General features: G+C 60.4%; 56 protein-coding genes (2 of these 56 only partly in view). 26 read left to right on the top strand and 30 right to left on the bottom strand.

Features of this window, described 5'->3' with window-relative positions:
• The 4 genes from QMK55_RS04560 to cysB all read left to right on the top strand — a co-directional run.
• Positions 1-715, top strand: the 3' portion of a protein-coding gene (locus tag QMK55_RS04560; protein ID WP_102354037.1) for a putative 2-dehydropantoate 2-reductase. 242 nt of this gene lie to the left of the window's left edge; only the last 715 of its 957 coding nucleotides appear in the window; the start codon falls outside the window, past its left edge; the stop codon is at positions 713-715.
• Positions 716-744: 29 nt separating this feature from the next.
• Complete coding sequence (locus QMK55_RS04555; protein WP_102354036.1) at positions 745-1,650, top strand: 5'-nucleotidase; 906 nt, start codon at positions 745-747, stop codon at positions 1,648-1,650.
• A 98-nt stretch (positions 1,651-1,748) separates the two neighbouring features.
• Positions 1,749-2,252 (top strand): universal stress protein, encoded by a 504-nt coding sequence (locus tag QMK55_RS04550; RefSeq protein WP_320328741.1) that lies wholly within the window; start codon positions 1,749-1,751, stop codon positions 2,250-2,252.
• Between the two features lie 113 nt (positions 2,253-2,365).
• Positions 2,366-3,340 (top strand): HTH-type transcriptional regulator CysB, encoded by a 975-nt coding sequence (gene cysB / locus QMK55_RS04545; RefSeq protein ID WP_007908591.1) that lies wholly within the window; start codon positions 2,366-2,368, stop codon positions 3,338-3,340.
• Positions 3,341-3,349: 9 nt separating this feature from the next.
• Here the strand turns inward: cysB and QMK55_RS04540 are convergent, their stop codons facing one another.
• Together QMK55_RS04540 and QMK55_RS04535 are read right to left on the bottom strand one after the other, a co-directional pair.
• Positions 3,350-3,832, bottom strand: coding sequence for a GreA/GreB family elongation factor (locus tag QMK55_RS04540; protein ID WP_320328740.1), 483 nt, complete (start codon positions 3,830-3,832; stop codon positions 3,350-3,352).
• Between the two features lie 2 nt (positions 3,833-3,834).
• Entirely contained in the window at positions 3,835-4,245 is a 411-nt protein-coding gene (locus QMK55_RS04535; protein WP_102354034.1) for a hypothetical protein, read from the bottom strand.
• Positions 4,246-4,369: 124 nt separating this feature from the next.
• On the opposite strand from QMK55_RS04535, the gene earP reads away from it, so the two are divergent.
• Positions 4,370-5,512 (top strand): elongation factor P maturation arginine rhamnosyltransferase EarP, encoded by a 1,143-nt coding sequence (earP, locus tag QMK55_RS04530; RefSeq protein WP_320328739.1) that lies wholly within the window; start codon positions 4,370-4,372, stop codon positions 5,510-5,512.
• A 48-nt stretch (positions 5,513-5,560) separates the two neighbouring features.
• The gene (locus tag QMK55_RS04525) at positions 5,561-6,130 is read left to right on the top strand and encodes an elongation factor P (RefSeq protein ID WP_028619992.1); all 570 of its coding nucleotides are present in this window, start codon (positions 5,561-5,563) and stop codon (positions 6,128-6,130) included.
• 189 nt (positions 6,131-6,319) lie between these two features.
• Here the strand turns inward: QMK55_RS04525 and QMK55_RS04520 are convergent, their stop codons facing one another.
• The 3 genes from QMK55_RS04520 to QMK55_RS04510 all read right to left on the bottom strand — a co-directional run bounded on the left by QMK55_RS04520 (position 6,320) and on the right by QMK55_RS04510 (position 8,562).
• The gene (locus QMK55_RS04520; protein ID WP_102354032.1) at positions 6,320-6,739 is read right to left on the bottom strand and encodes an organic hydroperoxide resistance protein; all 420 of its coding nucleotides are present in this window, start codon (positions 6,737-6,739) and stop codon (positions 6,320-6,322) included.
• Between the two features lie 325 nt (positions 6,740-7,064).
• On the bottom strand, positions 7,065-7,532 hold the full coding sequence (locus tag QMK55_RS04515) for a MarR family winged helix-turn-helix transcriptional regulator (protein WP_102354030.1): 468 nt from the start codon (positions 7,530-7,532) through the stop codon (positions 7,065-7,067).
• A gap of 73 nt (positions 7,533-7,605) precedes the next feature.
• On the bottom strand, positions 7,606-8,562 hold the full coding sequence (locus QMK55_RS04510; RefSeq protein WP_102354029.1) for a LysR family transcriptional regulator: 957 nt from the start codon (positions 8,560-8,562) through the stop codon (positions 7,606-7,608).
• Positions 8,563-8,671: 109 nt separating this feature from the next.
• Here QMK55_RS04510 and QMK55_RS04505 point away from each other — a divergent pair, with 109 nt between their 5' ends.
• Positions 8,672-9,421, top strand: coding sequence for a sulfite exporter TauE/SafE family protein (locus tag QMK55_RS04505; RefSeq protein WP_102354137.1), 750 nt, complete (start codon positions 8,672-8,674; stop codon positions 9,419-9,421).
• On the opposite strand, the gene QMK55_RS04500 is transcribed toward QMK55_RS04505, so the two are convergent.
• Positions 9,411-10,265 carry a LysR substrate-binding domain-containing protein gene (locus tag QMK55_RS04500; RefSeq protein ID WP_047295460.1) on the bottom strand — a complete coding sequence of 285 codons (855 nt, stop codon included), beginning with the start codon at positions 10,263-10,265 and terminating at the stop codon, positions 9,411-9,413. The two genes, QMK55_RS04505 and QMK55_RS04500, sit on opposite strands and share 11 nt — an antisense overlap.
• Positions 10,266-10,361: 96 nt before the next feature.
• On the opposite strand from QMK55_RS04500, the gene QMK55_RS04495 reads away from it, so the two are divergent.
• Entirely contained in the window at positions 10,362-10,583 is a 222-nt protein-coding gene (locus tag QMK55_RS04495; protein ID WP_007964812.1) for a DUF1127 domain-containing protein, read from the top strand.
• A gap of 64 nt (positions 10,584-10,647) precedes the next feature.
• Positions 10,648-11,874, top strand: a complete 1,227-nt coding sequence (locus tag QMK55_RS04490) for a winged helix-turn-helix domain-containing protein (protein WP_320328738.1) — start codon at positions 10,648-10,650, stop codon at positions 11,872-11,874.
• A 97-nt stretch (positions 11,875-11,971) separates the two neighbouring features.
• Here QMK55_RS04490 and QMK55_RS04485 read toward each other — a convergent pair whose 3' ends face one another.
• Positions 11,972-13,318: a class II 3-deoxy-7-phosphoheptulonate synthase gene (locus QMK55_RS04485; protein ID WP_007964815.1), complete on the bottom strand. Its 1,347-nt coding sequence runs from the start codon at positions 13,316-13,318 to the stop codon at positions 11,972-11,974.
• 153 nt (positions 13,319-13,471) lie between these two features.
• Here QMK55_RS04485 and QMK55_RS04480 point away from each other — a divergent pair, with 153 nt between their 5' ends.
• Complete coding sequence (locus QMK55_RS04480) at positions 13,472-14,227, top strand: spermidine synthase (RefSeq protein ID WP_320328737.1); 756 nt, start codon at positions 13,472-13,474, stop codon at positions 14,225-14,227.
• Between the two features lie 110 nt (positions 14,228-14,337).
• Here the strand turns inward: QMK55_RS04480 and QMK55_RS04475 are convergent, their stop codons facing one another.
• A complete protein-coding gene (locus tag QMK55_RS04475) occupies positions 14,338-15,129 on the bottom strand; it encodes a crotonase/enoyl-CoA hydratase family protein (protein WP_102354026.1) in 792 nt (263 codons plus the stop codon).
• A 422-nt stretch (positions 15,130-15,551) separates the two neighbouring features.
• Here QMK55_RS04475 and QMK55_RS04470 point away from each other — a divergent pair, with 422 nt between their 5' ends.
• Entirely contained in the window at positions 15,552-17,225 is a 1,674-nt protein-coding gene (locus tag QMK55_RS04470; protein WP_008088238.1) for a DEAD/DEAH box helicase, read from the top strand.
• A 116-nt stretch (positions 17,226-17,341) separates the two neighbouring features.
• Here the strand turns inward: QMK55_RS04470 and QMK55_RS04465 are convergent, their stop codons facing one another.
• Entirely contained in the window at positions 17,342-18,109 is a 768-nt protein-coding gene (locus tag QMK55_RS04465; RefSeq protein ID WP_102354025.1) for a DODA-type extradiol aromatic ring-opening family dioxygenase, read from the bottom strand.
• 103 nt (positions 18,110-18,212) lie between these two features.
• Here QMK55_RS04465 and QMK55_RS04460 point away from each other — a divergent pair, with 103 nt between their 5' ends.
• Positions 18,213-18,869, top strand: a complete 657-nt coding sequence (locus QMK55_RS04460) for a thiopurine S-methyltransferase (protein WP_102354024.1) — start codon at positions 18,213-18,215, stop codon at positions 18,867-18,869.
• Between the two features lie 199 nt (positions 18,870-19,068).
• Here QMK55_RS04460 and htpX read toward each other — a convergent pair whose 3' ends face one another.
• Positions 19,069-19,956 (bottom strand): protease HtpX, encoded by an 888-nt coding sequence (htpX, locus tag QMK55_RS04455; RefSeq protein ID WP_007964827.1) that lies wholly within the window; start codon positions 19,954-19,956, stop codon positions 19,069-19,071.
• 304 nt (positions 19,957-20,260) lie between these two features.
• Positions 20,261-21,472: a pyridoxal phosphate-dependent aminotransferase gene (locus QMK55_RS04450; RefSeq protein WP_025113152.1), complete on the bottom strand. Its 1,212-nt coding sequence runs from the start codon at positions 21,470-21,472 to the stop codon at positions 20,261-20,263.
• Positions 21,473-21,695: 223 nt separating this feature from the next.
• Here QMK55_RS04450 and msrB point away from each other — a divergent pair, with 223 nt between their 5' ends.
• From msrB to QMK55_RS04435, 3 genes are all read left to right on the top strand, one after another.
• A complete protein-coding gene (msrB, locus tag QMK55_RS04445; protein WP_102354022.1) occupies positions 21,696-22,091 on the top strand; it encodes a peptide-methionine (R)-S-oxide reductase MsrB in 396 nt (131 codons plus the stop codon).
• Positions 22,092-22,192: 101 nt separating this feature from the next.
• A complete protein-coding gene (locus QMK55_RS04440) occupies positions 22,193-22,678 on the top strand; it encodes a glutathione peroxidase (RefSeq protein WP_102354021.1) in 486 nt (161 codons plus the stop codon).
• Entirely contained in the window at positions 22,675-23,136 is a 462-nt protein-coding gene (locus QMK55_RS04435; protein ID WP_102354020.1) for a MarR family winged helix-turn-helix transcriptional regulator, read from the top strand. Before QMK55_RS04440 ends, QMK55_RS04435 begins: the two co-directional genes overlap by 4 nt.
• Here the strand turns inward: QMK55_RS04435 and QMK55_RS04430 are convergent.
• A complete protein-coding gene (locus QMK55_RS04430; RefSeq protein ID WP_102354019.1) occupies positions 23,120-25,441 on the bottom strand; it encodes a response regulator in 2,322 nt (773 codons plus the stop codon). The two genes, QMK55_RS04435 and QMK55_RS04430, sit on opposite strands and share 17 nt — an antisense overlap.
• Before the next feature lie 166 nt (positions 25,442-25,607).
• On the opposite strand from QMK55_RS04430, the gene QMK55_RS04425 reads away from it, so the two are divergent.
• On the top strand, positions 25,608-26,498 hold the full coding sequence (locus QMK55_RS04425) for an ATP-binding protein (protein WP_102354018.1): 891 nt from the start codon (positions 25,608-25,610) through the stop codon (positions 26,496-26,498).
• Positions 26,495-26,977, top strand: a complete 483-nt coding sequence (locus tag QMK55_RS04420; protein ID WP_102354017.1) for a GAF domain-containing protein — start codon at positions 26,495-26,497, stop codon at positions 26,975-26,977. The genes QMK55_RS04425 and QMK55_RS04420 overlap by 4 nt, the downstream gene beginning before the upstream one ends.
• Here the strand turns inward: QMK55_RS04420 and QMK55_RS04415 are convergent, their stop codons facing one another.
• From QMK55_RS04415 to QMK55_RS04380, 8 genes are all read right to left on the bottom strand, one after another.
• Positions 26,978-29,923, bottom strand: a complete 2,946-nt coding sequence (locus QMK55_RS04415) for an HD domain-containing phosphohydrolase (protein ID WP_320328736.1) — start codon at positions 29,921-29,923, stop codon at positions 26,978-26,980. It lies immediately after the preceding gene.
• 48 nt (positions 29,924-29,971) lie between these two features.
• Entirely contained in the window at positions 29,972-33,616 is a 3,645-nt protein-coding gene (locus QMK55_RS04410; RefSeq protein WP_102354015.1) for a transporter substrate-binding domain-containing protein, read from the bottom strand.
• Between the two features lie 8 nt (positions 33,617-33,624).
• Complete coding sequence (locus tag QMK55_RS04405) at positions 33,625-34,251, bottom strand: response regulator transcription factor (protein WP_102354014.1); 627 nt, start codon at positions 34,249-34,251, stop codon at positions 33,625-33,627.
• A 331-nt stretch (positions 34,252-34,582) separates the two neighbouring features.
• Positions 34,583-35,911, bottom strand: a complete 1,329-nt coding sequence (locus QMK55_RS04400) for a deoxyguanosinetriphosphate triphosphohydrolase (protein WP_320328735.1) — start codon at positions 35,909-35,911, stop codon at positions 34,583-34,585.
• A gap of 76 nt (positions 35,912-35,987) precedes the next feature.
• A complete protein-coding gene (locus QMK55_RS04395; protein WP_320328734.1) occupies positions 35,988-37,151 on the bottom strand; it encodes an EAL domain-containing protein in 1,164 nt (387 codons plus the stop codon).
• 125 nt (positions 37,152-37,276) lie between these two features.
• A complete protein-coding gene (locus QMK55_RS04390; RefSeq protein WP_102354011.1) occupies positions 37,277-37,615 on the bottom strand; it encodes a hypothetical protein in 339 nt (112 codons plus the stop codon).
• Positions 37,612-37,998, bottom strand: coding sequence for a phage holin family protein (locus QMK55_RS04385; protein ID WP_102354010.1), 387 nt, complete (start codon positions 37,996-37,998; stop codon positions 37,612-37,614). Before QMK55_RS04385 ends, QMK55_RS04390 begins: the two co-directional genes overlap by 4 nt.
• A 2-nt stretch (positions 37,999-38,000) precedes the next feature.
• On the bottom strand, positions 38,001-38,315 hold the full coding sequence (locus QMK55_RS04380) for a DUF883 family protein (protein ID WP_102354009.1): 315 nt from the start codon (positions 38,313-38,315) through the stop codon (positions 38,001-38,003).
• Positions 38,316-38,620: 305 nt separating this feature from the next.
• Between QMK55_RS04380 and QMK55_RS04375 the strand changes: the two genes are divergently transcribed.
• Positions 38,621-39,829 carry an ammonium transporter gene (locus QMK55_RS04375; RefSeq protein ID WP_102354008.1) on the top strand — a complete coding sequence of 403 codons (1,209 nt, stop codon included), beginning with the start codon at positions 38,621-38,623 and terminating at the stop codon, positions 39,827-39,829.
• Here QMK55_RS04375 and QMK55_RS04370 read toward each other — a convergent pair.
• Positions 39,826-41,538 carry a monovalent cation:proton antiporter-2 (CPA2) family protein gene (locus QMK55_RS04370; RefSeq protein WP_320328733.1) on the bottom strand — a complete coding sequence of 571 codons (1,713 nt, stop codon included), beginning with the start codon at positions 41,536-41,538 and terminating at the stop codon, positions 39,826-39,828. The genes QMK55_RS04375 and QMK55_RS04370 overlap by 4 nt on opposite strands.
• 200 nt (positions 41,539-41,738) lie before the next feature.
• On the opposite strand from QMK55_RS04370, the gene QMK55_RS04365 reads away from it, so the two are divergent.
• The 3 genes from QMK55_RS04365 (at position 41,739) to QMK55_RS04355 (ending at position 43,431) form a co-directional block, all read left to right on the top strand.
• Positions 41,739-41,975: a glutaredoxin family protein gene (locus QMK55_RS04365; RefSeq protein WP_008079913.1), complete on the top strand. Its 237-nt coding sequence runs from the start codon at positions 41,739-41,741 to the stop codon at positions 41,973-41,975.
• A 166-nt stretch (positions 41,976-42,141) separates the two neighbouring features.
• Positions 42,142-42,459 carry a transcriptional regulator gene (locus QMK55_RS04360; RefSeq protein ID WP_095189592.1) on the top strand — a complete coding sequence of 106 codons (318 nt, stop codon included), beginning with the start codon at positions 42,142-42,144 and terminating at the stop codon, positions 42,457-42,459.
• An 81-nt stretch (positions 42,460-42,540) separates the two neighbouring features.
• Positions 42,541-43,431, top strand: a complete 891-nt coding sequence (locus tag QMK55_RS04355) for a pseudouridine synthase (RefSeq protein WP_320328732.1) — start codon at positions 42,541-42,543, stop codon at positions 43,429-43,431.
• Positions 43,432-43,508: 77 nt separating this feature from the next.
• Here QMK55_RS04355 and QMK55_RS04350 read toward each other — a convergent pair whose 3' ends face one another.
• Both QMK55_RS04350 and mobA read right to left on the bottom strand, forming a co-directional pair.
• The gene (locus QMK55_RS04350) at positions 43,509-43,730 is read right to left on the bottom strand and encodes a YgdI/YgdR family lipoprotein (RefSeq protein WP_102354004.1); all 222 of its coding nucleotides are present in this window, start codon (positions 43,728-43,730) and stop codon (positions 43,509-43,511) included.
• 78 nt (positions 43,731-43,808) lie between these two features.
• Positions 43,809-44,411: a molybdenum cofactor guanylyltransferase MobA gene (mobA, locus tag QMK55_RS04345; protein WP_320328731.1), complete on the bottom strand. Its 603-nt coding sequence runs from the start codon at positions 44,409-44,411 to the stop codon at positions 43,809-43,811.
• A gap of 82 nt (positions 44,412-44,493) precedes the next feature.
• Here mobA and moaB point away from each other — a divergent pair, with 82 nt between their 5' ends.
• The gene (moaB, locus tag QMK55_RS04340) at positions 44,494-45,033 is read left to right on the top strand and encodes a molybdenum cofactor biosynthesis protein B (RefSeq protein WP_102354002.1); all 540 of its coding nucleotides are present in this window, start codon (positions 44,494-44,496) and stop codon (positions 45,031-45,033) included.
• On the top strand, positions 45,017-46,243 hold the full coding sequence (glp, locus tag QMK55_RS04335) for a gephyrin-like molybdotransferase Glp (RefSeq protein ID WP_320328730.1): 1,227 nt from the start codon (positions 45,017-45,019) through the stop codon (positions 46,241-46,243). The genes moaB and glp overlap by 17 nt, the downstream gene beginning before the upstream one ends.
• 56 nt (positions 46,244-46,299) lie before the next feature.
• Here glp and QMK55_RS04330 read toward each other — a convergent pair whose 3' ends face one another.
• The gene (locus tag QMK55_RS04330; protein ID WP_320330242.1) at positions 46,300-46,608 is read right to left on the bottom strand and encodes a hypothetical protein; all 309 of its coding nucleotides are present in this window, start codon (positions 46,606-46,608) and stop codon (positions 46,300-46,302) included.
• 318 nt (positions 46,609-46,926) lie between these two features.
• On the opposite strand from QMK55_RS04330, the gene yegS reads away from it, so the two are divergent.
• Positions 46,927-47,844: a lipid kinase YegS gene (yegS, locus tag QMK55_RS04325; RefSeq protein WP_320328729.1), complete on the top strand. Its 918-nt coding sequence runs from the start codon at positions 46,927-46,929 to the stop codon at positions 47,842-47,844.
• Here yegS and QMK55_RS04320 read toward each other — a convergent pair.
• The 3 genes from QMK55_RS04320 to QMK55_RS04310 form a co-directional block, all read right to left on the bottom strand.
• Positions 47,828-48,487, bottom strand: coding sequence for a response regulator transcription factor (locus tag QMK55_RS04320; RefSeq protein ID WP_025113176.1), 660 nt, complete (start codon positions 48,485-48,487; stop codon positions 47,828-47,830). The two genes, yegS and QMK55_RS04320, sit on opposite strands and share 17 nt — an antisense overlap.
• Entirely contained in the window at positions 48,484-49,377 is an 894-nt protein-coding gene (locus QMK55_RS04315; RefSeq protein ID WP_102353999.1) for a sensor histidine kinase, read from the bottom strand. The genes QMK55_RS04320 and QMK55_RS04315 overlap by 4 nt, the downstream gene beginning before the upstream one ends.
• A gap of 490 nt (positions 49,378-49,867) precedes the next feature.
• Positions 49,868-50,338 carry a hypothetical protein gene (locus QMK55_RS04310; protein WP_102353998.1) on the bottom strand — a complete coding sequence of 157 codons (471 nt, stop codon included), beginning with the start codon at positions 50,336-50,338 and terminating at the stop codon, positions 49,868-49,870.
• A gap of 453 nt (positions 50,339-50,791) precedes the next feature.
• Here QMK55_RS04310 and QMK55_RS04305 point away from each other — a divergent pair, with 453 nt between their 5' ends.
• Positions 50,792-51,727 (top strand): chemotaxis protein CheV, encoded by a 936-nt coding sequence (locus tag QMK55_RS04305; RefSeq protein WP_102353997.1) that lies wholly within the window; start codon positions 50,792-50,794, stop codon positions 51,725-51,727.
• Between the two features lie 197 nt (positions 51,728-51,924).
• On the top strand, positions 51,925-52,731 hold the full coding sequence (locus QMK55_RS04300) for an MOSC domain-containing protein (protein ID WP_102353996.1): 807 nt from the start codon (positions 51,925-51,927) through the stop codon (positions 52,729-52,731).
• Positions 52,732-52,801: 70 nt separating this feature from the next.
• Here the strand turns inward: QMK55_RS04300 and QMK55_RS04295 are convergent, their stop codons facing one another.
• The 3 genes from QMK55_RS04295 to QMK55_RS04285 all read right to left on the bottom strand — a co-directional run.
• Entirely contained in the window at positions 52,802-53,086 is a 285-nt protein-coding gene (locus tag QMK55_RS04295) for a pyrimidine/purine nucleoside phosphorylase (protein WP_003226701.1), read from the bottom strand.
• 114 nt (positions 53,087-53,200) lie between these two features.
• A complete protein-coding gene (locus tag QMK55_RS04290; protein WP_102353995.1) occupies positions 53,201-53,743 on the bottom strand; it encodes an exonuclease domain-containing protein in 543 nt (180 codons plus the stop codon).
• A gap of 70 nt (positions 53,744-53,813) precedes the next feature.
• Positions 53,814-55,320, bottom strand: partial view of an acetyl/propionyl/methylcrotonyl-CoA carboxylase subunit alpha gene (locus tag QMK55_RS04285; RefSeq protein WP_320328728.1) — the 3' portion only. 455 nt of this gene lie beyond the right edge of the window; 1,507 of the gene's 1,962 nt are visible here — the last part of the coding sequence; the start codon falls outside the window, past its right edge; the stop codon is at positions 53,814-53,816.

The following is a 55,320-nucleotide window of genomic DNA, read 5'->3' as shown; positions in this document are numbered from 1 at the left end:
GGGCGCCAAGACCACCAGCAGCGCCGGGCTGGCACCGGCGATCATTGCTGCGGCCAAACCCGGCGCGAAAGTGCTGGTGCTGCAAAACGGTCTGGACGTCGAAGACAGCTTGCGGGAGTTGCTGCCCGACTTCCTGCATCTGCTCGGCGGTCTGTGCCTGATCTGTGTGCACCGCGAAGGCCCGGGGCACATTACTCATCAGGCGTTGGGGGCGGTGAACGTCGGCTACCACAGCGGCCCGGCGGCGGATGACGCGGTGCGCATGGCGATCGTCGATGAGGGCGCCGGGCTGTTCCGTGCCGCCGGCATCGATTCACAGGCGATGCCCAATCTGCATCAGGCGCGCTGGCAGAAACTGGTCTGGAATATTCCCTACAACGGCCTCTCGGTGTTGCTCGGTGCCAGCACCACGCCGCTGATGGCCGACGCCGACAGTCGCGCACTGATCCAGGCCTTGATGGCCGAAGTGGTGCAGGGCGCCAGGGCCTGTGGCTACGACATGCCGCCGGGTTACGCCGAGTACCTGTTCATGATGACCGAGAAAATGCCCGACTATTGGCCGAGCATGTACCACGATTTCCTGCACAAGCGGCCGCTGGAGCTGGAGGCGATTTATGCCCGGCCATTGGCGGCGGCCAAAGCGGCAGGGTGTGAACTGCCGCGTATCGAAGCGCTGTATCGAACGTTGAGTTTCATCGACCGACGCAACACCTGAGTCGGTTTTTTGGGGGAGTGGGGAAAGGCATGGCCAAGAACATCGATGACAAGCTGGTGCTGGCGATTTCGTCTCGCGCCTTGTTCGACCTGAGCGAGAGTCACAAGATCTATCTGTCGAGCGGCGTCGAAGCCTACCGGCAATATCAGATCGAACACGAAGACGAGATTCTGGCTCCCGGCGATGCCTTTCCCCTGGTGGAAAAACTCCTGAGCCTCAACAGTCGCCTCGACCGCGCCCGGGTCGAGGTGATTCTGGTCTCGCGTAACAGTGCCGACACCGGCCTGCGCGCTTTCAACTCGATTCATCACTATGGGCTGGACATCTCCCGGGCGGCATTCGTCGGCGGGCGCAGTCCGTATCCGTACCTCAAGGCCTTTGGCTGTGATCTGTTTCTGTCCACGCACGCCGAAGATGTGCGCGCCGCACTGGACGCCGGATTCGCTGCGGCGACGATCTTGTCCGGTGGTGCCAGTCGTGCCGCCAGCGATGAGCTGCGTATCGCCTTCGACGGCGACGCGGTGTTGTTCTCCGATGAGTCCGAGCGCATTTATCAGTCTGGCGGGCTGGAGGCGTTTCAGGCCAAGGAGCGTGAGGCGGCGCGCGAGCCATTGCACGGCGGGCCGTTCAAAGGCTTTCTGGCGGCGCTCAATGCGCTGCAGCGCGAGTTCCCCGAGGACGATTGCCCGATCCGCACGGCGCTGGTGACCGCACGTTCGGCGCCAGCCCATGAGCGGGTGATCCGCACCTTGCGCGAGTGGGACATTCGTCTCGACGAGTCGTTGTTCCTCGGCGGGCTGACCAAATCGGCGTTCCTTGAAGCCTTCGCTGCCGATGTGTTTTTCGACGATCAGGCCGGTCACTGCGAGCTCGCCCGCGAAGTGGTCGCCACCGGCCACGTGCCGCACGGCATCAGCAACGAACCGTCGATCTAAAGCCCCAGTGCTTCAAGACGTTGGGTCGCACGTCGTACTCGCCAAGGCACTGCTAAGCTGAATCAAATCTCCGCCATGTTGGCACGCGAGGAGGTCATATGATTCGTTCGATGCTGTATGCCACTGACCTCGGTCTGTACGCACCGTTAGTGATGCAGCATGCCCTGGCGTTGGCGCGAACATTCAATGCCGACTTGTATGTGGTGCATGCGGTGGAGCCCATGGGACTGTTTGCCGAGTCGGTGTTGCAAAGCTATCTCGACGAACAGGCATTGAACGAATTCCAAAGTCAGGGTCTGAAAACTGTCATCGCCAGTATCGAGCAGCGGGTCCTGGACAGTTTTCGCGAAGAGCTGGGGGAGGAGGGCGAGCAGGATCTGCAGCGGATTCGCGCGGTTCGGGTACTGCAGGGCGATCCGGCGCAGGTGATTCTCGACCAGGTGCAGAAACTCTCGGTGGATTTGCTGATCGTCGGCACGCATAGCCACGGTGTGGGGGCGGAAACCCCTTTGGGGCGCACCGCAACGCGAGTCCTGCAATTGGCCAAGGTACCGGTCTATCTGGTGCCGTTGGTGGAGCGTCGGCGCCTGGGGGATCGCTGAAGCGGGAATAATGGCGTTTTGATAAAAAAGTTCTAGATTTATTAATCAAACCATTAATATAGTTATATACCGTCGCTGATGCCCGTGGCGTCTACCTGCTTTGAGGGATACATATGAAGCTTCAACAATTGCGCTACATCTGGGAAGTGGCGCACCACGACCTCAACGTTTCCGCTACAGCCCAAAGCCTTTACACCTCGCAACCGGGCATCAGTAAACAGATCCGCCTGCTGGAAGATGAACTTGGCGTTGAAGTGTTCGCCCGCAGCGGCAAGCACCTGACCCGCGTCACTCCGGCCGGCGAGCGCATCATCACCACTGCTGGCGAGATCCTGCGCAAAGTCGAAAGCATCAAACAGATTGCCCAGGAGTTCTCCAACGAGAAGAAAGGCACCCTGTCGATCGCCACCACCCACACCCAGGCGCGTTATGCACTGCCGCCGGTGATCAGCAACTTCATCAAGCAATATCCGGACGTGGCGCTGCACATGCACCAGGGTTCGCCGATGCAGATCGCCGAAATGGCCGCTGACGGCACCGTCGATTTCGCCATCGCCACCGAAGCGCTGGAGCTGTTCGGTGATCTGGTGATGATGCCGTGCTACCGCTGGAACCGCTGCGTGGTGGTGCCGCAGGGCCACCCGCTGACCAAGCTGCCGAAGCTGACCTTGGAAGCGCTGGCCGAATACCCGATCGTGACTTACGTGTTCGGTTTCACCGGCCGTTCGAAACTCGACGAAGCCTTCAGCCATCGTGGCCTGACGCCGAAAGTGGTGTTCACCGCTGCCGACGCCGACGTGATCAAAACCTACGTGCGCCTCGGTCTGGGCGTGGGCATCGTCGCCAAGATGGCGGTCGACACCAAACTCGACAACGACCTGGTGGTGCTGGATGCCAGCGAGCTGTTCGAGTCGAGCATCACCAAGATCGGTTTCCGTCGCGGCACCTTCCTGCGTGGCTTCATGTGCGACTTCATCGAGAAGTTCGCACCGCACCTGACCCGCGAAGTGATGGCCAAAGCCATCCAGTGCCACAACAAGCAAGAGCTGGAAGAGCTGTTCGACGGCGTCGAACTGCCGGTCCACTAAGACCCTGCCTCAGAGCACCTCGGTGACAGCGAACTGTTGCCGGGTGCCCGCCACCAGAATCTCCACCTCATCACCTTCGAGCTTGCCCAGCAGGCTTTTGCCCAGCGGCGAGCGCGGGGTGATGACGGTGATCGGCTGACCCACCACATCGACTTTCAGGCCTGCTGCATCCGGCGCCAGGAACAGCCATTGCTCGCGACCCTTTTCGTCTTCCAGACCGAGCAGGGCGCCGATCTCGATACCGCGATTTTCATCGTAGGCGTGCAGCGTCAGGTTCTGGCACAGCGCCAGTGACTGACGGATTTCCTCGACCCGTTTCGCCTGACCCGCCGCCAGATAAGACGCCTCAAGCCCGAGCGTGTCGTACTTGTTCTCGGCGATGTTCTCTTCGTGGGTCGCGGTTTCGTAAGCGGTCTGCGCGGCGCGCTCGGCGATGTCGAGATCGACACGCAGTTTGTCGAGGATCAATTGGTGGACGGTGTGCTTGTTCATGATCAATCGCAGAATTGCAAAACGTTGGCGCGGCTCTTCTCGCTTGGCGCGGTCTGATCCTGTTGCAGCCAGAACTGGCACTTGGGGTTCGACTGATTGCGCGTGCTGCTGCGCGCCTGATCCAACCGTGCCTGCTGCTCGTTCTTGCGCAGGTTCTCTTCGTACTGCTCGAACAGCGGGCTCTGTGGTGGAATGTCCGGTTGTACCTGGACCGCCGCCGGCGGCTTGGCCAGTTGCTGCACAGCCTGGGCGACAGGCGCCAGTTGTGCGGTGAACACAAGGCGCGAGAGCAGCCAGCAGGTCAGCGCGATGGCCAGAAAGCCCAGCCACATGCCCAGGGCAATGCTACCGGTCAGGCGCAGCGCGCTAAGCTGAACAGGCAACGGACGACGCGGGTTGGGGCGATAGGGCATGGCTGCCTCCTGGCGGATGATTGCGGGCAAGTGGCGATTGTCGCACGAAGATTAATCGCCGTCGGCTCTTCTGCACGACGTCATTTATGCGGACAATCAGCGCTTTTGCCAACGGGAGTCTTGCATGCCGGTATTGAAAACCCGCTGGGATATTTTTTGTACCGTGGTCGACAACTATGGCGACATCGGCGTGACCTGGCGTCTGGCCCGGCAACTGGTGGCCGAGCATTCACTGACGGTGCGCCTGTGGGTCGATGACCTGCGCGCCTTCGAGCGCATCTGCCCTGAGATCGATATCAACCTTGCGCAGCAATCGCAGCAGGGTGTCGAGGTGCGGCACTGGCCGAGCGACTGGGCGCAGACGGAAGCCGCGGACGTGGTGATCGCCGCGTTTGCCTGTCAGTTGCCTCCGGCGTACATGGACGCCATGGCCGAGCGCCAACAGCCGCCGCTGTGGATGAACCTCGATTACCTCAGCGCCGAAGACTGGGTCAGCGGTTGTCACGGCTTGCCCTCGGTGAAATACCAATCGGTGCAGAAGTTCTTCTTCTTTCCTGGGTTTCAACCGGGGACGGGGGGCTTGCTGCGTGAAAGCGGTTTGCTGGAGAGGCGTCGGCAATTTCAACGGGATGCCGTTGCGCAGCGTCAGTTTCTGGAAAGTCTGGGCATCGAACGCGCTCCGGGCGCACAGCTGATTTCACTGTTTGCCTACGAGAACGCCGGTCTCGCCAGTTGGCTGGATGTGCTGGCCGCCGATGACAAACCAACCCATCTGTTGGTGCCGGAAGGGCGGATTCTTGGCGATGTCGCGCGCTGGCTTGGGGTCGATTCGCTGGCGGTCGGCGACCTGAACGTACGTCAGGCGCTGACGGTGCAGGTGCTGCCGTTCGTCCGTCAGGATCAATACGATCAATTGCTCTGGTGCTGCGATTTCAATGCGGTGCGTGGAGAGGACTCGTTCGTGCGGGCGCAGTGGGCCGGGCGGCCGATGCTCTGGCACATCTATCAGCAGGACGAAGACATCCATCTGGATAAGCTCGACGCTTTCCTTGCGCTGTATACGAAAGGTCTTTCGTCGGCAGCTGCCGAGGCGATGAACGGTCTGTGGCGAGCCTGGAGTGCCGGGCAACCGATCGGCGAGCACTGGCTAGAGGCCCGTAAACACTGGTCGGAACTGCAGAAAAACGCCGAGCAATGGTGTCTGGAACAAGGCTTGCAGGCGGATCTTGCCACGGCGCTGGTACAGTTTTACCTAAATTGGATATGATACGCGGCCTAGATTTTTGTAAATCCCATCCAAATTCGGATATTCGCAATGAAAACTGGTAAAGAACTGAAACCCGGTACCGTGATCCGTCTCGAAAACGATCCTTGGCTGGTTCAGAAAGCTGAATTCACCAAATCGGGCCGTAACAGCGCGATCATGAAGACCAAGCTGAAAAACCTGCTGACCGGTTACAAGACCGAGATCGTTTACAGCGCTGACGACAAACTGGACGACGTAATCCTCGACCGCAAAGAAGCGACCCTGTCCTTCATCAGCGGCGACACCTACACGTTCATGGACACCACTGACTACACCATGTACGAGCTGAACGCTGAAGACATCGAAGCCGTTCTGCCTTTCGTTGAAGAAGGCATGACCGATGTTTGCGAAGCGATCTTCTTCGAAGAGCGTCTGGTTTCCGTAGAGCTGCCGACCACCATCGTGCGCGTAGTTGACTACACCGAAGGTTCGGCTCGCGGCGACACTTCCGGCAAAGTCATGAAGCCAGCCAAGCTGAGCAACGGTACTGAGCTGCAGGTTGCTGACTTCATCGAAATCGGTGACAAGATCGAGATCGACACCCGCGAAGGCGGTTCCTACAAAGGCCGTGCCAAATAAGCACTGCTTTTCGCGGAAAGAAAAAGCCCGACCATTGAGTCGGGCTTTTTTGTGCCTGCGATTTCATATTCACCGCTGAACCCTGTGGGAGCGAGCTTGCTCGCGAATGCGGTGGGCCATCCAGTGAAGTGTTAACTGTCAGGACGCCTTCGCGAGCAAGCCCGCTCCCACAGTGGTTTGGCGTTGATCTCAAACGGTGGTGTGCAAGCGCACATCAACGTTGCCACGGGTCGCGTTGGAGTACGGGCAAACCTGGTGCGCCGCGTCGACCAGACTCTGTGCATCTGCCTGTTCCAGCCCCGGCAGGCTGATGTACAGGTCGATGTCCAGACCGAAACCGCCAGGGATCTGGCCGATGCCGACGTGCGCGGTGATCGAGGCGTCGTCGGGGATCTTGCGTTTGGTCTGGCTGGCGACGAATTTCAGCGCGCCGATGAAGCAGGCCGAGTAACCGGCAGCGAACAGTTGCTCAGGGTTGGTCGCTGCACCACCGGCACCGCCAAGTTCTTTCGGGGTGGCGAGTTTGACGTCGAGGATGTTGTCGCTGGAGATCGCACGACCGTCACGGCCGCCAGTGGAGGTTGCGATTGCGGTGTAGAGAGTTTGCATGGTATGGGCCTCGTCGGGTGTTTATTTTGCGCTAATTATTTGCGCGCTAAGTAAGTGCGAAATGAATGTAGCTCGCTAATGTTTAGTGCGCAAGATAATTTTTTGAGAAAGCTGAATCTCATTCCTGTAAAGGCACTGTCGATCAGCTTGAAAGTGAAGATTTAGAGCGGATGGTGGGGGGGGCGGGGGCTGAAGAATATTTTTCCTGGTGAACCGATCCTTTGTAGGAGTGAGCCTGCTCGCGATAGCGGTGGGACAGGCAATACGCAAGCCGACTGAACCACCGCTATCGCGAGCAGGCTCACTCCTACAAGGGACAGCGTTGTTATCCGGGCAGGCTGTCTTGCAAATGACTGCGCAGGGCTTGCAGCTCCGATTGCAGATTCTGCAGGCGCTCGACGGTAAAACCGCTGGCGCCAAGGATGCATTGCGGAACGCTCTTGGCCTGGTCACGCAGGGCGCGGCCCTGTGCGGTCAGTTCGACGATCACCACCCGCTCATCCTCGCGACTGCGGGTGCGGCTGAGCAAACCTTCACCCTCCAGGCGCTTGAGCAACGGTGTCAGCGATCCCGGATCGGTCAGCAACCGGGTGCTGATTTCGCCCACGGTCAAACCGTCCTTTTCCCACAGCACCATCATCGCCAGATACTGCGGATAGGTCAGGCCCAGCGCTTGCAACAGCGGTTTGTAGACCTTGGTCATCATCAGTGAAGTGGAATGCAGGGCGAAGCAGGCCTGGTTGTCCAGCCGCAGGTGATCGCAGTTGTCGGTGGTGTCGCGTTCGGTGGTCATGGCAAAGCCTTGTTCGATGATGGGCTTGAATCTAGCGCCCGAATGTTTAATGCGCCAGATAATTATCCTGAATCTAGTGCCGGCCCAGCTCGCGTTGCAGCGCCAGATCCCATGGTGGCACCGGGCTGAAACGGGTCTTGAGGTATTCCAGGAGCAAGCGACTGCGCGAGTTTGTCTGCTGTTCCATGCGCAGCGCATAGATGCCGGTGGTCTCCGGTTGTGGCAGGCCGTTCTCGCAGAACAGCGGCAACAGCTCGCCGCGCAGCAGGTATTCACTGGCCAGCCAGGTCGGCAAATGCGCGATGCCCAGCCCAGCCAATGCGCCGCATACCAGCGCCTCGGCATTGTTGGCGCTCATGCGGATACGCGAGGGGCGATGCAGTTGCATCTGCCCGTCCCGTTCGAAGCGCCAGGCGAAGGGCGGGGCAAGGCCTTCCCAATCCAGTCCGTCATGGTCATTCAACTGTCCGGGATGGTTTGGCGTGCCACGGCGTTTAAGGTATTCGGGGCTGGCGCAGGCGATGCGCACCATGCTTGCCAGCGGGGTGGCGACCAGCCGCGTATCGGCCATTTGCCCGGCACGTAATACCAGATCAACCTTGCCCAGGTTCGAACCCTGCATGTCGATGAAACTGTCGATCAGGTGCAACTGCACGTCGAGCCCCGGATACAGCACCAGAAAATCGGCAATCACCGGTGCCAGATGCCGCCGACCGAAAGCAGCCGGGGCGTCGACGCGGATCAAGCCTTCCGGCGCACTGCTCAGCGACACCGCTTCAGCGCGGGCCAGTTGCAGCTCGGCAACGATGCGCCGCGCGCGTTCGGCAAAGGCCAGACCGGCCGGCGTGGCGCGCACGGCGTGGGTGCTGCGGACGAACAACTGGCTGCCGACCGCGCTTTCCAGGCTGTCGATGCGTCGTGCCACGGCGGAGGGTGTCAGCGGATGACGGCGCGAAGCCGCAGAAAAGCTGCCGCTTTCCAAGACATCGAGAAACAGCCCGAGCTGGTCGGTCAATTGATCGGGATTCATGAATGTTCAGTGCTTGTGCGAAGTTGGCATAGCCATTGTGCGTTGCTATGCGTTTCCCCGCCAGCCTCGACTGCGTAGGATGAATCGCCTGACGGATGAGGAAATTGCTGTGATCGAGTTTTTGTTGTACCTGCTGTTTGGCGCCGCCCTTGGCACATTGGGCGGCATATTCGGCATCGGCGGTGGCTTGATCGCGATCCCGCTGCTGGGCGTGTGGTTCGGCCTTGATCAGCAGATCGCCCAAGGCACGGCGCTGGTGATGGTCGTGCCGAACGTGATGCTGGCGCTGTGGCGCTATCACCAGCGCAATCGCATCGAGCTGCGTCATGCATTGCCGTTGGCGCTCATGGGCTTCTGCTTCGCCTGGATCGGTTCGATCTGGGCGGTGGGCATCGATGCGCAAACCATGCGCATCGGGTTTGTCGCTTTTCTCGTGGTGCTCTCGGCGTACAACCTGCTGAAGATGTTCGGCAAGCAACCCGCTGCGACTTCCGAGATGCGTTATTCCTGGCCTTGGCTCGGCGTGCTCGGCGCGGCGTCCGGGACCATGGGCGGTCTGTTTGGTGTCGGCGGGGCGGTGGTGGCGACGCCAGTGCTGACCAGCCTGTTCGGCACCACCCAAGTAGTCGCCCAGGGCCTGTCGCTTGCCTTGGCGTTGCCGAGCACCGGCGTGACGCTGGTGACGTACGCGGTGCATCACGAGGTGGACTGGATGATCGGCCTGCCGCTGGCCATCGGCGGTCTGGCGAGCATCAGTTGGGGCGTGAAAGTTGCCCACGCCATGCCGGAAAGGCTGCTGCGCGGGCTGTTCTGCGGTTTTCTGGTGCTGTGCGCGGTAATGCTCGCCCTTAAAGTTTGAAGCCTTCGACGATGTGCTCGGCCAGGCATTCGGTGATCGGCGACGGATTGTTCAGGTTGCGGATCAGCATGATGCTGGCCTCGGGTAGCAGCGGCAGGTCTTCGTTGGCGCCGAGAATGCGCATGTCCGGGGTGATCAGGCTTTCCAGTTGCGCGGTGATCGCCAGCCCCGCGCTCACCACCGCCATCAGTGCCGACAGGCTGGTGCTGTTGTAGGCGATGCGGTAGTCGCGGCCCATCGCGTCCAGCGCATTGCAGGCCCACAGGCGGCAGAAACAATCACTGTTGAACATCGCCAGCGGCAGCGGCGTCTGCTCGTGGGCGCTGAAGTTTTGCGCTTCGGCCCAGACGAAACGCTCCTTGCGCAGCAACTGGCCTATCTCGTTGCCCGGTTCGCGGGTGACGATCGACAAGTCCAGGTCGGTGCGTTGCAACAACTGCTTGCTGGATTCGCAATGCACTTCGATCTGGATCAGCGGATAGAACTGGGCGAACCGCGACAGAATCCCCGGCAGAAACCGCATCACGTAATCATCCGGCGTACCGATGCGCACGGTACCGACCATGTGCGGCTCGCGCAGGGTGTTGAATACCTCGCTGTGCAACTTGAGGATGCGCCGCGCGTAACCCAGTAGCACCTGGCCCTCGGCGGTCAGGCGTACCTGACGGCCGTCACGCTCGAACAACTGGCGCTGCAGCACGTCTTCTTCCAGACGCTTCATCTGCATGCTCACCGCCGATTGCGTGCGGTTGACCATTTCGCCGGCGCGGGTAAACCCGCCCTGATCGGCAATCGCAACGAAGGTGCGCAGGACATCGGTATCGATACTGGGGTAGGCCGACAATTGATGAATCTCCGTGATGAATGCCATCAGAAACATTCGTTGGATTGATCTTAGCGCCAGCGCGAGACTTGAGCCATCCACAAGGAGGGCAACACGATGAAAGGTCAAAGAGAGTATGTAGACGACACAAAATTTTCCGGCCACGGCCATATCGTTTCCGACCTGCTGCACAAGTTTAGCCGCTGGTATGAATTGCACCGTGAACGCGAGTTGCTCGCCAGTCTGAGCGATGAAGCGCTGAAGGACATCGGGGTCAGCCGGGCCGACGTCGAACATGAGGCCATCCGGCCGTTCTGGGACGATCCGATGCATAAATGACCAGGGCCTTACTACACAAACCACTTTCAAGTGAGGTAGGTTGCGAGCAGACAAGGATATGTTCATGCCCGCGACTCTGGCCTTTTCCCTCAAACAGGCGCGACGCCTGGCGCTGGCTGCCCAAGGGTTCAACGGGCGCCAGCCGCCAACCGTCAAGGCGCCGCAGCTCAACCGGCTGATCGAACGGCTGGGCCTGCTGCAGATCGACTCCGTCAACGCCGTGGTGCGCTCGCACTACCTGCCGCTGTTTTCCCGTCTGGGTTTCTATTCCGCTGATTTGCTCGACCAGGCCGCCTGGAGTTCGGGGCGACGTCGCACGTTGTTCGAATACTGGGGCCATGAAGCGTCGTTGCTGCCGCTGTCGATGTATCCGTTGCTGGGTTGGCGGATGCAGCGCGCCAGACGTGGCGAGGACATCTACCAGCAATTGGCTAAATTCGGGCGCGAGCAACAGGAGACGGTTCGTCGGGTTCTGGCCTCGGTCGAGGAGCAGGGTGCATTGGGCGCCGGCAGTCTGTCGACCCGCGAAGACAAGGCCGGACCATGGTGGGACTGGAGCGCGGAGAAGCATGCGCTGGAGTGGTTGTTTGCTGCCGGTGAAGTGACCGTGGCCGGGCGTCGCGGCTTTGAGCGTTTGTATGATTTGCCGGAGCGGGTCATCCCTGCGCCGATTCTGCAGCAGCCGCTGCCGGATGAAGCAGAGGCCCAGCGCGGTTTGCTGCTGCACGCAGCCCAGGCATTGGGCGTGGGGGTGGAGAAGGATCTGCGGGATTATTTTCGCTTGAATCCGGCTGATGCCCGACCGCGTCTGGCGGAACTGGTCGAGGACGGGCAGTTGCAGACTTGCGAAGTCGCTGGCTGGCGGCAGATCGCCTACTGCCTGCCGGAGCCGAAAGTGCCGCGCAAGGTCGCCGCCAGTGCGTTGCTGTCGCCGTTCGATTCGTTGATCTGGGAGCGCAGTCGCACCGAGCGGTTGTTCGATTTCCGCTATCGACTGGAGATCTACACGCCACAGGACAAACGGGTCTACGGCTATTACGTGCTGCCGTTTTTGCACAACGAGCGGATTGCCGCGCGGGTCGATCTGCGCGCCGAGCGGGCGTCGGGACGTCTGGCGGTGCATGCGGTCCACGAGGAACAGCCGGGACTGGAGGATGAGGGAATGCTGGCGCTGGCGTTGAATTTGCGGCGTATGGCCGATTGGCTGGGGCTTGCGCGGGTGCAGCTCAATTGTCAGCGCGAGAGTGCGGGGCGGTTGCGGGAGGCATTGGCGAAAATTGAGGTCGTCTGAGCGGACGCCTTCGCGAGCAGGCTCGCTCCCACATGGGTTTGTATACGACACAGATCCAGTGTGGGAGCGAGCCTGCTCGCGAAAGAAGCGACGCGGTCTAGCGGCGAACCTGCTTCAGCGTCTCGGCAATCAAAAACGCCAGTTCCAGCGACTGATCGGCATTCATCCGCGGATCGCAGTGGGTGTGATAACGGTCCGACAATCCGTCTTCAGTGATCGGCCGCGCACCGCCGATGCACTCGGTGACATTCTGCCCGGTCATCTCGATGTGAATCCCGCCGGCATAGGTGCCTTCGGCTTCGTGCACCTGGAAGAACTGCTTCACTTCGCCAAGAATCTGCGCGAAGTCGCGGGTTTTGTAGCCGCTGCTGGCCTTGATGGTGTTGCCGTGCATCGGGTCGGAACTCCACAGCACCTGCTTGCCTTCACGCTGCACTGCGCGGATCAGCGCCGGCAGGTGATCGCCGACCTTGTTTGCGCCCATCCGCGCGATCAGGTTCAAACGGCCCGGATCGTTGTCCGGGTTGAGCACGTCGATCAGGCGGATCAGGTCGTCCGGGTTCATGCTTGGGCCGACCTTGACGCCAATCGGGTTGTTCACCCCACGCAGGAATTCGACGTGGGCGCCGTCGAGCTGACGGGTGCGGTCGCCGATCCACAGCATGTGCGCCGAGCAATCGTAGTAATCGTTGGTCAGGCTGTCGCGGCGCACGAAGGCTTCTTCGTAGTTCAGCAGCAGCGCTTCGTGGGCGGTGAAGAAACTGGTTTCGCGCAGTTGCGGCGAGCTGTCCATGCCGCAGGCGCGCATGAACGCCAGGGTTTCATCGATGCGGTCGGCCAGGTGGCTGTATTTCTCGGCCAGCGCCGAGTTGGCGATGAAATCCAGGTTCCACTTGTGCACCTGATGCAGGTCGGCAAAACCGCCCTGGGCGAAGGCGCGCAACAGGTTCAGGGTGGCGGTGGACTGGTGATACGACTGCAGCAGACGCTCAGGATCCGGCACGCGGCTTTTTTCGTCGAAACCGATGCCGTTGACGATGTCGCCACGGTAGGCCGGCAGGGTCACGCCGTCGATGGTTTCGTCGTTGGCCGAGCGCGGTTTGGCGAACTGGCCGGCCATGCGCCCGACCTTGACCACCGGGCAGCCGGCGGCGAAGGTCATGACGATCGCCATCTGCAGCAACACTTTGAACGTGTCGCGAATCTTCGCTGCGGAGAACTCGGCGAAGCTTTCCGCGCAATCGCCGCCCTGTAGCAGGAATGCCCGGCCCTGAGTCACTTCGGCAAACTGTCGACGCAGCTCGCGCGCTTCGCCGGCAAACACCAGCGGCGGGTAGCTGGCCAGGGTCTGCTCGACCTGGCGCAGATGCGCAGCGTCGGGGTATTGGGGTTGCTGCTGGATCGGCAGGGCGCGCCAGCTGTCAGGGCTCCACGGTTGGCTCATCACGGTCTCTAATTGGTTCTACGCACGGGAAGCCCATGGTAGCAGCAATTAGTGCGTGACCTGCTCCCGCCCCATCGCCGACAATCGCCGCTTTGCCACGGCGCCTGAGCGGTGCCATCGCGTCACCGCGCCCGGTGACCATCAGGAGACGAAATGACTGAGGAGCGCGTCGAGCTGTTGCTCGCCGAGGTACAGGATGAGTACGGCGTGATTCGCGTGCTGGAAGTGGCCGATTACCGCTTTCTGGAGTTCGGCGATGCGATCGAGCAGAGCTGCGTGTTTACCGCCGATCCGAGCTGGCTGGAATACGACTACACCCGGGCGATGCTGATCGGTGCGTTGTGCCATGAACAGCCGGAGAGTGCGCTGTTTCTCGGCCTCGGTGCCGGCACGCTGACCCAGGCCTGCCTCAAGTTCCTGCCGCTGGAAGACGTCGAAGCCATCGAACTGCGCCCTGATGTACCACGGCTGGCCATCGAATACCTCGGGCTGGATGACGATCCGCGCCTCTATATTCGCGTCGGCGATGCGCTGGAACTGCTGCCGACGGCCGAGCCTGCGGATCTGATCTTTGTCGACCTGTACACTGATGTCGGTCCAGGTGTCGGGCATCTGGCCTGGAGTTTCCTCGGTGACTGTCAGAAACGCCTGAATCCGGGTGGCTGGCTGGTGATCAACCAGTGGGCCACCGATGACGGCAAACCACTGGGTGCCGCGTTGTTGCGCGGGCTCTACCACCGACATTACTGGGAGCTGCCGGTGAAGGAGGGCAATGTGATTCTGATTGTGCCGGCGGATCTCGATCAGGCGCTGGACATGCAGGCTCTGACGGCCCGTGCTGAAGCGCTGGCGCCGAAGTTGGGGTATTCGTTGCAGTCGTTGATCAACAGTATTCGCCCGGCCACTTGAGGCTGTTGCCTTGCTGGCCCTATCGCGAGCAGGCTCACTCCTGCATTGAAATGCGTTCCCTTGTAGGAGTGAGCCTGCTCGCGATGGCGTCATAACAGGCGCCAAACGTTTCAGATCCCTTTGAAAATGCCAGGTCGCCGCTCCACCAACGAGCGCACCCCTTCCTTCGCATCTTCACTCGCCAACAACTTCTTCACCAGCGCCGGCAACCCTTGCGCCGCCGCTGTCTCACCCTCATACCTTGCCTGCCGCGCTGACATCAATGTCGCCTGCACGCCCAACGGGGCCTGCCGGGCAATCCGCTCAGCCAATTCAATCGCCCGGGGCAACAGATCCTCACTGGCCATCACTTCCTGTACCAATCCCAGGTGCAACGCATCGTGCGCATCAAACTCATCGCCGGTCAGCAACCAGCGCATTGCATTGCCCCAGCCGGCGATTTGTTGAAAACGTAACGTCGCGCCACCAAACGGAAAAATCCCACGTTGCACTTCCATCTGCGCGAAGCGGGTATTGCTCGCGCACAGGTTGATATCCGCTGCGAGCATCAACTCGATACCGATGGTCAGGCAGTAACCCTGCGCGGCGACAATCACCGGTTTGCTGACCCGTGGCCCGACGAAAACGCCCCACGGGTCGCAACCACCGGTCGGAACCTGCCAGCCCTCGGCCAGCGCAGAACTTGCATTCACCAAATCCAGACCGGCGGTAAAGTGCTCGCCATGCCCGAATACAACGGCCACCCGCGCCTCGCTGTCGGCCTCGAATTCACCGTAGGCCAGGCTCAGCTCGTTGAGCAGGTCGAGGTCGAACGCGTTGCGTTTGGCGGCCCGGTCGAGGCCGATCAGGTGGACATGACCACGACGTTCACGGCTGACGCGGCCGGGGCAGGGCTGATTCATGGGAAATCCTCGGGCGGGAAGGGCGGGTGCAGCGACGGTATGCCGCACATCGGTGAATCGTTTAAGCGTCATCGCTCGCAGGGCCGGGCCTTTGAAAAATAGACCTTCGCACGATTATCCGCAAAACCCCGTTACACCGCGGTGACACACGGATTCAGACGATAAAAAAAGCTCCCTTTTTGGGCAAAATCCGGTATAGTGCGCGCCGGCCTTTAACCGGGCCGCGTTTAGGTAGCGCAATTTCCCGAAGTCAGCTTCGGCTGCACGTCCGCATTGCGGGCTCTTCCCGGACGATTCTTTTTTTCATTCATTCGTTTTCGCAAATCCCCGCCGACAAAGCTGCCAGGGCGACTCTTGAGTCTCAACACGGCATGCGCAGCTTTGGAGCATGGGTCTTTGCGGATGCACTTAGAGGCAGACCCATGACCCAGGAAACCGGCGGATTCGCCGCTTTTAATCTTAACCCGAATATTCTTGCAGCCGTCGCAGCGACCGGCTACGAAGAGCCTTCGGCGATTCAGCAGCAATCGATCCCGATCATCATGGCCGGCCAGGACATGATTGGCCAGGCGCAAACCGGTACCGGTAAAACCGCCGCGTTCGCACTGCCTATTCTGCACCGCATCGATCCTGCCAAGCGCGAACCGCAAGCCCTGATCCTGGCGCCAACTCGAGAGTTGGCGCTGCAAGTAGCAACCGCTTTTGAAACCTACGCCAAGCAAATGCCTGGCGTCACCGTTGTCGCCGTTTACGGCGGCGCGCCGATGGGCCCGCAACTGAAAGCAATCCGTAATGGCGCACAGATCGTTGTCGCCACTCCGGGCCGTCTGTGCGACCACCTGCGTCGTGACGAGAAAGTTCTGTCGACCGTGAACCACCTGGTTCTCGACGAAGCTGACGAAATGTTGAAGCTGGGCTTCATGGATGACCTTGAAGTCATCTTCAAGGCTCTGCCAGCGACCCGTCAGACCGTTTTGTTCTCGGCTACCCTGCCGCAGTCGATCCGCGCCATTGCCGAACGCCACCTGCGCGATCCGCAACACGTGAAGATCCAGACCAAGACCCAGACCGTTACCGCGATCGAACAGGCTCACCTGTTGGTTCACGCTGACCAGAAGACTTCGGCGGTTCTCAGCTTGCTGGAAGTGGAAGACTTCGACGCGCTGATCATGTTCGTACGCACCAAGCAAGCGACCCTGGATCTGGCCAGTGCCCTGGACGCCAAAGGCTACAAAGCCGCGGCGCTGAACGGTGACATCGCCCAGAACCAGCGTGAGCGCGTTATCGACTCGCTGAAAGATGGCCGTCTGGACATCGTTGTGGCGACCGACGTTGCTGCTCGTGGTCTGGACGTTCCGCGCATCACTCACGTGTTCAACGTTGACATGCCGTACGACCCAGAGTCCTACGTTCACCGTATCGGCCGTACTGGCCGTGCCGGTCGCGAAGGTCGTGCACTGCTGCTGGTGACTCCACGTGAGCGCCGCATGCTGCAAGTGATCGAGCGTGTAACCGGTCAGAAAGTGGCTGAAGTTCGCCTGCCGGACGCTCAAGCCGTTCTCGATGCGCGCATCAAGAAACTGACCAACAGCCTGTCGCCGCTGGTTGCTGATGCCGAATCGACTCACGGTGAGCTGCTTGATCGTCTGACTGCAGACATCGGCTGCACTCCGCGTGCTCTGGCTGCAGCCCTGCTGCGCAAAGCCACCAACGGTCAAGCGCTGAACCTGGCTGCTATCGAGAAGGAACGCCCACTGGTGCCGAACAACGCACCGCGTGGCGACCGTCCTGAGCGCACCGGTGATCGTCCTGATCGTGGTGATCGCGAGCGTCGCGCGCCAATGCCTTTGGGCGAAGGCCGTGCTCGTTGCCGTACCGCGCTGGGTGCGCGTGACGGTATCGCCGCGAAAAACCTGCTGGGTGCCATCCTCAACGAAGGTGGTCTGGCCCGTGAAGCGATCGGTCGCATCCAGGTGCGTGACAGCTTCAGCCTCGTCGAGCTGCCGGAAGATGGTCTGGACAAACTCCTGACCAAGCTGAAGGACACTCGTGTCGCTGGCAAGCAGCTGAAACTGCGTCGCTACCGCGAAGATTGATCCGCCCCCGGGCTGATTGATCGAACATAAAAAATCCCCGACTGGTTCGGGGATTTTTTTTGCCTGTCTTTTGGGTCGCCACCCCCCCTGTGGGAGCGAGCCTGCTCGCGAATGCGTCAGCCGAAACGATAAATATCCATACCCAGCGCCCCCATGGTGAACCCCTGGTGCGCCACGCTGAACTCACCCCCGGCACCGCGCGCAAAATACAACGGCAGCAAATGCTCGTCACTCGGATGGCTGCGTACCGCGTTCGGCGCCTGCTGACGATAATCGTGCAGTGCCGCCTCATCGTCGGCCGCCAGCTTCTCGATCATCCAGTCACGGAAGTCCCGTGCCCACGGCTCGACGCTTTCCGGGCCGGCGTGCCAGTCCAGTTCACGCAGGTTGTGGGTAATGCTGCCCGAGCCAATCAGCAAAATGCCCTGATCGCGCAGACTCGCCAGCGCTTGCCCTACGCGGGTTTGCAGCGCTGGGCCGCCGCGACTCGGCAGCGACACCTGCACTACCGGGATATCCGCCTGCGGATACATCAGTGACAGCGGGACCCACACGCCGTGATCGAACGGTCGTTGCGGATCGAGGCGTGCTGGCAGATGGGCAGCTTGCAGCAATTGGGCGACTTCGGCCGCCAGTTGCGGATCGCCCGGTGCCGGGTATTGCACGTCGAACAGGGCGCGCGGGAAGCCGCCGAAGTCGTGCCAGGTTTCGGGTTGCGGGTGGCTGCTGACCACCAGATCGTGGCTTTCCCAATGTGCGGAGACGATCACGATGGCTTGCGGTCGGGGCAGCTCGGCCGCCAGACGCCTCAGGGCCGGGCCACTGGCGCCTGGCTCCAGAGCAAGCATGGGTGAGCCATGGGAAATAAACAGGCTGGGAAACATGATGGGTTCCTGAGCGGTAAGATGGCTTCATCTTCAGTCAGATCATTGATCTAAATCTAATATAAGTTTTAACGCCTTTTGATCGAATTTATTGGAGGGATACATGCAGCCTGAGTTTTGGCACAAGAAGTGGGAATCCAATCAGATCGGCTTTCATTTGCCAGAAGTGAACCCGTATCTGCAGCGCCATTGGTCGCAACTGACCCTCCCGACCCAGGCGCGAGTGCTGGTGCCGTTGTGTGGCAAAAGTCTGGACCTGTTGTGGCTGGCCGGGCGTGGTCATCCGGTACTGGGGGTTGAGTTGTCGCAGAAGGCCATCGAGGACTTTTTCAACGAGCATCAGGTAACGCCACGGGTCAGCGACAAAGGGCCGTTCAAGGTCTATCACGCTGACGCCATCGAGTTATGGTGCGGTGATTTCTTCGCATTGACCGCAGACGATGTGGCCGATTGCGCGGCGCTGTATGACCGGGCGGCACTGATTGCCTTGCCGCCCCCGATGCGTGAGCGTTACGCGGCGCAGCTGCAGCGGATCCTGCCGCCGACTGTGCAAGGGTTGTTGATCACGCTGGATTACGATCAGGCGCAGATGTCCGGGCCGCCGTTTGCGGTGGGTGATGATGAGGTGCAGCGTTTGCTGGGTGGTGTCTGGCAGGTGCAGAAGCTGGAAGAGCAGGATGTGCTGGGGGAGAGCTGGAAGTTTCTTCAGGCGGGTGTGACGCGGCTGGAGGAGCGGGTTTACCGCGTTTCTGCTCGATAGATTTTTGCTGGCAGCGCCGGCCCTATCGCGAGCAGGCTCACTCCTACAATGATTCGTGGTGAGTCGCGAAGTGCGTGGGCGCCACAGAACACTGTGGGAGGGGGCTTGCTCACGAAGAGGCCAGAACAGGCGCCGCATAATCCCGAGTATAAAAAAGGCCCGCATCGCTGCGGGCCTTTTCTTTACTGCATCAAACCGATCAACCGCGACGACGCAGGGCGTCAATACGCTCTTCCAGCGGCGGGTGGCTCATGAACATGCGGGCAAAGCCCTGCTTGATGCCACCGTTGATGCCGAAGGCGTTCAGGGTGTCCGGCATGTGCACCGGCAGGCCCTGTTCGGCGCGCAGGCGTTGCAGGGCGCCGATCATCGCGTTGGTACCGGCCAGGCGTGCGCCGGCTTCGTCGGCACGGAATTCGCGTTTGCGCGAGAACCACATGACGATGGCGCTGGCGAGGATGCCCAGTACCAGTTCGGCGAAGATGGTTGCCACGTAGTAGGCGATGCCCTGGCCTTCTTCGTTCTTGAAGATCACCTTGTCGACGAAGTTGCCGATGATCCGCGCAAAGAACATCACGAAGGTGTTCACCACGCCCTGGATCAGTGCCAGGGTGACCATGTCACCGTTGGCCACGTGACCGATTTCGTGGGCCAGTACGGCCTTCACTTCGTCCGGCGAAAAGCGCTCGAGCAGGCCCTGGCTGACCGCAACCAGTGCGTCGTTCTTGTTCCAGCCGGTGGCGAAGGCGTTTGCTTCGTAGGCCGGGAAAATACCGACTTCGGGCATCTTGATCCCGGCTTCGCGGGACAGTTGCTCGACGGTTTGCAGCAGCCATTGCTCATGCCGGGTACGTGGCTGGCTGATGATCTGGGTGCTGGTGCTCATCTTCGCCATCCACTTGGAGATGAACAGCGAGAACAGCGAACCGGCGAAACCAAAGACCGCACAGAAAACCAGCAGCTGACTGAGGTTGAGATCAACCCCGTTGGCCGCCATGAACCCGTTGAAGCCGAACAGGCTCAGGGTGATGCTGGCTATCAGCACGACCGCCAGGTTAGTGGCCAAAAACAGCAGGATGCGCATCATGGTTGTAGAAATCTCCTCAAGCTAAAGATGTAGCGTACTGCGGGGTATATAAGGTGCGGCACCGGGTGATTCAACCGAGTGACTATTTCAAACTGTGTCCTACAGCGGATTCCGTGGCCTGCAGGTCATTCCCCACGAGCGAAACCGAAAGGGATGACAGACAGCCGCCACCCGCCAGCATTACGTCAGATGCGTGCAAGCCACATGAATCGCAAGTGTAGAAGGCGCGGCGAGGCGGGGAGGGCAGAAGTGTTGCTGAATCAGACAGTGCGCAACGTTCGGGCCGTTGCGCACTGTTGACCGGTTACTGGCGGTAGGATTTGAGGAAGTTGCCGATGCGTCCGATGGCCATCTCCAGGTCGTCGACACGCGGCAGGGTGACCACCCGGAAGTGATCCGGCCACGGCCAGTTGAACGCTGTGCCTTGCACCACCAGCAGCTTCTCGGAGAGCAGCAGGTCAAGCACGAACTTCTCGTCGTTGTGGATTGGGCAGACCTTCGGGTCGATCTTCGGGAACGCGTACAGCGCGCCCATCGGCTTGACGCAGCTCACGCCCGGAATGTCGTTGAGCAACTCCCAGGTGCGGTTGCGCTGTTCCAGCAGGCGACCCTGCGGCAGCACCAGATCATTGATGCTCTGATAACCGCCCAGGGCGGTCTGGATCGCGTGCTGACTCGGCACGTTGGCACACAGGCGCATGTTGGCCAGCATGTCGATGCCTTCGATGTAGCTCTGGGCATTGTGTTTCGGCCCGGAGATAGCGATCCAGCCCGAACGGAAACCGGCCACGCGGTAGGATTTGGACAGACCGTTGAAGGTCAGGCACAGCAGGTCCGGGGCCAGCGAAGCGGTGCAGATGTGCACGGCGTCGTCGTAGAGGATCTTGTCGTAGATCTCGTCGGAGAACACCACCAGGTTGTGCGCGCGGGCGATTTCCAGCATGCCCAGCAGCACTTCCTTCGAATACACCGCGCCGGTCGGGTTGTTCGGATTGATGATCACCATGGCTTTGGTGTTCGGGGTGATCTTGGCCTTGATGTCGGCCAGATCGGGGAACCAGCCGGCACCTTCGTCGCACAGATAATGCACGGCGTTACCGCCGGCCAGGCTCACGGCGGCGGTCCACAGCGGGTAGTCCGGCGCTGGCACCAGCACTTCGTCACCGTTGTTGAGCAGCGCCTGCAGCGACATCACGATCAGTTCGGACACGCCGTTGCCCAGGTAGATGTCTTCGATGCCGACACCTTCGACATTTTTTTGCTGGTAGTACTGCATCACCGCTTTACGGGCGCTGAACAGACCTTTGGAGTCGCTGTAGCCCTGGGCGGTCGGCAGGTTGCGGATCACGTCCTGGAGAATTTCGTCCGGCGCCTCGAAACCAAACGGTGCCGGGTTGCCGATGTTCAGCTTGAGGATGCGCTGGCCTTCCTCCTCCAGACGTTTGGCGTGCTTGAGCACCGGGCCGCGAATGTCGTAGCAGACGTTGGCGAGCTTGTTCGATTTGCTGAACTGCATGGCGATGTGATCCCGAAAATGAACGATCCAGACGGTGGATGGCCAACCGTGCTGGGATTCCTGCGTCTTCGCACAGGCGGAGTCTTGCGCCGTGGCGCCGAGAATCCGTTTGAATGCGCCCGGTCTGGCTGCCAGACTGGCGTGTGACGAGGCGCAATCATACGTGCCACCCGATCCGTGGAAAAGATACAGATCGGGCTTTTTCAGCCACTGAGGTGTGATGATGGAAAAGTTGGAAAAAACCCTGGAAGAATGGCGTGCGATGCTCGACCCCGAGCAGTACAACGTTTGCCGACTCAGTGCCACCGAGCGCCCGTTCTCCGGTAAATACAACGCCACCAAAACCGATGGCGTCTATCACTGCGTCTGCTGCAATGAAGCGCTGTTCGACTCCGGGACCAAATTCGATTCCGGCTGCGGCTGGCCGAGCTTCTACGCGCCGATTGGCGAAAGCGCCATGACCGAGATCCGTGATACCACCCACGGCATGATTCGCACCGAGGTCAAGTGTGCCCGCTGCGATGCGCATCTGGGCCACGTGTTCCCTGACGGTCCGCCACCGACCGGCCTGCGTTATTGCATCAACTCGGTGTGCCTGAATCTCGAGCCACGCGAGTAATCGAACGGGCGACCTGCGGGTCGCCTTTCGGATAATTAAATTGCACGCAATTTAATTGCTCGCTATGTTTGGTCTTTCCCGATAACCCGCGGAGCCGACCCATGAGCGACAACCTGCTGAATATCCCTGTCACGAACATCAAGGGTGAGCAAAAGACCCTTGCCGAATACGCCGGCAAGGCGGTGCTGGTGGTCAATACCGCCAGCAAATGCGGTTTCACCCCGCAATACAAAGGTCTGGAAGAACTGTGGCAGACCTACAAGGATCAGGGCCTGGTGGTGCTGGGCTTCCCGTGCAATCAGTTCGGCAAGCAGGAGCCGGGCAACGAGGGCGCAATCAGCGAGTTCTGTGAGCTGAACTACGGCGTGAGTTTCCCGTTGTTCAAGAAGATCGACGTCAACGGTGCCGACGCGCATCCGCTGTTCGTGCAGTTGAAAAAGCGCGCCCCGGGTCTGCTTGGCTCCCAAGGCATCAAGTGGAACTTCACCAAGTTCCTGATCGGCAAGGATGGTCAACTGGTCAAGCGTTTCGCTCCGGCCACCAAGCCGCAGGACCTGACCAGCGAGATCGAAGCATTGCTCAAATGAACAGCCTGCCCGTCGATTCGCTGAAGCTCGACAGCCAGTTGTGTTTCAAGTTGTACGCCGCGTCCCGGGCGGTGATTCGTGCCTACAAGCCGATGCTCGATCAGCTCGGCCTGACCTACCCGCAGTACCTGGCGATGCTGGTGCTGTGGGAATGGCAGGACAGTGCGCCGGAGCAACCGACGGTCAAGGCGCTGGGCGAGCGCTTGGTGCTGGATTCCGGCACCCTGACGCCATTGCTCAAGCGCCTCGAGCAACTGCAGTTGGTGCAGCGCCGGCGTTCGGCGCGCGACGAACGTGAAGTCCACCTGAGCCTGACAGCGCAAGGGCAGGCGCTGCGCGAGCAGGTCGGGCCGCTCAAGGCCCGATTGTTGTGCGACAGCGGGGTAGACCTCGATCGGCTCAACGATTTGCGCAACGGTCTCGATCACCTGCTGGGGCAGATCAAAGCGCTGTCGTAGTCGGGATCCACTGGTCGAGCAGGGCCGCCAGCTCTTCGCGGCGGAACGGCTTGGCCAGGTAATCGCTCATGCCGGCGGCACGGCAGCGCTCACGCTCCTCGGACATGGCGTTGGCGGTCAGCGCCACGATCGGCAGATGTGGCCAGCGCCCGCTCTGGCGGATCTGCCGGCTCGCTTCGTAACCGTCCATCACCGGCATGTTGCAGTCCATCAGCACCAGATCGAACTCATCGTGCTCCAGTTGATCAAGCGCTTCGGCGCCGTGGGCGGCGACCACCACGTCGCAGCCCAGCTTGCCGAGCATGCCTTTGGCCACCAGTTGGTTGACCGGATTGTCCTCCACCAGCAACACCTTGCCGCGTCGCTGAACCGGCAGGCTCTCGAGGCGTGCGTCGTTGATCGTGGTGAGGTCGGCCAGCAGGATGCGCCGCAGGGTCTGATACAGCGCGTTGCGCGCCAGCGGCCGGGCCTGTTGTTGCAGCGGGGCCAGCGCGGCGGCTTCTTCACCGGGCATGAAGCTGCCATAAGCGGTCACCACCAGGATCGGTGCGCTGAGGGTCGGGCGCAGACTGAACAGGCATTCCGGGCAATCGGTGATCACCAGGTCAGGGGACAGGCCCAGCAACGGGTCGTCCATCGAACGCTGTTCATAGGTCACGCCCCACACTGGCAGTAAGGTCTTGAGCAACTCCGCCAGCCCGCTGCTGGCGGCGGTAATCGCCAGGACCTTGCCGTGCAGCGGTGGCGGTGCGATCGCGCGGGTGTGACACGGCAGCGGCAGTTCGGCACAGAACTGACTGCCGAAACCGGCTTCGGAACTGATGGTCAGCCGGCCCTGCATGGCTTCGCACAGGTTGTAGGTCAGCGCCAGGCCGAGGCCGGTGCCGCCGTACTGACGGGTAATGCCGGCACCGGCCTGGGTGAACGGCTGGAAGATTTTCACCTGGGCTTCCTGGGCGATCCCGATGCCGGTGTCGCAGACTTCGATACGCACCCCGTCCTTGTGGGCGGACAGACGCACATCGACCCGGCCGAACCGGGTGAACTTCAGGGCGTTGGACAAAAGATTGCTGACGATCTGCCGCACCCGGGTCGGATCCCCCAGCACCAATGCCGGGAAGTGCGGGTCGATCAGGCATGTCAGCTCGACGCTGGGCGCTGCGTTCTGCGACAACAGGTTGGCGGTGTCCTCAATCAGCGAGCCGAGGTCGAACGGGATGTGTTCGAGCTCCAGCTGCCCGGCATCGAACTTGGACAAGTCGAGAATATCGTTGAGCAATTCCACCAGGACCTTGCCCGAGTCATGGGCAATCGACAGCTGTTGTTGCTGCTCGGCATTCAGTGGCCCGTCGAGGGAGAGGGCGATCATGCCCAGCAAGCCGTTGAGCGGGGTGCGGATCTCGTGGCTCATGTTGGCGAGGAACGCCGAACGCGCTTCAGCCATGTCCAGGGCGGTGCTGCGGGCCACTTCCAGCTCCTGGTTGGACTGGCTGAGCCGGGCGTTGATCGCCTTGAGCTCGGCGGTGCGCGCGGAGACGATGTGCTCCAGTTGCCCCAGGTAGTCGGTCAGGCGGTTTTCGGCGTTGCGCCGTTGCTGGATTTCCGTGGCAATGTTGTCGAACTGCTGGTTGGCAACCCGGACCAGTTCGCCGATTTCGTCGTTGGCGTGTCCGGCCGGACATTCCAGCATCGTCGGCTCTGCACTGCGTGCGTCGCGGCCGCTGAGTTCGCGGATCAGCCGCACCAGTGGTTTGGTCAGCATCACGTAGAACAATGCCAGCAGGATCCCGGTAAGGATCAGGCTGCGGGCAAACCCGTTGAGCAGGGTGATCTCTGCTCGACGCAGGAACCGGCTGCCGAACGCGTAAGTGTCGACTTCAAGGCTCAGAATGCCCAGCGATTCGTTGGGCAGGTGGTCGAGGTACAGGCGGTCTTCGAACTCGCGCTTGGCGCCGAACAGGAAGTCGCTGATCACCCGATAGCCGCTCTGCAGCTCCGGGCGTTTGACGTTGGCCAGAACGTTGCCATTGTTGTCGGTCAGTTGCGCCGAGATGATCGCCGGCGAACGCAACAGGCCCAGGGTCAGTTCCTGAGCCAGTTCCGCGTCGATGTTGTAGGCGATCCGCGACGCCGGATTGTGGCTGATTTCCAGCAAAGACAGGATTTCACGGTTGATGGAGGCGTCTTCGCTGGCATAATCGATGCCGATTTGCAGCAGGCTGAGCAGCGTGCCCAGAATGAACCCGACCAGCACAGTGAATCTGGCTTGCTTGTAAGACAGCCGGTGGGTGAATTTGATATCCATGGGGTGTTGAACCACTTCCGTTTCCCTTCGCTGCTCAAGCATAGTCGATCATGTATGGATACCGAGGTTCCCGAATCGCCTTGTAACAAGGCCTGATCGGGGATTGTTGATCTGATTGTCGTCGCTGAAGCACCATCATCACTTTGAACGTGCCCGAGGAGAAGACGTGGATTCCCGATTGAATGCTTTTCTTGAACGCGCCGAGTCGGTTCTGGCGCGGATCGAACCGCTGTTGCCGGCCCCGCGTCCCGTTATTGACTGGAACACCTGCCTGGCGGCGCGCTGGCAGCGCGATGGGCGCAGCGGGTTTCTGCTGCCGCTGGACGTCAGCCTCGACATGCGCCTGTCCGACCTGATCGGTGTCGACCGGCAACTGGAACAACTGGGGCGCAACACCCAACAGTTCCTCGACGGCATGCCGGCCAACCACGCGCTGCTCTGGGGTTCGCGCGGTACCGGTAAATCCTCGCTGGTGCGGGCGTTGCTGGCCGAGCACGCCAAGGTCGGTCTGCGTCTGATCGAGATCGAGCGCGACCACCTGGCAGACCTGCCGCGAGTAGTGGAGCAGATCGCCAAACTGCCACAGCGCTTCGTGCTGTTCTGCGATGACCTGTCGTTCGAGTCCGGCGAAGGCGATTACCGCGTGCTGAAGAGCGTGCTCGACGGCTCGCTCGAACAGGCCCCGGAAAACGTCTTGCTGTACGCCACGTCCAACCGTCGCCATCTGGTGCCGGAGAAGGAAAGCGACAACGAAAACTGGAAACGCGTCGACGGTGAACTGCACCCCAGCGAAGCGGTGGAAGACAAGATCGCGCTGTCGGATCGTTTTGGCCTGTGGCTGTCGTTCTATCCGTTTACCCAGGAACACTTTCTCAACGTCGTCGAACACTGGATCGGCCAGTTGGCGGCCAAGGCCGGCTTGAGCTGGCAGCGTGACGAAGCGCTGGATATCCTCGCCGTGCGCTGGGCAACCGGGCGCGGCAATCGCAACGGACGTTGCGCGTACCAATTCGCCCGTTACTGGGTGGGACTGAAATTGCTGGAGCACAAGGCATGATTGATTTGCAACACAGCGGCCAGGGGCTCGAAGGCTATGGCATGTTGGCTGCGCAGCTGGAGTCGCTGCTGGCGGACGAGCGCGATTTCATCGCCAACGCCGCGCAGTTTTCGGCGTTCCTGTTCAACCAGCTCGATGACCTGAACTGGGCTGGCTTCTACCTCAATCGCAACGAGGAGCTGGTGCTTGGCCCGTTTCAGGGGCAGATCGCCTGCGTGCGCATTCCATTCGGGCGAGGCGTGTGTGGCGCGGCGGCAGCCAGCCTGCAGACCCAGCGGGTCGAAGATGTGCATGCGTTTCCCGGGCACATCGCCTGCGACAGCGCCTCGAACAGCGAGCTGGTGGTGCCGCTGGTCAAGGACGGTCGGCTGATCGGCGTGCTCGATCTCGACAGCCCGAAACTGGCGCGTTTCGCTGCGCACGATCAGGCCGGTATCGAGCATCTGGCGGCGATCTTCCTGCGTCTGACCGACTGCTGATCAGGCGCTCAAGCCAGCCTTGCGCAACAGGCTGGCCGGTTCCACCGCATCGATTTGCCGTGGGTCGAGAAACCGCGCGGCGTACTGCATGTACACCCCGTCATTGATGAACAGCCCAAACAGTTCGGCATCGATGTGCGCCTCGCGGCACATGGTGGCCATGATCCCCAGTGCCTCGTTCAGGGTTTTGGCCTTCTTGTACGGCCGGTCAGCGGCAGTCAGTGCCTCGAAAATATCGGCAATCGCCATCATCCTCGCCGGCAGGCTCATGTCTTCGCGTTTCAGGCGTTTGGGGTAGCCGCTGCCGTCCATCTTCTCGTGATGCCCACCGGCGATTTCCGCGACGCTGTCCAGGTGTCCGGGGAAGGGCAGGTGGCTGAGCATCAGGATTGTCTGCACCATGTGGTGATTGATGATGTAGCGCTCTTCGCGGGTCAGCGTGCCCCGGGCAATGCTCAGGTTGTAGTGTTCGCCGCGATTGTATTTGTAACGCGGTACATCCAGCTTGAACCCCCACGGGTTGTCTTCCGGAATCAGCTCGCTGTCGGCGCGCTCGATCAGGTGTTCGGGCTTGTCCGCCAGCAGGGGTTCGCTGGCTGGCAGCGTCGGTGCCGGGGTTCGCTGCTGCCGGCGGTTTTCCTCCCATGACACGCCCAGACGATCATCGAGGGTGCGCGTCCAGCGGCGTTCGGCGATGCGCTCAAGGCGCTGCAGATCGGCCGGCGCCATGGCCTCGCCACCCAGATTGCTGCGGGCGACAAACGCAAAGTCGTCGTCCAGCTCGGTCAGTGTGGCGTCACGCCGTTCGCCCAGTTGCGCCTCGTTGCCGCCCATGGCCAGCGCCTGCCAGTAGCTGATCCAGGCATCGCGTTTGAGTACCTCGAAGCGGGTGCGGATTTCGTGGATGCGGTCGTTGAGGGTTTCCAGTTTGGTGGCTTTGTCGACGACATATTCCGGCGTCGTGACCTTGCCGCAATCGTGCAGCCAGGCGGCGATGTGCAGCGCCTCCCAATCATCTTCTTTGGGTTGGTAACTCTGGAAGGCCGGCGCCTGACTGGCGGCAGCGGCCTGCGCGAGCATCAGGGTCAGTTCGGGTACGCGCTGGCAGTGGCCGCCGGTGTACGGACTCTTGGCGTCGATGGCGCCGGCCAGCAACTGGATGAACGCGTCGAGCAGCTGCTTCTGTTTCGCCTGCAGGCGCTGGCTTTCGATGCTCACCGCGGCGGCGCCGGAGACTGCCTGGAGGAAGGCGATGCGATCCGGGCGCAGTTTCTCCAGGTCTTGTGTGGTGCCGCTGTCGTTGACCAGCAGAATCAACAGGCCGATGGTTTCGTTGTGCCGGTTGCGCAGGCGAATACCGATCAAGTGGATACGCGGTGACTGCATCGCCAGCAGCACTTTCTGCAGATCCGCGGCCTGTTCGAAGCCAAGGCCGGTCACCACGTTGTCGGCATGCGCCAACTGCTGGAACCACCCCGGCCCCTGTCCCGCCAGCAGATCCTGGCCCAGCACATTGAACTCATCCGGCTCCTGCGAGACGCCATCGATCACCAGTCCGTAGGGCTCCATCCGGTTGCCATCGCTTTCGCGCAAATAGATCAAGCCTGCCTGGGCCTGGGCGATCTGCACCGTTTCGAACAGCACCCGTTGCAGCAGCGGGACGAAGCGGGTTTCGGCGCACAGGCTGTCGGTGATGCGGAAGAAACTGGCAAGCGTGTCCTTCATGCGGGCCATCGACACGCTCAACTGGTCGACCTCCAGCACTGGCGAGCGGCGGGTGACCGGAAAGTTGAAATCGAAACTGCGGATCGCGTCGGCTTCCTTGACCAGCGCATGCAGCGGCTTGACCAGAATCCGTGAAATCAGCCAGCCCAGCGGCAGGCACAACAACAATGTCGTCAAGGTGATCAGCGCACCTTGCCAGCGCATGCGGTAAGCGTCGGCGAGCAACTCGTCCTCTGGTACCAGCAGGGCCATCTGCAGACCTTTTGGCCCACCTTCCTGCAGGTTACTGCGGGCAACGATCCAGTGGCGTCCATCAACGTCGAGTCGCTTGTCCGGGTGCGCCGAGGACAGCAATGCACGCAGAGTCGGGCTCAGGTCGGCGGCCTTGGCCAGGCGTGCGCTGCTGTCATCGACAATCAGCCGGCTGCTGTCCGGGTAGGCCACGGCATTGCCATCGGCATCGAACAGCACGATTTCGGTGGAGGGGGTGACCACGTGTTTGGTCAAGGTGGCCGAGAGCGCGGCCAGAGTCAGATCCGCACCGATCACCGTCCTTTCGCTGCTGCGTCGGGCCAGGGTGGTACCGACGTTGTGCGTGGAGAAAAACACGTAGGGTTCGGTGGTGATCTGATCGCCTTGTTGCAGGGCGTTGCTGTACCAGTTGCGGGTACGCGGGTCGTAGCGATCATCGGGGTTGTCCTGACGACCGAGCGGGTTCAACGCTTCGTCGAAGAACAACGACTGTGAAGACGCGGTGCCGCTGGCATCGTGCTCGATGCTCCAGACTTGGTAGGCCGCTGTCGGCGGCGCCTTGAGCAGTGTTTTCAGGGCGCTGGTGCGCAAGGGGCGCACCATGAAGAAGTCGCCGTTGCCATACCCCAGATACAGTGAGGCGAGGTCGGTGTTGTCCTTGAGCGACTGGCTGAAAGGCTTGAGCAGTGCCAGACGCTGTTGCAGATCCGCCGCCTCGGCCGCCTGGTTGACCGCCAGCAGGCTCAGCAAATGCCGGATCGGTTGGTAAGTGGCATGCAGGTCCAGGCGCACGTCCTGTTCAATGCGATTGAACAGGTTTTCGCTGCTCGACAGGATGACTTTGGTGGTCTGGCGATAATTGAACAGGCCCAGCACGATGCCCGTCAGCAATAGCAGAAAGGTGAACATGACGCTGATATGCACGTGCAACGGGAACCGGCGTTGATCCGGGCGCAGTGGGCTGGGCATTGCTGACTCTCCATTGAGATAAACACACTGCTCAGCGTCCAAGCATAGTTAAGGCTCGGTCATTGTGCTTTTTTCAAACGACTCCAGTTGTTGCTGCAGTGCCTGCTCCAGTTCGACCATGGCGCAGTCAGTGGCCTGGACACAGCGTACGATGACGGGGATGGGGGACGTTGGCGTGCAGGCTTGTTCGAGGGCATCGCAACAGGCGATCAGGCGCGAGGCCTGGGCGATCCGCGCAGCCCCCTTGATCTTGTGTGCAACCACTGCCAATGCTTCACGGTCATTGTGCGGGGCCAGGGCCAACAGTTCCTGGCGGTCAAGACGGCTGCTCTTGAGCAATTCGCTGAGCAGGCGCCGGGCCTGAAGCGGATTGCCGCCAGTCAACTGATGCAGACCCTGGAGATTGAATGCGGGCTCTGGCGTTACGGGCTGCAACCCGTTGACCCACTGACTCAGCGCGCTGAGGCTCAGGGGTTTGAACAGGCAATCGTTCATGCCGGCCTGCTTGCAGCGCTGCACTTCTTCAGGCTGCGCGTTGGCAGTGAAACCCAGCACGGTACAAGGGGGGCGCCCGGTGCGCTGTTCCTGCTGGCGGATGGCGGCAGTCAGTTCGTAGCCGTTCATCAGCGGCATGTTGCAGTCGGCAATCACCAGGTCGAATTCGCCGGCCTGCCACTTTTCAAACCCGCTTCGACCTTCCTCGGCAAGGCTGAAGCGGTGTCCGAGAAACTCCAGTTGCTGGCACATCAGCAGACGATTGGCGGGGTGATCGTCGACCACCAGAATATTCAGCGGCGTAAAGGATGCGCGGATCGGTGGCTCGGATTTCGTTGTGGCCACCTTGCACGGTAGCGTTTGCAGCGGCAGTGACAGGCTGATCTGAGTACCGATCCCGGGCTGGCTGCTCAATTGCAACTGGCCGCCCATCATTTCACAGAGGTTGCGGCTGATGACCAGTCCCAGTCCCGCGCCACTGCGGGCCTGCTGACGGCCGTTTTCGGCCTGGGCGAAAGGTTCGAACAGACGCTGTTGATCTTCGATGCTGATCCCGACGCCGGTGTCCTGAACCGTCAACTGAACAAGCGAACAACTGCCAGCCCCTCTGGGCAGTACGTCCAGCGTGACCCGCACCTGTCCGCGCTCGGTGAATTTGATGGCATTGCTGATCAGGTTGGAGAGGATTTGCTTGAAGCGTAACGGGTCCAGCTCCACATCGGCTTCCAGACCCGGAGGGGTGACGGTCAACGGCAGGGCGAGGTTTTTCTGGCGGGCCAGGCCATCGAAGATCCTGACCACCGACGTCACCGTTTCGACCAGATTGACCCGCTCCGGACTCAGGCTCAGGCGTCCGGACTCGATCCGGGCAATATCGAGGATATCGCCGATCAGGCCCAGCAGTTCCTTGGCCGAACAGTAGGCAGTTTCGATGGATGTGCGGTCCGGGTGTTGCTGCGTCATGCGCTTGAGTGTCAATTCAAGCATGCCGATGATGGCGTTCATCGGTGTGCGGATTTCGTGGCTCATGGTCGCCAGAAAAGTACTTTTTGCGCGGTTGGCGTTGTCCGCCTGTTCCTTGGCCGTGCGCAACTCATCGAACAGTTGGCGGCGCTCGCTGATATCGATCCAGCCGCCAATGATCCCTTGCACATCGCCGCTGGAGTCGCGGTACGGCAGGATCCAGTGATAGATCGTCAGACGCCTGCCACCGATGTGCAGCGGTCGGTCCAGCACCAATGGCGTGCCTTCGGCCACCACCCGCTGGTAATCGGCCTGATAGGCCTGCGCTTCGAAGGCATTGCTCAGGGTGCCTTGCATGACACTTTTACCGATCACGTCTTCGCGTTTGGCATTGAAGGCTTCTAGGTAGCTGTCGTTGCAACTTTGCAGCAGGCCACGACGGTCACGCACGTAGATCGGGTGCGGTGTGCCGTTGACCAGCGAGCGCATGAATTCGAACTGATCGTTCAAGGCCCGCTCGGCCGCCTGGCGCTGCTTGATCTGGCGCCGCATGTAGGCGTTCCACAACAGTGACAGCACCAACAGCAAACACGCCGCGCCAATCAGTTGGTAGAACAGTCGTTGATAGTGATTCCAGTTGCCTTGCGCAGCGTTGGAAAAACCACGCCAGCGACTGTTGATGACCCCCAGCTCCTCGGGGGTGATGCTCAGCAGCGCCTTGTCGAGGATCGACCCCAGTTCGGTGTTGTCGCGGGCGGTGGCCAGTGAAAAGGCAGCCTGGCGGGTGCCCAGGGTGGTGGTGATCTGCAACGGGTGTTCGAAGACCCGCGATGCAATCAGATAGTTGGCGATCACCAGCGAGGTGACGGCGCCATCGGCCTTGCCTTCGGCGAGCAGGGTCGCGGCACCAAAGGTGTCGGCGGTTTCGGTCAGGTGAATATTGGGGAACTCGCGGCGCAGGTAATCGGCCATGGGATTGCCTTGAGCAATTGCCAGGTACTTGTCCTTGAGCTGGGTCGGATGCGTCGGGCTGTCGGCGGCTTTGCGAGTCAGCAGGACAAACGAGTTTTCCAGATAGGGCCGACTGAATTGCAGCGTCTTTTCGCGTTGGGGGCTGGGGAGCAACGCGGCGATCAGATCGGCCTGATGCTGATTGATCTGCTCGATCATGTCGCCGTCGCTGCGGCTGCGCACCAGTTCGAAACGCATGCCGGTGCGCAGGCGCAGCAATTCGAGCAGGTCGGCGGTGATGCCCCGCAGATTGCCGTCGCTGTCAAAAAAGGTCATCGGGGCGAACGCTTCGTTCACCACGACACGCAGCACCGGATGTTGCTTGAGCCACTGCTCTTCATGATGGGTCAATTGCAGCTTCTGGTCGGTCAACAGAATGTCGCTGCCGGCGCTCCAGCGTTTGGCGATGCTGTCCCGTTCGCTGGCCGGAACGGCCCGGAGCACGGTGTTGATGATGGTCAGGAGTTGCGAGTTGTCTGCACGCACGGCAAAGCTGAAACCGTGGGCTTCCTGTTTGCCGAAATTGGCCATGCGGATGTTATTCAGATAGCCCTTGTTGATCATGTAGTGGGTGGAGATGGTGTCGCCGAGAAACACGTCGGCCTGATCGAAAGCCACCGCGTTGATCGCGTTTTGATAAGAGGGGTAAGACGTCAGGATGGCTTTGGGGTACAACGCCTTGACCTCATCCTGCGGCAAATAGTGATAGACCATGCTCAGCCGCAGTCCGGCCAGGCCTTCGGTGAGTGTGCGGGTCTCGCCTTCGCGCGTGACCAGTACCGGCTGATCGATAGCGTAGGGGATGGAAAGCAGGACCTTTGCGTTGCTCGCTTCGAAACCGTTGGCGGTACCGAGCATGTCGACCTGACCTGTTACCAGCGCTCGCAGGGCCGCGTCCCGTGAGGCAAAACGCATGACCCGGATCGGCCGATCGATGGCCCGACCTAGGAGGCCGGCGTAGTCGGCGGTGAAGCCTTCGTAATCGCGACCGCTGGCGGTCATGTCGAAGGGCGGATAATCCGGTGCGGAGGTGCCCAGTACCAGTTCGCTGCGAGTCTGCAACCACTGGCGTTGCGCCGGTTCCAGGGACACGGACAGCGTTTCGTGACCCGAACGGCTGCGCAGCACGTAATCTTGAGCCGTAACGAGTTCGGCATTTACCTGATTCGTCAGGCACAGGCTCGCGCACAATCCAGCGAGATAGATCTTTAAACGACTGGGCATTCAGGCTCTCACACTAGCGCGTTGCGTTTGGCCATCTCGATAAGTTCCACCAGGGATCTGGCTTTGAGTTTTTGCATCAGGCGTTTTTTGTAGGTGCTGACGGTCTTGTTACTGAGAAACATGCCCTTGGCAATTTCCTTGTTGGTGCGACCTTGTGCAAATAACTGCAAGACCATAAGTTCGCGGTCATTGACAGACTTGAACAATTCCAGTTCGGCATAACGCGCGTCATCGCTGCGTACCGGATTCAATGCCTGACTGGGGAAATAGTTGTAACCGGAAAGAACAGCCTTGATGGCGCTCACCAGTTCGCTCAGATCTTCTTCCTTGCATACATAACCGGATGCGCCGGACTGCATGCAGCGAATACCGAACAGCGTAGGGCATTGCGCGGTCAGTACCAGAGTCTTGAGCGGCGTGCCCATGGCGTTGAAGCGTGCGAGGACTTCCAGGCCGTCGAGTTTGGGGATGCTGATATCGAGGATGATCAGGTCAGGCATGCATTCGCGGACCATTTGCATGGCATCGACCCCGTTATCGGTTTCGCCGACAACCTTGTAACCTTCATGTTCGAGCAGCATTCGAACGGCGAGTCGGATGACGGGGTGATCATCGACAATAAAAACGGAGTTCATAATCAAATCCCATACGTGCGCGAATAAAGCGCGCACCTTAGCTCAGAAAAATGAGCGGCCGCATGAACTCGTATGGCTCTAGCGGCAATATAGGATAAGTCCTACACACTAAAGAGAAATCTACTACGATCAAACTCTGTGCCGCGTAAGGAAGTGTTGCGGTTGTTTGTTTATCTGGATGTTTTAAGTCGCTTGCGAGTGTCGCGTATTCAGCGTGCTGGTTTGAGTTTTTATTCGTTGTTCAATGGATTATCAAACACTGCAGAACCAGTTTAATTGGCAAGCCGCTCGACCGGGCAGTCGTGCTGGCCGGTCGAGCAAAGCGTCACTGTCAGTGACTGGAGCGCCCGGTCATTTCCAGCGCCATGTCACTGGCGTAGCTGTCGGTCATCCCGGCGATGAAGTCGATCATGCGCAGAAATGAAGTGTGCAGCGGTCCGTGGGGATCGGGGGCATTGTTGCCCAGCAGATCGAGAATACGCCGGCTCTTGAACGACGGCGTGCGGCCGCCATGTTGCTCCAGCGCTGCGCCGCAGAAGGCATTGAGGAGGATTTCCAGGGTGGTGTAGGCGCCGATTTCGTGCAGCGTCTTGCGCTTGTCCTGGAAAATTTTCTTGCGGGCGATGTCCTTGGCATTCAGCACGCAGCGTTTGGCCGGGCCGTGCATGTGTTCGACGAGGTCACCGTGCAGGGTACCGGCCAGCAGCGCATCCTGTTGCTCGACGAATGCCCGGGCGGCGGCATTGGTCAGGTGCTCGATGGCCTTGCCGCGCAGGATCGCCAGTTTGCGCCGACGTGAATCCAGCGGGCCGAGCTGACGATAGGTTTCCGGCAGATCGTCACCCACCAGACCGAGCAGCAGCGATTCGACTTCCGCGTACTCCAGCAGCTCCATTTCCAGGCCGTCTTCGAGGTCGATCAGCGCATAGCAAATGTCGTCGGCAGCCTCCATCAGGTACACCAACGGGTGACGCGCCCAGCGCTGGTCTTCCAGCTGTGGCAGGCCGAGCTTGTGGGCGATCTGCTCGAGCAGCGGCAGTTCGCTCTGGTAGCAGCCGAACTTGTGTTTCTTGTAACCCAGCGAGTCGGCGTGGCGGGCCGTCCACGGGTATTTCAGATAGGTGCCGAGAGTGGCGTAGGTGAGGCGGGTGCCGCCGTCGAACTGGTGATACTCAAGTTGAGTCAGTACCCGGAAGCCTTGCGCATTGCCTTCGAAATTGAGGAAGTCTCCGCGCTCGGCTTCGCTCATTGCGTCGAGCCAGCCGCGCCCGGCCGCCTGCTGGAACCAGTGACGAATCGCGTCTTCACCGGAATGGCCGAAAGGTGGATTGCCGATGTCATGGGCCAGGCAGGCCGACTGCACCACCATGCCCAGGTCGCTGGGATCGCACCAGTCGGGCAGGGCGCTGCGCAAGGTTTCACCGACGCGCATGCCCAGCGAACGACCCACGCAGCTGACTTCCAGCGAGTGGGTCAGGCGCGTGTGGATGTGATCGTTACTCGACACCGGATGCACCTGGGTCTTGCGTCCCAGACGCCGGAAGGCGCCGGAGAAGATGATGCGGTCATGGTCTTTGTGGAACGGGCTGCGGCCAAGCTCTTGTGGGCTGTGCAGCGGTTTTCCAAGGCGTTCGCGGTTGAGCAGGGTCTGCCAATCCAAGGCTGGTTCTCTCCGTCGGTGACTGGGATGACTGTTGCCCTAGCTTCCCGGTTCGGGCCCTGAGCTGCAAGCGGAACTACAGACCCGCGGCATCAATATCGATCAGCAGCAGTCGTTCGCCGTTATCGAAGAACTGGCCGGCGGTCAGGCAATACTGGTTACTGGTGGCATCGCGGTAGGTGTTGGACAGGGTCAGGCGGCGCTCCTCCCAGCCTTCGGCCAGCAAATGATAGAAGTACGGGCGCCATGACCAGTTGTGCCCCAGGTAACGGTTGTCGGCCACCCAGGCGCTCTGGCGCCACTCAAGGTTCGGCGTCAGTTGCGTGCCGTGGCGATCACACTGATAGAACCGCAGCAGCCACGGAAAAGCATCCAGCTGTGGCAGCGCACTGAGTGGTGCGTGGGCCTGAGCCCAGGCCTGGAGGATCGCCATCAGCTCGCCGAGTTGCTGGCGCATCTGCATCAAGCGCCCACGTTCGGCCAGTTTTTGGCGCACATAACGCTGGCGCAGTTCAGCAAAGCGCTGCACGAAGGCGTCAGTCGGATAGAAGGCTTCCTGCGCCCGGGCGAACAAAAAGCCCTGGACGTAACGCGACCCGCATTCCAGAGCGAAATTGAGTTGTGCCTCGGTTTCCACGCCTTCGGCAATGATCCAGCAACCGGTCTTCTCGGCCATTTGCGCGAGAGCCTTGACCACGTCACTGCTCGGCCCGCCCAACGCTGCGGCCTGAAACAGGCGCATGTCGAGTTTGAGAATGTCCGGCTGCAAGGCCAGCACCCGATCAAGCTGCGAATAACCGGCACCAAAATCATCGATGGCGATCCGTGCACCAGCCTCGCGATAACGAGTGACCACTTCGGCCAGGCGCTGACTGTTGCCGCCCAGTTCAGTGATCTCGAAAACGATGCGTTGCGGATCGACGCCGTGGCGCAGCATCTGCTTGAAGCTGGGCAGGGGCTGATCCGCGCGCAGGCGACTGATCCAGCGCGGCGACATGTTCAAGCTGAGAAACCACTCGGCGGGAGCTTCATGCAGTCGGCTCAGGGCGTTGTCGCGGATCTGGCGGTCGAGGCGCCGCAGGGCGATGGCGGGTGTGCGCGAGTCGGCGAACAGCGGGCCGACCGAGGCCAGTTGACCGTCAGCCTGGCGCAGGCGTCCCAGCGCTTCGACACCGGCAATACGTCCGGTGGCGGTATCGATGAAAGGCTGAAAGCAGGCGAGCGGTTGCCCGTCGATCACGGGGCCTCCTTAGTCGTTCTTGTTCTGGGGGAACCGCGTCAACCGGGTAGGCGCGCGGGATTGAACCTCCGGATAAAGCGGTTCAATCCCGCGGGTATTGCAAGAATGCAGCCAGATGCGCGGGCTCAGCGTTTGCTTGAGCTTTGCATCACCAGTTTGATCAGCGGCCCGAGGCTGGTGCCCAGACGAATCAGCCGGGTCAGACCGCCGACGCCACCGCTTTTCGCGCCTTTGCCGGTGATGAAACCCAGCAGCGTGACCGCCGCCACGCCCCACAGCGGCGCGTGTTTGATGCCGAAACCGTCTTGCAGGTTTTGCGTCATGCCGCGCATGCGCTGCAGGGGTTGCAGCACTTGTCCGGCTTCATGGCGGATTTCCTGGCGATGCATTTCCATGCGCAGGCGGATCAGCGCCTTGCGCATTTCCCGGCGCGAGCTGTTGTGTGGCAGTTCAGGCAGGCTCATGGCAACAGGCGCTCCCGATCGTTGGCCAACTCTTCCAGGGTGCCGTGGAAGGGCGAGGATTCATCGAAGACCGCGGCCTTCAGACGCAATCCACAGAAAGCGGCCGCCAATGTGTAGAACACGCACAGGCCGATGATGGCGGGGAGACGGTAGGTGTCCCAGAACACGATCAGCACCAGTGTCGACAGACCGACCAGCAACAGTAGCGCAAACACCAGCGCCAGACCTGCAAACAGCAACAGGCTGACGGTGCGTGCTTTCTGCTCCTGCAACTCGATGCCGAACAGTTCGACATGGCTGTGCAGCAAACCAAGAACAGCGGCGCCCAGACGCCGCGTGGAGGAGGTGGTGCCCGACCCCGGGCCGGATTCGCCGATCGACATGATCAGCGCCGAGTGGCCAGCAGGCCAATCAGAAATCCTACCCCGGCGGCGATGCCCACCGACTGCCAAGGGTTGGCCGAGACGTAGTCTTCGGTGGCGGTGACGGCGGCCTGGCCGCGATCACGCAGAGTGTCTTCGGTCAGCTTCAGGGTTTCGCGGGCGCGCAGCAGGCTGTCGTGGATCTGTTCGCGCAGCTCATCGGCCTGATCGCCCGCCAGCGTCGCGGTGTGCTCGAGCAACCGTTCGGTGTCGGCGACCAGAGTCTGGAAGTCGTTCATCAGGATTTCTTGAGCGGTCTTTGCCTTGATGCTGGGCATGGGTGGATCTCCGTAAGTGACGTCTGAAGCGTTCGAGTATGAGCCTTGCGCGAAGGTTCAGTACAAATGACTGGTACAGCTTTTGCTATGTCGTGGTGCGTCTTGCTGCCGCCGTGCGCTGTTGGCGGGCGTAGATGCAGGAAAACCTTAACTCAAATAATCCTGGTTCGTGTCAGGACATCGACCATGTGCGCCAAAGCGGTTCATCGCAGCTCCAGCGCGGTGCCCGCAAAGGCGCAACTTGGTGCATGAATTGTCCGCGCGAACCGCTTTGGTGCCTTTTTAGCCTTCAGGTCTGCCTCTTTATGGAAAATCTGCAAAGCGCTGTGGACACGCTGGTTCACAGCTCCAACACGTTGTTCATTCTGATCGGTGCGGTGATGGTACTGGCGATGCACGCCGGTTTCGCCTTCCTTGAAGTCGGCACGGTTCGCCAGAAGAACCAGGTCAACGCGCTGTCGAAGATTCTCAGCGACTTCGCGGTCTCGACCCTGGCCTATTTCTTTATAGGCTATTGGATCTCTTACGGGGTGACCTTCATGCAACCGGCGGCGGTACTCAGTGCCGATCACGGTTATGGGCTGGTGAAGTTTTTCTTCCTGCTGACCTTCGCTGCAGCGATCCCGGCAATCATTTCCGGCGGCATCGCCGAGCGCGCACGATTCGTTCCGCAACTGTGCGCGACGGCGCTGATCGTGGCGTTCATCTACCCGTTTTTCGAAGGCATGATCTGGAACGGCAACTACGGTCTGCAAGCCTGGCTGACGGCGCGGTTTGGCGCTGCGTTCCATGATTTCGCGGGTTCGGTGGTGGTTCACGCCATGGGCGGCTGGCTGGCGCTGGCGGCAGTGTTGTTGCTCGGCCCGCGCAATGGGCGTTATCGCGACGGGCGTCTGGTGGCGTTTGCGCCGTCGAGCATTCCGTTTCTGGCGCTGGGTTCGTGGATTCTGATTGTCGGCTGGTTCGGCTTCAACGTGATGAGCGCGCAGACCTTGCAGGGCGTCAGCGGCCTGGTCGCGGTCAATTCGTTGATGGCGATGGTCGGCGGCACGGTGGCGGCACTGATCGTCGGGCGCAACGACCCGGGCTTTTTGCACAACGGCCCATTGGCCGGGCTGGTGGCGATCTGCGCCGGTTCCGACCTGATGCATCCGGTGGGGGCCTTGGTCACCGGCGCGATTGCCGGTGCGCTGTTTGTCTGGTGCTTTACCGCGGCGCAAGTCAAATGGCGCATCGACGATGTGCTGGGCGTCTGGCCGCTGCACGGACTGTGCGGGGTGTGGGGCGGGATCGCCTGCGGCATCTTCGGCCAGAGCGCGCTCGGTGGCCTGGGGGGCGTCAGCCTGATCAGCCAGTTGATCGGTACCGCGCTGGGTGTAGTGGTCGCGTTGATCGGCGGATTCGCCGTCTACGGTTTGATCAAGGCGTTGCACGGCCTGCGCCTGAGTCAGGAGCAAGAGTATTACGGCGCCGACCTGTCGCTGCACAAGATCGGCGCGGTGAGTCAGGATTAGGTTTCCTCATCGTCGGTGCCGGGGTAAAACCCGTGCAGCAGGCGATAACGGTCACTGCGCACCTGATCGACTCGTTCTTGTACCTGGCGCGCCGGCAGACCGAGCATGATCAGTGCGTGGGAGCCGAGCATCAGGCTCGATTCCAACAGCTCCGGCACCACTTCGGTGGCGCCGGCAGCCTTGAGTTCCGCCCATTGGCTATCGTCGCGGGTACGCACCAGTATTGGCACCTGATCATTGTGGCGGCGGGCTTCCTTGAGAATGCGCAGGGCAACCTCGCCTTGATCCACCGCGATCACCACCAGCCGTGCGCGCAACAGTCCGACGGCGATCAGCAGATCGGCGCGGGAGGAATCGCCGTAATGCACATTGCTTTCACCGACAGCGGCTTCCTGGATCCGCACGGGATCGTTGTCCAGTGCGATGTAAGGCTGATTGGCATTGCGCATGAAGCGGCCGATGGACTGGCCGACCCGCCCGTATCCGCAAATCACCACATGCTTGTCGAGGTCGGCGTTGAGCGCGCTGATCTCTTCGATTTGCGCTTCCTGGTTCGGCTTGCGGTGCAGGCGCAAGGCAATCTTCGGTGCCGCGCGCAGCAACAACGGGGTCAGCAGCATCGAGCAGAACGTTGCTGCGAGCAGCAGGCCGCCCAGCTCGGCAGGCAGCATCTGGTTTTGCTGCATCTGTGCCATCAACGCGAAACAGAACTCACCGCCCTGCGCCAGGGCCAGGCCGCTGCGCCAGGCGGTTTCGTGATCGCTGCCGCGCCACTTCACCAGTAGCGCCACGACCGTGCCCTTGATCAGCATCAGGCCGAGGGTCAGGCCGATGATCAGCACGCTGTGGCTGACGAACAGTTGCAGATCGATCAGCATGCCGATGCTGACGAAAAACACCCCGAGCAGAATGTCGCGAAAAGGCCGGATGTCGGCCTCGATCTGGTGGCGATAGTGGCTCTCGCCCAGCAACATGCCGGCCAGAAATGCGCCGAGGGCAGGGGACAGGCCCAACAGGTGCGTCAGCCATGCAGTGAGCAGCACAATCACCAGCGCCAGCAGCACGAACAATTCCGCCGAGCGCGAAGCAGCCACTTCATGGAACAGCCGTGGCAGCAACCAGCGGCTGGCCAGCAGCAAACCGAAAAACAGCACCACGGTTTTCGCCAGGGTCAGCGGCAGTGCCCAGTACCAGGCTTGCGCGCTGCTGCCGGCGAACACCGGCACCAGCGTCAGCAGCAACACCGCGACCACGTCCTGAAACAGCAATACGCCGACCGCGTTCTGCCCGTGACTACTGAACACTTCGCCGAGGCTGCTCAACTCCTTGGTGACAATCGCCGTCGAGGACAACGACAGCCCTGCGCCGAGCAGCAGGGCCGGAGTCACCGGCATGCCCAGCAGGATCAACACCAGCCCCAGCAACCCGGTGCTGAGCAACACCTGTTGGCTACCCAGACGAAATACCACCTGGCGCAGCGCAATCATTTTCGACAGGGAGAATTCGAGACCCAGCGAAAACAGCAGGAACACCACGCCCAGTTCGGCCACGTCAGGCAGGTGTTCGCTCTCGTTGACCCAGTCGAATGCGGTCGGCCCCACCATCAGGCCCACGCAGAGATAGCCCAGCACTGGCGGCAAGCGCAGGCGGCGGAACAGGGCAATCATCACCAGGGATGAGGCGAGGATGATCAACAGGTTGGCAAACACAAGACACTCCGATGTCAGGCTCTGGCTGTTCAAGCGTAGAGGCAAAAAGCGCGGGAGCATCGCCTGATTGGCTTTTCTGCGGACTGATTTGCGTCAGGGTTTACGTATTTGGTGTCGCGTCCGGTCCTTTGGACAGTAGCGGCTCGACGGGTTTTCGAGGCGGGCCTAGAATGAACTCTCATTTTTCCGGTTGAGCGATCATGCCTCCTGAATGTCAGTTGTTCGGTACGCTTGGATGCCATCTGTGTGAGTTGGCAGAAGCCGAGTTGATGCCTTTTGTCGAGCACGGTCTGCTGGTGGAACTGGTGGATATCGCCGACGATGAATCCTGGTTCGAGGCTTACAGCCTGCGGATTCCGCTGCTGCGCCGGGTCGATACCGGAGCAGAGCTGGGCTGGCCGTTCAATGCTGACCAGGTGGTGGCTTTCTTGCGCTGAGCCGTTTCTTCGGTGACGCACCACTGCTTTCCGCCGGTCGCGACCGTGCATCCTACCCTTGGCACTCTGCGGTTTATTCGGTTACTGTATGTCTATACAGTAATTGGGTTGGCCTGCTGCTTTTCATGACTTGAGCAGGTGAAACCGGCAGTCAGAGGGACGAACCGTGGTCAATGTCGAACAGTTGAAGAACAGCGTGAACCGGATGTCGGTTGACGTGGTGCGCGAGGCGGTCCTTGAGCTGCGTCTGGACGGGCTGGTCACGGAGGGCAAGACGCCATTCAACAAGCTGCATTTCAACACCTGTTTTGCCGAAATCGAAGCGCTGTTCCAGCGTGCCGGTTATCACAGACAACTGGATGTTGTCGGCTATCAGGGGTTGCTGTACGCCTTGTATGACCCAGGGCGCTGGGAAGCGGTCGACGTGCTGCGTTGGCTCAAGGAGTTCACCGAAGCCGCAGCGCTCAAGTCGATCCCGGCCTGAGGCTGGCGGCGGAATCTGCACTAGGTTCGTATCGTTCAGTGTTGGATAATGCCGACCTGCATTGAGGGTTCGAATTTCCGTATGTCCACACCAACATTTTCCGCTGCTCAGAATCAGGCCAGCACCCTTTATCTGCCGCCAGGCGCCTGGCTCACCGTGCTTGATTGTCTGTGTGAGCATTTCAGTGCGATCAGTCGCGAGCAATGGCTGGACCGGATCGCCCGGGGGCGGGTGCTGGATGGTCAGGGCCAGCCGATTGCACTGGACCTGGCGTACAAGGAAGGTCTGCGCATTCACTACTTCCGTGAAGTGCCGGATGAAAAACCGATCCCGGTGCTCGAGTCGATACTCTATGCGGACGAACATCTGGTGGTGGCGGACAAGCCGCATTTTCTGCCGGTGACGCCGGCCGGCGAGTATGTCGAGCAAACGTTGCTGCGCAGACTGATCCGGCGCCTGGACAATCCGCACCTGGTGCCGTTGCACCGCATCGACCGGCACACGGCGGGGCTGGTGATCTTCTCGGCCAATCCGCAGACCCGTTCGGCTTATCAGTCGCTGTTCCCGACCCGGCAGATCGATAAACGCTATGAAGCGATCGCCCGTGCGCTGCCGGAACTGGAATTTCCCCTGGTGCACAAAAGTCGTCTGATCGATGGCGAACCGTTCTTCCGCATGCAGGAAGGGGCCGGTGTCGCCAATACCGAAACGGCGGTGGAGGTCCGGGAAAAGAACGGCGGTCTGTGGCGCTATGGGCTGTACCCGGTGACCGGCAAGAAGCATCAGTTGCGGGTGCACATGACCGCACTCGGGGCGAGTATCTGCAACGACCCGTTTTACCCTGACGTGTTGAAAGACGTTGAGGATGACTACGCCAATCCATTGAAGCTGCTGGCGCAGGGGTTGCGGTTTGTTGACCCGGTGACGGGCGAAGAACGGTCATTCGAGAGCCAGATCACCCTGCAGTGGTGACGCCACCTACTTTTCCCGCGCCCATGAAAAAGCCCGCAGCAATGCGGGCTTTTCTGTATCCGGTGTCGACGTAAAGCTTACAGCTCTTTAACGGTGCGAACCTGATCCTTGTTGATACGGGTATGTTTGCCATCCAGTTGCTTGAACTCGTAGAAACCCGAATCTTCGTCATATTTAGGGGTGTCGACGGCCTGGATTTCGCGACCGTCATTCAAGGTGATCACTGTTGGCGAGGAGCAACCTGCGAGAGTTGCCAGGCCCAGTGCGAGCATGAAAGTGGCGAGGGTCCGTTGAGTCATGGGTGTGTCTCCGAATGGGAATACTTTTGGTTACTGAGCTTGAGACGTATACAAGGCGTGAGAGTTCCTTGAATGATTTCAGTCTGACACAGTGTTATGCGCATTTAACAGTTCAGGGGTGTTCAGGTTGGCCAGTCGCGGGTCATTGTCCGGGCATTGCAGGGCAGTGGCGCCGAGGTTGCGCATGACCCGGCCGGGGCTTCGTTCGCCGGCGTTCCAGGCGGTTTCGAACGCAGACAAAAGGGCCACCGGAATCACGCACAGCAGGGGTTCCCAGTGGTCGTCATGACGCAACATTAAAGGTTTGTCAGGAAACTTGCCGGCTGTTGCACGCATGTCGTGCAACAGCGCGGCGTCGATGCGCGGCACATCGCAGGGCAAGATCAGCACGTGCGGCAAACGCGCGGCCTTGAGTCCCGCGAGGATGCCGGCCAACGGGCCGGGAAAGTCGCCTTCCTCATCGCTCACCAGTTGGTCGGCGTATTCGGCATAACGCTCGCGATTACGATTGCAGGAGATGATCAGATCGTCGGTCAGTGGCCGTACCTGGCGCTGCAAATGCGCAATCAGCGGTTCACCTTGCCATTCGACCAGGCCTTTGTCCTGGCCGCCCATGCGCTGGCCGCGTCCGCCCGCCAGGAGCAGAATGGAGCAGGGGGGCAGTGGCGTGTTCAAGGTCATGGCAGCTCTCCAGCAGGGCGGCGAAAAATTCAGGCGCTGTGATATAACACCGGGCTGTTTCTCCTACAACTGGACGAGCCTAATGAAAGCCAAGGCCGATGTACCTTTTGTACCGCTGAATATTGCGGTGCTGACTGTCAGCGATACCCGAACCCTGGAAACCGACACCTCAGGCCAGGTCTTTGTCGACCGCCTGACCGCTGCCGGCCACCGACTGGCCGAACGGGTCTTGCTCAAAGATGACCTGTACAAGATCCGCGCGCAAGTTGCCCACTGGATTGCCGAGGACGTGGTGCAGGTCGTGCTGATTACCGGCGGCACCGGTTTCACCGGGCGTGACAGCACACCGGAAGCCGTGGCATGTCTGCTCGACAAGCAGGTCGACGGCTTTGGCGAATTGTTCCGCCAGATATCGGTGGCCGACATCGGCACCTCGACCGTGCAGTCGCGGGCACTGGCAGGGCTGGCCAATGGCACGCTGGTGTGCTGCCTGCCAGGTTCGACCAACGCAGTACGCACCGGTTGGGACGGCATTCTGGCCGAGCAACTGGATTCGCGGCATCGTCCCTGCAACTTCGTACCGCACCTGAAACAGGCGGCGCCTTGTGAATCCCGTGGGTAAGCCGGGCAAGACTGGCAGCCTGATGCCTGTCGAAGACGCGCTGGCCCGCCTGCTGGCAATGGCCGAAGCCGCACAGATTGTCGAGCGTGAGTTCCTGCCGTTGGCTGAGGTAGAAGGGCGAGTGCTGGCCGAAGACTTGATTTCGACCCTTGACCTGCCGCCCTGGCCAAACAGTGCCATGGATGGTTATGCGCTGAATCTCGCTGACTGGACGGGCGAGCCTTTGCCGGTCAGCCAGAAAGTGTTCGCCGGGCAGGCGCCCGAGCCTTTGAAACCCGGCACCTGTGCACGAATCTTCACCGGTGCACCTGTGCCTGCCGGAGCGGATTGCGTGGAGATGCAGGAAAACGCCGAGGTTCAGGACGATGGCCGGGTGCGCTTTACCGAAACCATGACCGTTGGCCAGAACATTCGCCCGCAGGGCCAGGAAACCACCGTCGGAGAGTTGATCCTGCCGGCAGGGACGCGGTTGGGGCCGATCGAGCAAGGTTTGTCGGCGTCGCTGGGTTGCGCCGGACTCAATGTGGTGCGCAAGGTGCGGGTGGCGGTGCTGTCAACCGGTGATGAACTGGTCGAGCCAGGCCAGGCGTTGGGCCCAGGCCAGATCTACAACAGCAACCGGGTGGTGTTGTGCAGTTGGTTGCAGCGCCTGGGTTGTGAGGTGATCGATGCCGGTATTCTTCCGGACAATCTGGATACCACCCGTGCACGTCTGGGAGAGTTGCAGGATGTCGACCTGATTCTCTCGACGGGAGGAGTCTCGGTTGGCGAAGCGGATTTTCTTGGCATCGCGTTGAGGGAAGAAGGTGAGCTGGCGCTGTGGAAACTGGCAATCAAACCAGGAAAACCGCTGACGTTCGGCCATTTTCGCAATGTGCCGGTCATCGGTCTGCCCGGTAATCCCGCCTCGACGCTGGTGACCTTCGCTTTGCTCACACGGCCTTACCTGTTACGGCGTCAGGGTGTGCAGGACGTCGAACCGCTGAAGTTCACGGTTCCGGCCGGCTTCGTCTGGCCTGTCGCGGGCAATCGGCGTGAATACTTGCGCGGTCGACTCGAGCAGGGGCGAGCAATCGTCTACCGCAATCAAAGTTCAGGAGTACTGCGTAGCGCGGCCTGGGCAGATGGATTGGTAGAAGTGCTGGAAGGACGCACGCTGGTCGAGGAGGATCGAGTTGTCTTCATTCCTCTGAGTGATCTGCTCGGCTGATCCCCGCCCTCCAAGTGCAGGCTCGACCGATCAGCGTCGAAGCCTGCGTTCCCCAATCAATGGCTCATCAGTGTGACCAACTGATCGAACCGGCTATTGGCGACCCACCCAAGCAGCCCCAATACCACCGCTGTTGCACCCGCCGAATAGGCGAGGCGGTGCTTGATGGTTTTGACATCGCCGCGGACTTCATCCATATCCCGGCGAATGTATTTGAGGTGGGTTTCCAGTTCGGTCACGCGCGGCTCCATATCAACTTCTCCAGTGGTTCTGGCGCTCTTTTTGAAATCGGATTTGTGACTGACGCGACTTTCGGTGAGAGCTTCCACCGGACTGGTTGAGATTCTGGCTTCATGGCTGTGCATGGAAATGCCCGTCGGCTGTTTCAAATGTAAGCTCGCTAACCTCTCCATGATTCAAACTGTTACCCGCTACGAGGGTGTATCCACTCATGACCTGCACATCCTTGTGTTGTTAAATCGAAGATTGATACCACCTGCACACGGTGAATCAATGATCGCGGCGGGTCAATTGAGCCGATTCCTCACATGTTGTAAGAAAAAATACCGCTGTGTAGGACGCAACAGATCAGTCGCTTGAATTAAAAGTGATTCTTGCGGCTTTTTTGCGTGCGCCAGTGGTCAAGATGTTTCAGACCGATTCAGCCGTGGGGAGTAATCGTTATGAGTGAACGCAGGGCGCTGTTGATTCTGCATGGCAAGCAGGCACTCAATGAGGCGGTTCGCGCCGCCGTCGAAGGCAAACGCAAGCAGGGCTGGGAGTTGGCGGTGCGCCTGACCTGGGAGGCTGGTGACGCTCAGCGTCTGGTACAAGAGGCATTGGCGGACGGGTACAGGCAGATTATCGCCGGCGGCGGGGACGGTACGTTACGCGATATCGCCGAAGCGCTCGCCGCGCATCCGCATCAGGCCAGCCTGGTGCTGTTGCCGCTGGGGACCGCCAACGATTTTTGCCGCGCAGCGGGGATCCCGCTGGAGCCGGCCGAGGCGCTTGAGTTGCTGGATGTGCCGCCGCGAGGCATCGACCTGGGCGAAGTCGGCGGGCAGATCTTCCTGAACATGGCGACGGGCGGTTTCGGCAGCCAGGTCACGGCCAATACGTCTGAGGATCTGAAAAAAGTGCTCGGCGGGGCCGCCTATCTGTTCACCGGCCTGTCGCGGTTCAGCGAGTTGCACGCGGCCTACGGCGAACTGCATGGGCCGGATTTTCACTGGAGCGGTGAACTGCTGGCGCTGGGCATCGGCAATGGCCGCCAGGCCGGCGGTGGACACGTATTGTGTCCGCAGGCATTTGCCGACGATGGTCTGTTGGATATCAGCATCCTGCCGGCGCCACAAGAGTTGGTCGGCACGCTGAAGAATCTGCTCAGTGATGGTTTCGGCCTCGACAATATGTTTGTGCGAGCCCGCTTGCCCTGGGTCGAAATCAAAGTTGCCGAGGGGCTCTACATCAACCTTGACGGCGAGCCGCTGGAGGGTGAAAGCCTGCGTTTCGAGGCGCGCCCGGCAGCTTTGCAGGTGCATTTGCCGGAGCACTCGCCGCTGTTGGGCGGTGCTCGGTCGATCAGTCGTCGAGGCTGATGATCTGTTCGCGCACCGCGAACAGCACCAGACCCGCCACGTCGTAAATCTGCAGGCGTTTCATGATCTGCGAGCGGTGGGTTTCGACGGTCTTGATGCTCAGGCCCAGGCCGTTGGCGATTTCCCGAGTGGATTTGCCGCGCACGATCAATCGCAGAATCTCCAGCTGACGGGCCGTCAGGTTGTGCGAGTCGGCCACTTCCGGCTGGTTTTTCTGCGTGCGGGTCAGCGCCTGGTTGATCACCGTATGGGCGATCGCCGGGCTCAGGTAGCGCTCGTTGTTACGCAGCGCTTCAAGGGCATGTTCAAGCTCGGTGGCGGTGGTGTCCTTGAGCAGATAACCGTGCGCACCGGACTCCAGTGCCTGCATGATCAGCGCCGGGTCGGTGTGCATCGACAGGATCAGCACCTTGCTTTGTGGACGTACCCGCTTGAGCCGTTGCAGGGCTTCCAGGCCACCGGTTTCCTTCATCGAGATATCCAGCAAGACGATGTCGGGCGTCAGTTGCTCGACCATTTCGAGCAGCTGCGAGCCATCGCTGGCTTCGCCAATGACCGCGTAACCGGGAATATCGAGCACCAGAGCGCGTACGCCGGCCCTGATCAGCGAGTGGTCATCCACCAGAAGTAAGTTACAAGTCAACGCATAACCTTATTCGTACTGGCCCGCTCGAGTGCACGGGGCGCCCAGGGGAATAGTGCTTCGATTTGAGTGCCTTTGCCCGGCTCGCTGATGACGTTCAACGTGCCGCCCAACTGTTCGATTCGTTCGGCCATCCCGGCCATGCCACGTTGTCCTTCGCGGCCCGGATCGGCGGCAGGCGCAAATCCCAGTCCATCGTCACTGATAAACAACGTCAGACCTTGCGGCAGGCGTTGTACGCGAATCAGCAGGTTTTTTGCCTGCGCGTGACGCAGAATGTTGGTGACCGCTTCCTGGGTAATGCGAAAGGCCGCGACCGCCATTTCTTCCGGGATGCCAGTGAGCCGTTGCTGGCAATCGAGGCTCCAGTGCACCGGGGTGTTCGCCAGGGTCTTGAGCAAGTGCGCGCGCAGGCTGGCCTCCAGGCCGAGGCTGGTCAGTTGGCGCGGGTTGAGAATGGCTGAAACATCGCGCACTTTGTTGAGGGTTTCTTCAAGCGTTTCGCAAAGCGTCGAGCACTGTTCTTGCAGGTCTTGCGGCAGACGTCTCTTCAGCCATTCGCTTTGCAGCTTGGCAGCGGTCAACAACTGGCCGATATCGTCATGCAGTTCGCGACTGAGCCGGTGCCGCTCGTTCTCCTGGACTTCGAGCAGACGGTCCGCGAGTTCTTGAGGCTGGAACTTGATCGATTTGCGTGACAGTCGATATTGCACCCAGACACAGGCAGTGGCTGCGATATTCAACAGCAGCAAACCCAGTGACAGTGGCGCTGAAAAACCATAGGTCAGCAGGCTGCCGACGGTTGCGATGACACACAATATAAGTGTGAACCGGCGTGCATTTTCCCGGGAGGGTGGCCATGTGCTGATTGACTTGAGACTGGCGTACATAACGGATGGAGCCAATGGATGTTCGCTGCGGGCAGACCGGCCGGTGGCGGGCAGATCTCTGTCTGAAAATGCTGTCAATTATGTTATTGATTTTAACCAGGTTCAGTGAACGATACTTGACCGCCAAGTATCGGTGGATACCTGTCATTGAATCAATGTGCCATTAATTGAAAGCAACTAATGGCCGGCATAATACCACTTAAGATACCGTTGGTCGCGTTGCCATATATGTCCAATGAGTCAGGAAAGACGCCTGTTGGACGCGAGTTCCATAATGGAAAAAGTCGCTTTGTTGTGCTCGATAGATATCGATGTCACTCGAAGTTGCTCGTTATGCGGGCACAGGAAAACCCTGAGGTTGCGGGAAAATATCCGCTTCGGTCAGGTGTGATTATTTGATTCGCCTTGTCGCTGGCAGGTATGAACTATTCAATTGCGACATTCGGCGATTCGGATCCACAGCCTCGGTTTGCGTATTAACAGTGGCCAATCAGGCCTGACGCTCCGAGTAGGGCGTGAGCGACAGCGATCGGGTCGAGAGCGGCGGCTGAAACTGGCTTTGGCCTACCTGAAATGCAAAGGCTTCGATCAGAGAGGTCTGTTCGCTGTCATCAAGGCTCAACTGGCCGGTGTTCTGATCAACCAGTTCGATTTGCCAGGCCATCAGAGTGAAGCAGTCTTTGAGCGCATCCAGTGCCTGTGCGTGCAGATCGATATGATCCGGCGCATGGTTGAGCAAGCTGTGAATGTGCAGGGAAAACCCGGAAACCGCTTCCAGCGCCAACGCTTGAGCCCGGCCTGCGAGTTTTAGCAGGGTGTTGAGCATGCAGTCGATCGCGTCCTTGTCGTTGCTGATCAGTTGCAGGTGGCTCAGGCATTCTTCGGATTTGGCCAGGAGTGTTTCTGCCTCGACGAGAAATTCGGGAAAGCGTTGCGCCCAGTCTTTACGGTCGATTGGCATGCTTATCTCCACAGCGTCATGTCTGATGAGGGAATGCCGTGTGTGTCGACGATCGTGAATCGTCGCGAGATCGCGCCCCGGCGTGCAAGTGCACAAGCTGAGGGTTTCGAGAGGATGCGTTTCCACCGAACTGCGATCGCACACAATAGCCTGACTCCGTTCATGCAATGAGAATGGCGTCACATTAATGGCTATTGGATATTGCGAACATCAGGTTAGGCCTGATTGTTACTAGGGGATTCCCTTACGCGCGGGAACCTGTGGCGCAAACCGTGGTCGCGCCAGAAGAGAATGTAGCAGATGAAATCACCGAGCCAGTAAAGCATGATGTTAATGTGACATCAATGCCCGTGTGTGGCATTTTGATAGTGATTTGTGCGGGGATCAAGATTCGCCATAAACAGCCGATAACCCCTCTTAATGAATTCATCAGAACAAGCCCAGGAGTCATTGATGGCCGGCATTCTCGACACGGTAGACCAACGCACGCAACTGGTGGGTGAGAATCGCCTGGAAATTCTCATGTTTCGACTGGCCGGACGCCAATTGTTCGCGATCAACGTGTTCAAGGTTCAGGAAGTTCTGCAACTGCCGAAGCTGACCCTGATGCCCCAGCGCCACCCGTTTGTCTGCGGCGTGGTCAACCTGCGTGGCCAGACGCTGCCGGTGATCGACCTGTCCCAGGCGATCGGCATGCGTCCGCTGGTGCCGGGCCCGAACAGCACCATCATCGTCACCGAGTACAACCGTTCGGTGCAGGCCTTCCTCGTCGGTGGCGTGGATCGCATCGTCAACATGAACTGGGAAGCCATTCTGCCGCCGCCAACCAGCGCCGGTCGCCAGCATTACCTGACTGCGATCAGCAAGGTCGACGAGCAACTGGTGGAAATCATCGACGTCGAGAAAGTCCTCGCCGAAATCGTCCCGTACAACGCCAAGGTCTCGCGCGACAAACTCGACGATCCGGTGCTGGAACGTGCCCGTGGCCGCGAAGTGTTGCTGGTGGACGACTCCAATGTTGCGCTCTCGCAACTGCGCGACACCCTCGGTCAGCTCGGGGTGAAAATGCACATTGCCAGCGATGGTCTAAAGGCGCTGAACATGCTCAAGGCCTGGGCCGATACCGGTGTGCACATGACCGACAAGCTGCTGATGGTGTTCACCGACGCGGAAATGCCGGAAATGGACGGCTATCGCCTGACCACCGAAATCCGCAACGACCCACGGCTGCGTGGCCTGTACGTGGTGTTGCACACCTCGCTGTCCGGCAGCTTCAACGACTCGATGGTGAAGAAGGTCGGCTGCGATAACTTCCTCTCCAAGTTCCAGCCGGACAAGCTGGTCGACGTGGTGCGTCAGCGTCTGATGCTGGATGAAGTGCCGGCCTGACGAAACCCTGTGGCGAGGGGATTTATCCCCGATGGGCTGCAAAGCGGCCCCACTTGAATCAACGAAGCGGGACGGCTGCGCAATCCATCGGGGATAAATCCCCTCGCCACAACAATATTTGCAGGGGCGTGCATCAGGCTTTGATTCACAGATAAAGCTCGTATAGGGTAGTTTTTTTAGCCACCAGGGAGCTGGCCATGCTGCGTCTGAGCGCGCTTTATCGTTACCCGTTGAAATCCGGCAAGCCGGAGATTCTGCAATCGATTGGCCTGGACAAGCTGGGCCTTGAAGGGGATCGACGCTGGATGCTGGTGGACGAGGCCAGCGGGCGCTTTCTGACGCAGCGGGCCGAGGCGAAAATGAGTCAGCTGTCGGCGCTGTGGAATGCCCAGGGCGGGCTGACCCTGAGCGCGCCCGGGCATGTGGCACTGGATGTGCCGTTGCCGGAGGAAGATACCGACCTGCGCGGCGTGACCATTTGGCGCGACACCTTGCGCGTACCGGATGCCGGTCACGCAGCGGCCCGTTGGCTCAGCGATTTCATTGGCAAACCTACCCGGCTGGTGCAGGTACCGTTGAACCGCGCCCGCATGACTCAGTCCGGTTATGGCCATGAGGACGATCAGGTCGCGTTCGCCGATGGTTTCCCGCTGTTGCTGATCGGCGAGGCGTCGTTGCAGGATCTGGTGCAAAAGGTCGGGCGACCGCTGGAGATGTTGCGTTTTCGGCCGAATCTGGTGATCGAAGGCGGCGCGGCGTTCGCCGAAGATGGCTGGAAGCGGATCCGTATCGGCGATGTCGAGTTTCGGGTGGTGAAGCCTTGCTCGCGCTGCATTCTGACCACCATCGATCCGCAGACTGGCGAGCGCAGTGCTGATCGCGAACCGCTGGCAACCTTGCAGAAATACCGCGCCCAGGCCGATGGCGCGATGTTCGGCCAGAACCTGGTCAATGACAGTAATGGTCAGTTGGAAGTCGGAATGCCGGTGGAAATCCTCGAGTAACCGTTCCTGAAATGAAAATGCCCGTGTCCATGGACACGGGCATTTTTTTGCGCCGGGGAAACCTGCAGCGTTAGCCGCGGTATTCGCACAGGTAAGCGGTGTCGACGGCGACTTTCAGCTGGAACTTGCTGTTGGCCGGTACGTTGAACTGGCTGCCGGCGGCGAAGGTTTCCCAGTCGCTGCTGTCCGGCAGTTTGACAGTCAGTGCGCCGGAGACCACGTGCATGATTTCACGCTGAGCGGTGCCGAATTCGTATTCGCCCGGGGCCATGACGCCGATGGTCGCCGGACCTTCAGCGGTGCCAAAAGCGATAGACTTGACGGTGCCGTCGAAGTACTCGTTGACTTTGAACATGGGCGATTCCTCTCGAAAAGGGCAAAAAAAGGGTTAAAAAGGCTGGCCAGTATGCACAAGGCGCCTGGCGCCGTCACCTGCCCGGGGCGTGTCCGGCGAGTTCCCGCCCTGACGCTAGAGTGGCAACACCAACGGCAACAACCGCGCGGTATTGCGTGCGTCCTCCAGCGCTCGGTGCTGTTGACCGCTGAACTGCATGCCAGCCAGTTGCAGCGCACCATTGAGCCCCAACGGCCGGTCCAGTCGCCGGGCCTTGGCAAAGCGCTGTTTGAGGTTCATGTGTGGCACCCGGCTTAACACGGTGTCGAGTTGCAGGCGCTGCCATTCCTGGAGCAACTGCTTGCGGTCGTAGTCGCCCCAACTGGCCCAGCCTTCGAGGCGCGTCTGGTGTTGCGCGAGCCAGCGTTCGAAGGCCGGCCAGACCTCGGTCAACGGCTGCGCAGCGTCGATATTGGCCTGGGTGATGTGCGTGAGCTCACGACAGAACGGCGTCAGCAACGGCCGTCGTGTCGGTTTGACAAAACGTTGAAAGTGATCCTGCTCGCGACCGGCACGATCGACCAGCGTGGCACCGATTTCGATGATTTCCATTTCCGTAACCGGCCAGCCACCTTCATCCGTGGTGGCCTCCAGATCAATCACCAGCCAATGGGGCATCGCAGGTTTCCTGATTTACGCGTCCTGATAGATCAGAGCGTAGTCAAACCTTGCGTTTGCGCCTGGCGACTCACTCGACCTGCAACAGAACCTGACGATTTTTTACCTGATCGCCGACCTTGACCTGCACCCGCTTGAGCACGCCGTCGATGCCGGCCTTGAGCGGGTGCTCCATTTTCATTGCCTCCAGCACCACCAGCAACTGACCCTTGCTGACCGGGCTGCCTTCGCTGACCAACACGTCGACGATAGCACCGTCCATCGGCGCCTTCAGCGTGCCGGAGCTGACGCTGCTCTGACTGCTGATCAGTGCATGAGTTCGATCCTCCAGCCGCAGGTTGCCTGGATGGGTGAACAACCAGAGCGCTTCGCCCTCCAGCCGATAGGCGTGACGCTGGCGCAGGCCGTCGATTTCCAGTGTCATCGAGCGCTCGTCGCCATCGATAACCTGCAACGCCAGCGAGCGCTGCATGACGGTCACGGTGAAGTGGCCATCGCTGCCCGCCAGCAGTTGCAGCGTCCAGTCCTGATCTTCGAGGCCGAGGCGGTAGTTGAGTGGCACCCCGGCATTGTTGCGCCAGCCCTTGAGCGATGCGCGATGCGCCTGCGCTCCGGCCTGGTAAAACAGCACGGCAGCAATGGCCAGTTGCTCGGCGCCGGGGGCGTAGGCGTGCAGGCAAGGGTGGTCAGTGAAGTGTTGGGCGATGAACGCGGTGCTGAATTCGCCACGGATGAATTGCGGATGTTGCAGCAGGCTGACCAGCAAACGCTGGTTGCTCTGGACGCCGAGCAGCACGCTGTCCTGCACCGCACGCAGCAGCTTGCGCCGCGCCTCCTCGCGGGTGGCACCGTGGGCGATCAGTTTGCCGAGCATCGGGTCGTAGAAAGGGCTGACCGACTGGCCTTCGAGCAAGCCATGGTCGATCCGCGCCCCCGCGCTCAATGCCGGTTCCCAGGCCTTGATAAGCCCGGTCTGCGGCAGGAAATTCTGCGTCGGGTCTTCGGCATACAGACGCACTTCCATGGCGTGGCCGTTGAGGGTGACCTGATCCTGGGTCAATGGCAGTCGCTGCCCCTCGGCGACAGCCAGTTGCCAGGCGACCAGATCCAGCCCGGTGATCAGTTCGGTGACGGGATGCTCGACCTGCAGTCGGGTGTTCATTTCCAGAAAGTAGAATTGCCCACGGGTATCGAGCAGAAACTCAACCGTGCCGGCACCCACATAATTCACCGCGCGGCCAGCCTTGAGCGCCGCTTCGCCCATGGTCTGGCGCAACGCCTGAGTCATGACCGGGCAGGGGGCTTCCTCGATGACTTTCTGGTGGCGACGTTGCACCGAGCAATCGCGCTCGCCCAGATAGATCAGGTTGCCATGGCAGTCGCCGAACAGTTGCACCTCGACGTGCCGCGGTTCGATCAGCGCCTGTTCGAGGATCAGTTCGTCACTGCCGAAACCGTTCAACGCCTCGGAGCGCGCCGTGCGCAATTGCGCCGGCAGCTCGTCGCTGCTGTGCACCAGACGCATGCCGCGTCCGCCGCCCCCGGCACTGGCTTTGATCATCAGCGGATAGCCGATG

This window comes from Pseudomonas sp. P8_229 (genome assembly GCF_034008635.1).
Lineage (GTDB): Bacteria > Pseudomonadota > Gammaproteobacteria > Pseudomonadales > Pseudomonadaceae > Aquipseudomonas.
Note: the sequence above shows the minus strand (reverse complement) of the source record. Positions and strands in the feature narration are given on the sequence as shown.

Bases quoted from the DNA above. Each gene is read 5' to 3' on its own strand.
- QMK55_RS04555 (WP_102354036.1), top strand. From the start codon at position 745: ATGGCCAAGAACATCGATGACAAGCTGGTGCTGGCGATTTCGTCTCGC.
- QMK55_RS04550 (WP_320328741.1), top strand. From the start codon at position 1,749: ATGATTCGTTCGATGCTGTATGCCACTGACCTCGGTCTGTACGCACCG.
- cysB (WP_007908591.1), top strand. From the start codon at position 2,366: ATGAAGCTTCAACAATTGCGCTACATCTGGGAAGTGGCGCACCACGAC.
- QMK55_RS04540 (WP_320328740.1), bottom strand. From the start codon at position 3,832: ATGAACAAGCACACCGTCCACCAATTGATCCTCGACAAACTGCGTGTC.
- QMK55_RS04535 (WP_102354034.1), bottom strand. From the start codon at position 4,245: ATGCCCTATCGCCCCAACCCGCGTCGTCCGTTGCCTGTTCAGCTTAGC.
- earP (WP_320328739.1), top strand. From the start codon at position 4,370: ATGCCGGTATTGAAAACCCGCTGGGATATTTTTTGTACCGTGGTCGAC.
- QMK55_RS04525 (WP_028619992.1), top strand. From the start codon at position 5,561: ATGAAAACTGGTAAAGAACTGAAACCCGGTACCGTGATCCGTCTCGAA.
- QMK55_RS04520 (WP_102354032.1), bottom strand. From the start codon at position 6,739: ATGCAAACTCTCTACACCGCAATCGCAACCTCCACTGGCGGCCGTGAC.
- QMK55_RS04515 (WP_102354030.1), bottom strand. From the start codon at position 7,532: ATGACCACCGAACGCGACACCACCGACAACTGCGATCACCTGCGGCTG.
- QMK55_RS04510 (WP_102354029.1), bottom strand. From the start codon at position 8,562: ATGAATCCCGATCAATTGACCGACCAGCTCGGGCTGTTTCTCGATGTC.
- QMK55_RS04495 (WP_007964812.1), top strand. From the start codon at position 10,362: ATGAAAGGTCAAAGAGAGTATGTAGACGACACAAAATTTTCCGGCCAC.
- QMK55_RS04490 (WP_320328738.1), top strand. From the start codon at position 10,648: ATGCCCGCGACTCTGGCCTTTTCCCTCAAACAGGCGCGACGCCTGGCG.
- QMK55_RS04485 (WP_007964815.1), bottom strand. From the start codon at position 13,318: ATGAGCCAACCGTGGAGCCCTGACAGCTGGCGCGCCCTGCCGATCCAG.
- QMK55_RS04480 (WP_320328737.1), top strand. From the start codon at position 13,472: ATGACTGAGGAGCGCGTCGAGCTGTTGCTCGCCGAGGTACAGGATGAG.
- QMK55_RS04475 (WP_102354026.1), bottom strand. From the start codon at position 15,129: ATGAATCAGCCCTGCCCCGGCCGCGTCAGCCGTGAACGTCGTGGTCAT.
- QMK55_RS04470 (WP_008088238.1), top strand. From the start codon at position 15,552: ATGACCCAGGAAACCGGCGGATTCGCCGCTTTTAATCTTAACCCGAAT.
- QMK55_RS04465 (WP_102354025.1), bottom strand. From the start codon at position 18,109: ATGTTTCCCAGCCTGTTTATTTCCCATGGCTCACCCATGCTTGCTCTG.
- QMK55_RS04460 (WP_102354024.1), top strand. From the start codon at position 18,213: ATGCAGCCTGAGTTTTGGCACAAGAAGTGGGAATCCAATCAGATCGGC.
- htpX (WP_007964827.1), bottom strand. From the start codon at position 19,956: ATGATGCGCATCCTGCTGTTTTTGGCCACTAACCTGGCGGTCGTGCTG.
- QMK55_RS04450 (WP_025113152.1), bottom strand. From the start codon at position 21,472: ATGCAGTTCAGCAAATCGAACAAGCTCGCCAACGTCTGCTACGACATT.
- msrB (WP_102354022.1), top strand. From the start codon at position 21,696: ATGGAAAAGTTGGAAAAAACCCTGGAAGAATGGCGTGCGATGCTCGAC.
- QMK55_RS04440 (WP_102354021.1), top strand. From the start codon at position 22,193: ATGAGCGACAACCTGCTGAATATCCCTGTCACGAACATCAAGGGTGAG.
- QMK55_RS04435 (WP_102354020.1), top strand. From the start codon at position 22,675: ATGAACAGCCTGCCCGTCGATTCGCTGAAGCTCGACAGCCAGTTGTGT.
- QMK55_RS04430 (WP_102354019.1), bottom strand. From the start codon at position 25,441: ATGGATATCAAATTCACCCACCGGCTGTCTTACAAGCAAGCCAGATTC.
- QMK55_RS04420 (WP_102354017.1), top strand. From the start codon at position 26,495: ATGATTGATTTGCAACACAGCGGCCAGGGGCTCGAAGGCTATGGCATG.
- QMK55_RS04415 (WP_320328736.1), bottom strand. From the start codon at position 29,923: ATGCCCAGCCCACTGCGCCCGGATCAACGCCGGTTCCCGTTGCACGTG.
- QMK55_RS04410 (WP_102354015.1), bottom strand. From the start codon at position 33,616: ATGCCCAGTCGTTTAAAGATCTATCTCGCTGGATTGTGCGCGAGCCTG.
- QMK55_RS04405 (WP_102354014.1), bottom strand. From the start codon at position 34,251: ATGAACTCCGTTTTTATTGTCGATGATCACCCCGTCATCCGACTCGCC.
- QMK55_RS04390 (WP_102354011.1), bottom strand. From the start codon at position 37,615: ATGAGCCTGCCTGAACTGCCACACAACAGCTCGCGCCGGGAAATGCGC.
- QMK55_RS04385 (WP_102354010.1), bottom strand. From the start codon at position 37,998: ATGTCGATCGGCGAATCCGGCCCGGGGTCGGGCACCACCTCCTCCACG.
- QMK55_RS04380 (WP_102354009.1), bottom strand. From the start codon at position 38,315: ATGCCCAGCATCAAGGCAAAGACCGCTCAAGAAATCCTGATGAACGAC.
- QMK55_RS04375 (WP_102354008.1), top strand. From the start codon at position 38,621: ATGGAAAATCTGCAAAGCGCTGTGGACACGCTGGTTCACAGCTCCAAC.
- QMK55_RS04365 (WP_008079913.1), top strand. From the start codon at position 41,739: ATGCCTCCTGAATGTCAGTTGTTCGGTACGCTTGGATGCCATCTGTGT.
- QMK55_RS04355 (WP_320328732.1), top strand. From the start codon at position 42,541: ATGTCCACACCAACATTTTCCGCTGCTCAGAATCAGGCCAGCACCCTT.
- QMK55_RS04350 (WP_102354004.1), bottom strand. From the start codon at position 43,730: ATGACTCAACGGACCCTCGCCACTTTCATGCTCGCACTGGGCCTGGCA.
- mobA (WP_320328731.1), bottom strand. From the start codon at position 44,411: ATGACCTTGAACACGCCACTGCCCCCCTGCTCCATTCTGCTCCTGGCG.
- moaB (WP_102354002.1), top strand. From the start codon at position 44,494: ATGAAAGCCAAGGCCGATGTACCTTTTGTACCGCTGAATATTGCGGTG.
- QMK55_RS04330 (WP_320330242.1), bottom strand. From the start codon at position 46,608: ATGCACAGCCATGAAGCCAGAATCTCAACCAGTCCGGTGGAAGCTCTC.
- yegS (WP_320328729.1), top strand. From the start codon at position 46,927: ATGAGTGAACGCAGGGCGCTGTTGATTCTGCATGGCAAGCAGGCACTC.
- QMK55_RS04315 (WP_102353999.1), bottom strand. From the start codon at position 49,377: ATGTACGCCAGTCTCAAGTCAATCAGCACATGGCCACCCTCCCGGGAA.
- QMK55_RS04310 (WP_102353998.1), bottom strand. From the start codon at position 50,338: ATGCCAATCGACCGTAAAGACTGGGCGCAACGCTTTCCCGAATTTCTC.
- QMK55_RS04305 (WP_102353997.1), top strand. From the start codon at position 50,792: ATGGCCGGCATTCTCGACACGGTAGACCAACGCACGCAACTGGTGGGT.
- QMK55_RS04300 (WP_102353996.1), top strand. From the start codon at position 51,925: ATGCTGCGTCTGAGCGCGCTTTATCGTTACCCGTTGAAATCCGGCAAG.
- QMK55_RS04295 (WP_003226701.1), bottom strand. From the start codon at position 53,086: ATGTTCAAAGTCAACGAGTACTTCGACGGCACCGTCAAGTCTATCGCT.
- QMK55_RS04290 (WP_102353995.1), bottom strand. From the start codon at position 53,743: ATGCCCCATTGGCTGGTGATTGATCTGGAGGCCACCACGGATGAAGGT.